Below are 57,671 nucleotides of genomic sequence, written 5' to 3'. Positions count from 1 at the left end.
AAGATGCGCGCGTCGCTTGCTTGGGGAGCGGTTCGGCCGAGGTCGTCGAGTCGCTCGAGCGTGCGGTCGATCTTGTCTTGGGCGATCCGTTTGCTCTCGGTCGCCGCCTTGGTGGCTTTGGTCTGCAAAGAGCGCTCGGCATCGGCGAAGCGGGTGCGCTGTTTGAACAGTTCCTGTTCGAGCTTCACGGTCTGCTGCGATCTGAAGCGCTCGATCAGCGCCCAGACTTCCCGTTGCGCGTCGGACTGCGGTTCCGAGAAGGCGTCTTCCATCGCTTTGGGAATCCTGGCCTGACCGTCCTCTGCGCGTTCGAAGAAAAGACGCGCGAATTCCTCGATGCTCATGTGCGCGCCGAACATGCGGACGTAGCGCCGGTAGTCCGCCAGAATCTGAGCCGAATAGCACATGGATGCCTCCGTTTGCTGTTCCGATGATACGCATTTGCGCGCTCGCGTCAGCAGAAGTCTCTGCTCGTCGTCTGCAACTCGCCCAGCAGATGAGACATGTCGACGAGCCGCTGCGCGACGAGATGCCGTACTTCTCCCTGACACTGCCACGTGCCGTATACGGCGAGCAGCGCGGCGCCCAACGCTTCTTTGCGCTGTTTTTCGAGCAGACTCGGCCAGATGATCACATTGACGTTGCCCGTCTCGTCTTCGAGCGTGACGAACACGACGCCCTTGGCCGTGCCGGGACGCTGACGCACCGTCACCAGTCCGCAGCCGCGCGCGAGGCGGCCGTCGCGATAGGTCCGCAGCGTCGAGGCCGGCATCAGCCGGTTCGCGAGCAACTGCGGCCGGAGCAGTTCCAGCGGATGGCGGTTGAGCGTCAGGCCGAGCGAACGGTAGTCGGCGACGATGTCGTTCGCTTCGCTCGGTGCGCCCAGTTCGGGCGTTTCGTCCTGAGTCGCCGCGGCTGCGAGCATATCCTTGTCCGGCACCGCGACGACCGACTGCCACAGCGCTTCGCGGCGGTTTCCCGCGAGCGCTGCCAACGCATTCGCATCCGCGAGCGCATGCAGGTCTTTGCGGTCGAGCTGCGCGCGGCGCGCGAGATCGTTGACGCTCGCGAACGGGCGAACCGCGCGCGCGTTCTCGATCCGTTCGGCGGCGCCGTCCTTCATGCCGCGCAGCAGCGAAAGACCGAGACGGACGGCCGGGCGTGTCGCCCCCGCACGGTGTTCGAGCGAGGAGTCCCAACCGCTGATCGTCACATCCACCGGCAACACCGTGACGCCGTGCCGCTGCGCATCCTGAACCAGTTGCGACGGCGAATAGAAGCCCATCGGCTGGCTGTTCAGCATCGCGGCGAGAAAGGCTTCGGGTTCGTGACACTTGAGCCAGCTGCTCGCATAGACCAGCAGCGCGAAACTGGCCGCGTGACTTTCGGGGAAGCCATATTCGCCGAAGCCCTTGATCTGCTCGAAGATCGCCTCGGCGAAGGCCTGGTCGTAGCCGCGCTCCTGCATGCCGAGCACGATGCGGTCATAGTATTTTTCGAGTCCGCCCTTGCGTTTCCACGCGGCCATCGCGCGGCGCAGCTGGTCGGCTTCGCCGGCGGTGAAGCCGGCCGCGAGAATCGCCACCTGCATCACCTGCTCCTGGAAGATCGGCACGCCGAGTGTGCGGCCCAGTGCGGTCTTCAACGCGTCGCTCGGATAGGTCACGGGCTCGAAGCCCTGACGGCGCTGCAGATAGGGATGCACGGCGCCGCCCTGAATCGGACCGGGCCGCACGATCGCGACTTCGATGACGAGGTCGTAGAACTTCTCTGGCCGCATGCGCGGCAGCATGCTCATCTGCGCGCGCGATTCGATCTGGAACACGCCGACCGTATCGGCGGCCGAAATCATCGCGTAGGTCGCCTCATCCTCGGCGGGGATGTCCTGCATTTCGAAACGTTCTCCGCGCTGTTCCGAAACGAGGTCGAGGGTGCGCCGGATCGCCGACAGCATGCCGAGCGCGAGCACGTCGACCTTCAGCAAGCCCAATGATTCGAGGTCGTCCTTGTCCCACTCGATCACCGAGCGGTCGGCCATCGCCGCGTTTTCCACCGGCACGAGCCGGGTGAGCTTGCCGCGGCTGATCACGAAGCCGCCCGAATGCTGCGACAGGTGGCGCGGAAAATTCAGCAGTTGCGAGGCGAGCTTCGCCCAGGCCTGAATCAGGGGCTGGTTCGGATCGAGGCCGGATTCCGCGAAACGCGCGAGCAGATCCCGACTGGTATCGAACCAGTGGTGCGACTTCGCGACCGCGTCGACGATCTGCGGATCGACGCCGAGTGCCTTGCCCGTTTCCCGCAGCGCACCACGCGGACGATAGGTCGACACCGCCGCCGCGATCGCCGCCCGGTCGCGGCCGTACTTGCGATAGATGTACTGGATCACTTCTTCGCGCCGCTGGTGCTCGAAGTCGACGTCGATATCGGGCGGCTCGCCGCGCTCCTTGCTGATGAAGCGCTCGAACAGCATGTTGCCGCGCGCGGGGTCCACCTCGGTCACGCCGAGGCAATAGCAGACCGCCGAGTTCGCGGCCGACCCGCGCCCCTGACACAGAATGTGCTGGCTGCGCGCGAAGCGGACGATGTCGTAGACGGTCAGGAAATACGGCTCGTATTGCAGGTCCGCGATCAGTTCGAGTTCATGCTCGATCTGCTGCTGCACGTGATGCGCAATCCCCGCGGGAAAACGCCGCTGCGCGCCGGCATAGGTTTCCTGACGAAGATACGAGGCCGGCGTATGGCCGGCCGGCACCAGCTCGTCGGGATACTCGTAGCGCAGCTCGTCGAGCGAAAACGTGCAGCGGCTCATGATGTCGACCGTCGCGGCCAGCGCGTCTTGCGGGTACAGGTTGGCGAGCCGCAACCTCGAGCGCAGATGCTGCTCCGCGTTCGGCGCCAGATCATAGCCGCACTGATGGACCGGTTTGCCGACCCGGATCGCGGTCATCGTGTCCTGCAGCGGCTTGCGCGAGCGCACGTGCATCACGACTTCGCCGAGCGCGACGACGGGCACGTCGCGGCTGCGCGCGACGAACTCGACCGCGCCGCGATGCAGGTCGTCCATCGCGCGTTGATGGAGCACGAGGCCGACCCATGCGCGGCCCGTGAACGTTTCGTCGAGCCATTCGACCTGCGCATCGAGCGCGTCTTCGCTGGCCGGGAAATCCGGCACGAGAATCGCGAGGCAGTCGGGCATGCCGAGCAGGTGGCGATACTCCTTCTCCGGCCGCGACAGATCCTGCGGCGTGAGCCGGTATTCGCCCTTGGGCGCGCGCATGCGCGCCAGCGTGATCAGCTCGGACAGATTGCCGTAGCCGTTGCGGTTGCGGGCGAGCAGGATCAGCCCGAACGCCGGCGAACCATCGGCGTTGACGAGCCGGAAATACGCGCCGACGATGAACGGCAGCTTCGCTTCTTGCGCCGCGACATGCGCGCGCACGACTCCCGCGAGCGAGCATTCGTCGGTGATCGCGAGCGCGGAGTAGCCGAGTTGCGCGGCACGCTCGGCCAGTTCCTCAGCGTGCGACGCGCCCCGCAGAAACGTGAAGTTGGAAAAGCAGAACAGCTCGGCATACGCCGGCAGCATCGTGAAGGTGGTGTCCATGGCCGCTCATCCGCGCCTATCAGCCGAACAGGCCATGCAGGAACCAGCGTTGCTCTTCTTCCGCGTCGCGGCTGCTCACGCGCTCGCGGTAGATCCAGTAGCAGCTCTGGTCGTCCGCCTGCGCGACGAAGTAGTCGCGCGTGACGAGCTCGCCGTCGAACCAGCCGCTCTCGATGCGCTCGCCCGGCGACACCATGCGCAACGGCGAGCCATAGAACGGGCGGTGCTGGCGCATCAGCAGACGCACGGGCGTGTCGAGCATCCACGTCGGGCGGGGCAGATTCTGCGGCAGCGGGCCGGGCTTGACCGGCTGCGACACCGGCAGCCAGCGGTTCGCGAGCTCCGGACGATGATCGGCGCTCGGCGCGGGTTTCAGCACGTTCTCTTCGCCGAGCCGCGCGACCAGCAGTTCGAGCAGCCGCGCGTGATCCTCCTGCGAGCCGCCCGGTTCGGGAAACAGCGTGTCGGACGCGGGCGCGGCCGACTCGACGTTCGACGCGTCGAGCCGCAACGCGATCACGGGCGCGGCGAGCTCGATACGATGCAGCCGCTCCTTGAGCAGGCGCATCAGATGTTCTTCGCGCCAGGTCGGCTCGCCGAGTGCGACGTCGATCGTGGTCGGCTCGATCGCAGCGCGTCCGCGCTCGTGTTCGAGCGACAGGCGAATGCCGGTGAGCGCGAGCTGTTTTGCGCACAGCCATCCGCACAGTTGCACGATCAGGCGCTGCGCGCCGAACACTGCGCCATCCGCGTGTTCGAGCCGGTCCGGCATCTCGATGCGCGCCGAGAACGTGGGCGGCAGTTCGAGCCAGTCGAACAGTTCGGGCGCGGTCCCGAACGCGCGGTCGAGCGAGTCGAGCAGATGTTCGCCGCAGCGGCGCTGCAAGCCGGCGCGGGGCAGGCGGCGCAGATCGGCGATGCGCTCGCAACCAAGGCCCGTGAACCAGTCGGCGAACGGGCGGACCTCGGGCACGGCGAGCATCGGCAGGGCGGACAGGCGCTGGTCGAGCGACGCGAGCTTCAGCACGCGCCGGTTGCCAAACTTCGCGAGCAGCCACGCGCCCTGGCCGGTCGGCGCGGCACTGATGCGCGCGGTGAAGCCGAGCGCGTCGAGGATGGCTTTCGTATCGCGGCACAGCGCGAGCAGGCCGCCGAAGAGCCGCAAACTCGCGCCGATCTCGACGACGACCGTCGCCTCATCGAGCAGCGCGACTTCGGGCGAGAAGCGCATCAGCGCGATACCCACCTCGCGATGGGCCGCCGTTTCGCGGCCGCTATCGCGCTCATACATCTCGGTCTGCGGCGACAGCGTCAGCACGCCGCCGCGCTTCATGCCCGGACGCACGCCTGCCGAGCGCGCGGCGGGGTCGGCCATGACCACCTTGTCTTTCTCCAGCACCGCGCAGCCATGCGCGGGCTCAGGCGACCACTTCGGTCTGAAGACCTCGAGCGGCAACTTTGGCAGATGAACGGCGAGAAAGACGCGCATGTCGGGAAAGCAGAACGGGAGTGGGTTGAAGGGGAATCGACAGGGGCTCTGCGCGAGCGGGCCCTCGTCGTTTCACGATGTCGATGGTGAGACCTTCGGCCGATGGCCTGAGCGCGAGCCGCAGCAGCGCGGGGGATGCCTCCTGCGCGGTGGCGAGCGGCCGCACCATGATGAAAAGCGTCTCCGACGACTGCGCGGCCAGATGCAGACGGCGCAGCGAGGACGCCTGCGCGTACTGCGCCCAGAAGATCAGCGCGCCGCAACTGCCGGCGCGCAGGATCTGCTCGGCGGACCACAGCGCGTCGGCGGTTTTCGGCGCATTGATCCGCAGCACCTGCTGCAGCGACAGGCCGATGTAGTTGAGCCCGAGGCCGTCCGGCGTATGCGGCGGTTGCACGAAGACGAGCGGACGCTCGCCGACGGCGCTGAGCGCCGGCTGCAACAGCCGCAGTTCGCCGACGCCGGCCTGCTGCACGAGCAGATCGACCAGCGCGCCGAGCGGCCAGCCACCGCCGGGCAACTCCGCCGACAGGGCCGGATAACCGGTATCGACGCTGCGGCCGCGGCCAGCGCCAAGCTGGGACGCCCGCCACAAGGACGGGTGAATGGCTTCCGGTGCTGGCAGGGCGGCTGTCATTTGCGAAAATACCTGTATGGATATACAGTATCCTACATGGTTTTATGAGATAGCGAGCAGGCACTTTTTTGGGGGTGGGTTCATGGACATGCGAGTGCGCAAGCCAGCCGGGCATCCGATGCCGGAGATCGCGGCGTTCGTGGCCGAACTGAAAGCGGTGTTCGGCGAGCCGGACATCGATGAAGCGATTCGCCGCGGCAAGGCGGGCGAGCCGACGTTTCATGCGCGGGAAAACGGACGCTCGGCGGGGACGGCGGCGCCGGTTGCGGCGAACGTCTGGCGCGTGGATCGCGCGGTGCGCGACCGCCATTACTGCGAGGGTTGCGACGGCTCGTGCATTGGCAGCGCGAAGTCGTGCCGTCCATAATGGCAGCGGCCCTCAACCCCGGAGAACCCCATGTTGCGCACGTACCTCGGAAGTTGCCATTGCCAATTCGTGAAGTTCGAGGCTCGCATCGATTTCGACGAGGGCACGTCGAAGTGCAATTGCAGCTACTGCAGCAGGCTGCGATTCTGGCACGTGCAGGTTCGCCGGGAAGATTTTCGTCTTCTTTCGGATGAAGCCGCGCTCAGCGAATATCAGGGGCACAATGCGGTCGCGCATCACCCGTTCTGCAAACGCTGCGGGGTCCACGTATTCGATCGCATCGATATGCCAAACGGCACAGGGTATCCGTATGTCAACGTGAACATCATGTGCCTCGATGAACTCGATCTCGATGCGGCGCTGAATGCGCCAGTGACCTATCGGAATGGCCTGCACGACGACTGGGGCAATCCGCCTTCGGAAACGCGGCAGCTTTGATTACGCCGGTCAGGGCGCCCTGCGCGGATGGTGAGGCATGTCTGGCTGGTGGGCGTCCAGTTGATGGCGTTCGGACGTGAACTGGGCGAACTCGGGCTTGAACCGCGCAGGATCATCGAGCGTGCCGGCATAAAGGGTCACGATGTCCGGCGCATGATGCGGCGTAGCGAATAGCAGGCTGCCGCAATGAGCGCAGAAGTTGCGCGTCGTGGGCATTCCGCTGCCGCCGATTTTCATATAAGGCCTGACGTCACCTTTGAACGAAAAGCCGGCGGCTCTCACTACGACGACCGGCAACCCGGCGGAACCTGACGCGCGCTGACAATCGCGGCAATGGCAGATCAGTTGCGCGAGTGAATCACCGCGAGCTTCGTATTGCACCGCGCCGCACAGGCAGCGCCCCAGCCAGGGCGTCGACATCGATCTTCTCCGGTTCAAATGATCTCGCTGTTTGTTCGGGAGCCTAAGAATAGGTGCGGCGGACCGTAGCTTAGCAGAGCTCGAACGTCGTTCAGCTATCGCATCGAATCAGCGAGCGAAGGGTCCAGGGGGCGACGTGTCTTCGCCTGCCGTCGCGCGTGCGCCGCTTCGCGGCGCACCCACGGACCAGCGCTCAAACTCGTTGCGCATAGACGTTGCACCAGCCGTCAGCGGCAACCGATTTGCCGGGGAACATCGGGCACGGTCCTGAAGCCTCGCCCGCTGCGCCGGTATAGAAACGACAGTTCGCGCAGGTCTGGCCCGCGTGGTACTTGGGGAACTTCGCGGCGTCGACGCTGCTTGCTTTCGCACGATAGCCGAGCGAGCTGGACGTGGCGTCGTTTTCATCGACGGCGGGCGGCGCGGCCAACGCGAGCTCGGCGCTGGCGAGCGCGGCACACAGGCCCGCGGCCTGGAGAATGAAGTGTCTGCGGTTGTGAGAGACCATGATGATGCCCTGAGAAAAGAAATGGGTCGTCCATGCCGCATTCGATTGAAGCGGCGTGGCGTCGTAATGCGGTGCGAAGCAACGTGTTAGTGGCGCGGTCCGGCGTTCAGCGGTGTGGTCGAGGATTGCGCGGCTTGCGCGGTCAGCTTCGCGCTACCGGCGTCGTAGCCATTCGTATAGAGCAGGAAGGCCATCAGATCGGCGTACTCCTCGTCGCTCATCTTGCCGGGATGATCCGCGGGCATGTTGGTCGACATGTACTGGTAAATGCCGCCGATCGTCAGATGCGAGTTCGCCGCTGGCGCGAAGGCCGGTCCGATCAACGACGGCGCGGTGTTGCCTTCGAGCTTCTCGCCGTGGCATTTCGCACACGAATCGGCATACAGATGTTCACCGTGGGTGACCTGATCGTGATCGAACGACGGTGTCTCGGTCGTCGCCGCAACCTTGATGAAGCCGCCGGCGGCGGGCATGCCGCCCACGCGCCATAGGTCCGCACGCGGCGACGCCTGGGTCGGGCCGTCGAGATAGCGCGCGAGATTCGCGTGAGTGCTGGCCGCCGTCGCCGAACCGCTCGTGAGGGTGGTTGGCAGCGCCCAGTTGCGCGTGAGTGCTGCGAGCCGGCCATCGCTGCGCAGACGCGTGAGCGCGTCATCGATGCGCTTTTGCAGCGGCTGCGTGTCGGGCCCCGACGCGAACACCAGATTCCAGTCGGCATAGGGCGACTCGGCGACGGCAACCTCGAAGTGCTGCTGCGGGTGCGCATGCCGATACGCCACCACGGCCGGGTACCAGACGATCGCGCGCTGGGCGCGCCCTTTCGCGAGGGCGTCGACGGTCAGCGCGGAGGTGGTTTCCAGATCGAAGCGCGCGTTCTTCTGCTGAACCGCGATCAGTTGCGACGGGCTCGACCAGGTGGCGGCAATGGTGATCTTGCCGTCCGGCGCCGCGACGGGGGTGTTGGCCGCATGGCCGCCGCGCAGCGTGACGCTGACGTAACCGGAGTGCAGATAGCTGTCGGAAAAGAGCAGGTGCGAGTCGGAGCCGTCGGCCACGCTCGAACGCGGAAAGCCCGCGATCACGTCGCAGTTGCGCTGCAGCGATGTCGAGAGCTCGCGAGCGGAGATGCCGTCGTCGCCGCCGTCGTCGTCGATGCCGCGCGGCGCGAATGTCGCGGTAATGCCCGCCGCGCTCAACACCGCGCGTGCAACGGACTTGTCCAGTTCGGCCGAAGGGCTGCCGGGCATCGTGCACACGCGGACGCTGGACGACGTCCGCGCGGCCGCCTGGGCGGCAACATGTGCGGCGCCGGCGACGAGTGCGCCGGCGAGAGCAAGGTGAGTGAATCGAATGTTCATGATGGTGCGTTCCTGTGATGGCGGGAACACCGCGCCCGCATGGGCTGCGTGCGGGCGCGGAAAGATGCAGCTGCGAAGGCCGGATGGGCGGAACGACGCGGGTGCGGTGGCTGCGCCTAGCTGCGATCGAGCGCGAACACGTACAGCGTGCCGCCGCGCGGAACGTCCTTCGCGACGTCGGCCATCGGGCCGCCCCAGATCGGATTCGCACCGCCGTAGCCCGCGAGCACGGCCACGTATTCCTTGCCGTCGACTTCGAACACGGAAGGTTGCGCGACGATGCCGCTCGCGAGTTGCGGGCTCTCCCACAGCACCTTGCCCGTCGTCACGTCGAACGCGTACAGATGGCCGTCGAGCGAGCCGCTGAAGGCGAGGCCGCTGGCCGTGGTGGCGACGCCACCGTTCCAGGGCATCCTGGTCCAGTGGCCCCACAGCTTCTTGCCGGTATTGACATCGATGGCCTGAAGCTCGCCATAACCCTGGCTGCCCGGTTCAGGCTGGATCTCGAAGCCTTCGCCGAGGTAGGGCAGACCCTCCATGTAGCTGACCGACTTGCCGGACAGGCTCATGCACGCATGCAGCGAGGGCACCACCGCGATGTGCCGCTCGGGATCGTAGGAAGTCGACCACCAGTTCTTGCCGCCGAGAAAGCTCGGACAGGTGTTGATCGTCGTGCCGGCCTTGGGAAACCGGCTGGCGTCCTGAACTGGTTTGCCGTCGGCGGTATAGCCCGTCACCGACAGCGCCTTGACGAACGGCTCCGCGTAGATCAGCTTGCCGGTCTTGCGGTCGATCGCGTGGAAGAAGCCGTTGCGGTCGGCATGGATGATGGCGTCATACTGTTTGCCCTTGTAGCTGATGTTGGCAAGAACCGGCGTGTTGACGCCGTCGTAGTCCCACGTGTCGTTACTCGTGTACTGATAGTGCCACTTCAGGTCGCCGTTCTTCGGATCGAGCGCGAGCAGGGAATCGGAGTACAGATTGTCGCCGGGACGCAGCGCGGCGAGCCACGGTCCCGGATTGCCGACGCCCCAGTACAGCGTCTGCGTGGCGGCGTCGTAGGTGCCGGTCAGCCACGCCGCGCCGCCGCCATGTTCCTGCATGCCGTCGGGCCACGTATCGCCGCCCTTGTCGCCGGCATTCGGGATCGTATAGCGCTTCCAGATGATCGAGCCGTCGTCGGGATCGAGTGCGGCGATATAGCCGCGAATCCCATACTCACCGCCTGATGTACCGACCACGATCGCGCCGTCGAGCGCGAGCGGCGCGAGCGAGAACGCGTAGCCGAGACCCGGTTCGAACATCTGCTTTTTCCACACGACATTGCCGCTCTGCGCGTCGATCGCGGCTACCTCGCCGCTCAGCATGGCCACGTAGACGTTCTTGCCATACAGCGCGACGCCGCGATTCACTACGTCGCAGCATGCGGTCTTGAACGATTCCGCGCCGAGCTTCGGCTCGTATTTCCAGAGCTTCGTGCCGCTCCTGACATCGAATGCATAGACGTTGTCTTTCGGCGTGCTGACGAAAAGGTAGCCGCCGTTGACGATCGGGGTTGCTTCGAAGCCTTGCTTGAGTTCCGCGGGGAACTGATAGCTCCAGGCCTCCTTGAGCCCGGCGACATTCGATGCATCGATCTGCTTCAGTGGCGAATGTGACTGGCCGCTATAGCTGCGGTAGTAGGTGAGCCAGCCTGGGTCGCTCTGTGCATGAGCGAGGCGCTCGTAAGTCACGGCGGGGTAGTCCGGGGCGGCGTGCACCGGAGCCACGTTCAGTGCCATCACGATCGCGATGCTCGCTCCAAGGACAGCCAGCCGGCCTGCGGCGGGCGAACGGTTCTTCATGGTCGTCTCCTGAGTGTTTGTCGATGCAGTGCCGGCAGAGGCGTCGCCCCTTTGTTCCGTGTCGATCCGGTTGCGGTGCCGTTACTGCAAGTCACATGCCATTTTTGTGGGCGAGTCCGAAAGGGCGGCACGCCTGAAACGTGCGGCGGCACATATCGCGCGCAGGGCGCTCCATGTGTTGCATCCCGGTACAACGCCGGGCGATGGAGTGTTGAGAAACAGGACAGTTGCAGCGCTGGCGCGCATCGCTCGGGTCGAGGGCGACGTCAGGATCGCGGGCGAAGCTGTCGCTGAAATGGATGGCCCGGAGCTTGCTTAAGAGGACGGAGAAAAGTCTGGCAAGGTACCAGGCTTTCCAGGAGGGAGACAATGCGCGATGACGTTCACCGGGCCGTGGCTCAGACTGCCATACGGTCCAATGACTTTCCCGTGCCGGCAATTCAGAAAGCGCACGAACGCTCCGAAACGTTTGGTCTGTGCGCGTCGGCGCGGCCGGAATACGAGGTTCTTTCGAACGCGGGTCTCGTGCTCAAACGCGAGCAGAACCGGGTGTTGTGCGCGCATGCGATGCCGGTGATGGAGTCGCTGCACGAGCAGATCGCCGACACGCAAAGCATGATCGTGCTGACCAATGCCGAAGGGCTGATCCTGCATTCGATCGGCGACGACGACTTCCTCGCGCGCGCGGAGAAAGTCGCGCTGCGGCCCGGCGCGAACTGGGCCGAGGACCGCCAGGGCACCAATGCGATCGGTACGGCGCTGGCCGAGCGCTGCGCGATGGTCGTGCACGGCGACCAGCACTACCTGGCGGCAAACCGCTTCCTGACCTGCTCGAGCGTGCCGATTCTCGATCCGTATGGCGACGCGATCGGGGTGCTCGACGTGACGGGCGACTACCGCAGCTACCATCAGCACACGATGGCGCTCGCCAAAATGTCGGTGCAGATGATCGAGAATCATCTCTTTACGACCACCTTTCACGAAACGCTGCAAGTGTCCTTCCATAGTCGTCCGGAGTTTCTGGGCACGCTGATGGAAGGCATCGTGGCGTTCACGAGCGACGGACGCTTTCTGTCGGCCAACCGGAGTGCCCAGTTCCAGCTCGGCATGTCGCTCGCCGGGCTGCGCGCGCATACGCTGTCGTCGCTGTTCCAGACCACGAGCGCGCAACTGATCGATCGCGTGCGCGTGAGCCTCGACCCGCACCTGATGCTCAACCTGAGCAGCGGCGCGGTCGTCTGCGCGCGCGTGCAGTTCAGGCGGGCGTCGCTGGCCGAGGGCAGCCGCCCGGTCGCCGTGCACGACGGTGCCCGCGCGCTCGCGCGCGAGGAGCCGCCGCAGGCGGCCGCCGGACTCTCGCGTCTGAGCTATCTCGACACGGGTGACCCGCAGGTCGCCGCGGTCGTTGCGAAGGTCAGGAGGGTGATCGGCAAGGACATTCCGATCCTGATCAATGGAGAGACCGGCACGGGCAAGGAACTGCTCGCGCAGGCGATCCACAACGATTCGCCGCGCTGCGCCGGGCCGGTCGTGGCGGTCAACTGTGCTTCGATTCCCGAGACGCTGATCGAATCCGAGCTGTTCGGCTACGAGGAGGGCGCATTCACCGGGGCGCGGCGCAAAGGCGCGATCGGCAAGCTGCTGCAGGCAAACGGCGGCACGCTGTTTCTCGACGAGATCGGCGACATGCCGTACTCGCTGCAAGTGCGGCTGCTGCGCGTGCTGCAGGAACGCGTCGTCAACCCGCTCGGCTCGACTAGGAGCATCGCGGTGGACGTCGCGATCATCTGCGCGACGCACCGGGACTTGCGCGAGATGATCGCGCAAAACCGCTTCCGCGAGGATCTCTACTACCGGCTCAATGGCCTCGTGGTGCGTCTGCCGCGGCTGCGCGACCGTACCGACCTCGCGGTCGTGATCCAGAAGATGTTGCTGCGCGAATCGATCGCCAGCGCGAGCGGACGGCCGCTTCACGTCGCACCCGATGTCATGGCGATGTTCGAGCGCTGTCCATGGCCGGGCAACTTCAGGCAGCTTGGCAACCTGCTGCGCACCGCGGCGGCCATGGTCGACGCGGACGGCGAGATCCGGCGCGAGCATTTGCCCGATGACTTCTTCGATGATCTGCGCTGCGGCGTTTCGTCGAGCGGCGCGGCGGATACGCCGGGCTCGGGCAATGCGTTCGCGCCAGAGTGCGCGCGCCTGCAGGACGTGACCGTGTCGGTGATTGCCGCCGCGCTCGCGCGGCATGGCGGCAACGTTTCGGCGGCCGCGCGCGAGCTCGGCGTGTCGCGCAACACGATCTATCGCAAGATGCCCGCGGTCGAGCCGGATCGTGAGGTGGACGACTTCTGAACCCCACCGCGCCGCTTTCATCAGCACTTCTGTTTCGCCCACGTGCTGTCACACCGTTGTTGCATCCCGCAGCAGTGGTGCTCCAAAAATCAACACTGCCCATCTCCCGAACGCGTCGTATGGAGACGCGTTTGTCCCGCTTACGTCAGCGAATTGACGATGTCGGTGCCCATACCCAGGCGAAGGCTTGTGCGTGAGCCAAACGAGCCTCGCGGGGCGACATCGGCATGTCCTTTGCTTTGAAGGGAACGGCCGCGCATCGAGTGCGGTTCTTCCGTCCCATCGCAAACAAGGAGACATGCCATGCAATGGATCACTCCGTCGTACGCCGAGGTGCGTTTCGGCTTTGAAGTCACGATGTATATCGCCAATCGCTGAGCGGGCTGCGGCGTGCCGCCCGCAGTGCCGTAGTGGCGCCGCGGGCGGCGCTCGCCACGCCGGGCACGCACGAGGCGCAGCAGCGCGCGCTCGATATCCTGCGGTTCAAACTCGATAATTCTCTGGTCGATCCTCGATGCGGTCGAAAAGGCCTGGCCCCTATGAACACGCGTGACGCGGATAGCGGCGTGCCACTGCGCCCCCGCCTGCGGAGCGTCTTCCGCCTGCAGTGGGAAGTGGCGCAGGACGCCTACGTGCTGCTCTATCCCGAAGGGATGGTGAAGCTCAACACTAGCGCCGGCGCGATCCTCGCGCGTTGCGACGGAGAACACGAGCTCGACGACATCATCGGCGAACTCGAACGGCTTTTCGGCACGTCCGAACTTGCACCCGCCGTCTACCGCTTTCTCGATCACGCGCGGCTGCGCGGCTGGCTATCCTGAGATGGCCCACGACCATCCCGGTCCTTCCGTGCCTGGCGGTTTGGTCAGCCAGATCAGCGAAATGATCGCGATAAAGATCACCGCTGATAACCAGAAAATGTCGTTTAAGCCCAGCATCGAGGCCGCCACGCAAAAATCGCCGATGCCAGCGGTATAGATCGGACCGCGCAAAACAAAAAACCCTCGCTGGTATGGCAATTTCCACAACACATTGGCGCCGGTGAGGACACCGGCGACCATGGATCATGAAGTAAGCGGAGGAAGGCGCGTCGAATGCCGACGCGACCGTCAAAGACGGCGCGCGTGCTTCGCCGATCTGACGCTCATTGCCCGCGGATGATGTTTGCGAGCCGATTGCCGCGCGTCGGCAAACATTTTGCGAACGTTGCACAATACGGCTTGGGGAAACCAGCCGGAATTGGCCAGTCGTTGGCCGCCACGCCCGGCCGCCATCAAGCCGCCATCAAGCCGCCATTAGCCAGTCAATCATGCCAACAGCAGAGGTTGAGAGTCTGCCCAGTCAACTGCCGGGAATGCTGCCGCGATTATGGGCGTTCTCGCTGCGCCTGTGCGGCAACCAGCACGACGCCGAGGATCTCGTCCAGCGGGCCTGTGTCCGCGGACTCGAACGCGCCCATCAATTGCAGCCAGGCACTTCTCCTCTGAGCTGGATGTTTTCGATCGTTCATTCCACCTGGATCAACGAGCTGAGAGCGCGCAACGTGCGCAACCGCTCGAGCATGGAATGGGACGACGATTTTCTGCAGACCGTTGCTGATCCCGATGCGCGCACGCCGGAAGAGAACCTGCTGAATGGCGAGATCATCGCGGCCGTCAACCGTCTGCCCGAGGCACAACGGATCGTCATGCTGCTCGTGGCCGTCGAGGGCCTGAGTTACGCCGAGGCCGCCAAGGCGCTCGACGTGCCGATCGGCACGATCATGAGCCGCCTGTCCCGCGCGCGGCAGACCATTGGGGCCCAATTCGGCAATCGTGAAGCCACGGCGGCGCGCTCATCCAGCAGCGAGCGAGAAGTGTGATGACGATCGACGACACCACCCTGTTAGCGTACGTCGACGGAGAATTGCCGCCCGACGAACGCGCACATGTCGAGAGCGCGATCGGCAAGTCGGACGACGTGGCGTCGCGCCTGTCGATACTGCGGGCGTCGCAATTGCCGTACGCGGAAGCGTTCAGCCAGCAGGCGTTGCCGCCGGTACCGGAGACGTTGCGCCGCAAAGTCGACGAATTGATTCGACAGCACCTCGCAGGTTCGTCCGCACAAAGCGAGGTCAATGCCGCCGACGCAATCGATACCGCGACCAGCGGTGAGTCATCGATCCCGTCCGGTGGCAATGTGCATCGGCTGAAGCCGCGCGCATCATTGCCGTGGCTGGCGGTGGCGTTCGTCGCGGGCGTGTTCTCCTGCGGCATCGCGTTCCGTCTGTTGCCGCAACTGACCGGTGGCGGCGCCATCACGACGGCATCGAATGATCCGGGCGTGTCGTCGTGGATCGCTGCGGCGGCCGGCTATCAGCAGCTTTACACACGCGACACCGTCGCCTCGTTGCAACCCGACATGCGCGCGACCGCCGCCACCGCCGCCAATATTCGTCAATACGACAATCTGGCGTTGCAGATTCCCGACCTGCGCAGTCAAGGGCTCTCGTTCAAGCGCGTGCAGCGCCTGAGATTTCGTGGCAAACCGCTCGTGCAGATCGTCTACCTGCCGGAGCATGGCGGCCCCGTCGCGTTATGCGTGCTGAAAGAAGCGAAGGCCGACGCGGCGCCCGCGCGCGATCGCGTCGACGGCATGGACGTGGTGGCGTGGCGGCGCGGCCAACTCGGTTATGCGCTGATCGGCGAGCACGGCGGCGTCGATCTCGAAGCACTGGGCAAACGCCTTTACGACGGCCAGGTGTCGACCACCATCGGCCGCACGGACGCGCATGACGATGCCCGGTCGGGCTGATCACCAGCGAGGCCATGGCTTGCTGCTGCGCTGGCTCGCGGTTTTCGCGGCGCCTATGTTACTGCTGGCGCTGTTCGTCTGGTGCGCCGGATGGTTCCCGCCGCGCCTGACTTCGCAGCGGATCGTCGATGCATTCGAAGCGACGACGACGCCGCACCCGGGCTTCCGGCGCAACCACGCGAAGGGCATCTGCATCACCGGACACTTCGACAGCAACGGCAACGGCGCGTCGGTATCGCGCGCAAGCGTGTTCGAACGCGGCAGCTACGCCGTCGTCGGGCGACTGTCGAGGCCCGGCGGCAATCCGCAACAAGACGACGGCGAAGCCCTGGTGCGCAGCTTCGCGTTGCTGATCGCGCTGCCGCGCGGCGAGCAATGGCGTCTCGCGATGAATTCGACGCCGATTTTCGCGGTGCGCACGCCGCAGGCGCTATTCGAACAGCTTCAGGCGGAAGCGCTGGATCCGCACACCGGTCAGGCGAACCCCGCAAAAATGCAGGCGTTTCTCGACGGCCATCCTGAGGCCCGCGCGTTTCTCGAATGGGTCCGCTTGCACCCGCCATCGTCCCGCTTCGACAACGCGGCCTATTTCGGTATCAGTTCGTTCCAGACTACGGATGCGCAGGGCGCGAAGCGTTTCGTGCGTTGGGAGGTGGTGCCGGACAGTCCCTGGCGTCCTGTCGAAGCCCGCGCGCAAAGCGATCCAGACTTTCTGTCGCACGCGCTGATGACGCAACTCGCGAAGGGGCCATTGCGCTGGCATCTGGTGCTGAACGTCGCGATGCCCGGCGATCCGATCGACGACTCGACGCGGCAATGGATCGACTCACCGCAACGCGAGCGGGTCGACGTGGGCACGATCGTCATCGATCGCGCGCAGGCGCAGATCGATGGTCCCTGTCGCGACATCACGTTCAATCCGACCATCCTGCCCGATGGCATTGCGCCATCCGCCGATCCGTTGCTGGCCGCGCGCTCGTCGACGTATAGCGTATCGTTCAATCGCCGAACTCGGGAGGAGGCCGTTGCCGGATCGAATGGTCACTGAATGTCGTCTCTACCGCGAGGTTTCGGGCGCGACGCCTGAGAAAACGGTTGGCAATAGCAAGTCCTGGCCAGTGATCCACGCTTCATCCGCGCGCTGCGTACGACCTGCGAACAACGCGCAACTACGGTTATCATAGAATTTGATGACGAACGGGCGGTGCCCGACCCGCGCCTTGCAGGCGAATGCTGATCGCGCTCAACCTCCTTTAAGCCTATCGTCCTATGAGACCCGACGACAGTAAATTGATCGCGTATGTCGATGGCGAACTTGACCCGTCCGAGGCGGCATCGATCGAAAAGGAACTCGCCGTTTCGCCTGAGTTGCAGGAAAGCGTCGATTTGCTGCGCGCGTCGCAACTCCCTTATCGCGAGGCGTTTGCAACGCAGAAGCTACCGCCTTTACCGGGCGAATTGCAGCGCCGTATCGAAGCAATGGCGAGCGCCGCACGGCGCGACCAATCGAATCACGCATCCCATCAGCCGATACCCGCAAGAAAGCCGCAGGCGCGGCTGTGGCTTGCCGCGGCATTCGTCGCCGGCGCGTTTTGCGCGGGCCTCGCGATGCGGCTCGGACCTGCATGGCTGGGCGTGCCCGGCAGTGGCGGCGCGATTGTCGCGTCGAACGACGCGACGTCGTGGATCCATGCAGCGGTGGGCTATCAACGGCTCTATACACGCGATACCGTTGCCGACATCACGCCCGACCTCGGCGCGTCGGCGAAGACCGTCACGGCGATCCGGTACGTCGACGGCATTGCATTGCGTGTGCCGGATTTGCGGGAGGCGGGGCTGTCGTTCAAGGCAGTCGCGCGCCTGCGCTTCAACGACAAGCCGCTGGTCCAGATCGTCTATCTGCCCGACCACGGCGCGCCGGTTGCGCTGTGTGTGATGAAGGACGCGCGACCGGACCAGGCGATCGCGCAACAGCAGTTGAACGGCATGACCGTCGTATCGTGGCGGCAGAACGATCTTGCCTATGCGCTGATCGGCAAACCGGACTCAAGCGATCTCCAGTCGATCGCACAGCGGATCTCGAACAGGAGCGTGGACGCGTTGTTCGCGCTTAACGATGCGCCTGATGCGAAGCCGAGGGATGCGCGTACATGAGCGCGGCGCGATCTGATCGCAGTGCGGGCCATTCCGCGTGACGGCGTCCGGAGTCAAGTTCTGCCGGTTTTTTGCGTGACGGGGTTTGACAGGAGAGTCGTAGTGAAACGAAACGATGACCTCGCTGGTCGTTGTTTCGCTCTATTCAGTAAACGGCGACCCGTGAGCCGCGATTCGTCATCGAGGTCATAGCCACAAACGATTGGTCGCAACAGTGGTTTTTGGATAAACATGCCCTGCGCACGCGTTCGGTCAAAATCGAAATGGAGCGGCGCTGCCTTTGGCAATTCTGCAAGCATCCGCGTTCAAGCCGTTGACGAACTGCATGCAACGGTCCCAGATAAAGAGGTGGCGTCAGATCCGCCAAACCTCTGCTCGGCGAAGAGACCAATCAACCGGTCCAGAGAAATTCTGTCTGGCCTTGTTCCTGATGTGATCGGTGTTACGACGTGACCCTCAAGCGGCACGTCGAGCCGTCGTTCAAGGGCTCTACTCGAAATTGGCCACTCAACCATGTCCACCACTGTCGTTGAGAGTTTGCCGGATCTTTTACCCGCAATGCTGCCCAGATTGTGGGCTTTCTCGTTGCGCCTGTCCGGCAATCAGCACGACGCCGAAGACCTGCTGCAACGTTCGTGCGTACGCGGACTCGAACGGGCGCATCAACTGCAGCCCGGCACGGCGCCGCTCAGCTGGATGTTCTCGATCATCCATTCCACGTGGCTCAACGAATTGCGGGCACGCAGCGTACGAGGCCGGGCGAGTGTCGAGTGGGACGACGCATTGCTAGCCGTCTCCGATCCTGCCGCGCGTTCTCCCGAAGATGTGCTGCTGAGCCGTGAGATCATCGCCGCCGTCGGGCGCTTGCCCGAGGCTCAGCGCGTGGTGATGCTGCTCGTCGCGTTCGAAGGATTGAGTTACGCCGAAGCCGCGCAGGTGCTCGATGTTCCGATCGGCACGATCATGAGCCGCCTGTCGCGCGCGCGGCAAAGCATTGGCGCGCGCTTCGACAGCGGCGCGGGACCGGCCGCACGTTCGGCTCCGCCTCGGGTCGAAGTCGGGCGATGACGATCGCCGACGCCGACCTGCTTGCTTATGTCGATCGTACGTTGGCTCACGCGCGCGTGGCCGACATAGAGCGAGCGATGCACGAGTCCGTCGATATTGCGAATCGCGTGATATGGCTGATGGCATCGAAGTTTCCATACACTGAGATCGTTGGCCGGCAAAGCTTGCCCGCATTGCCCGTAGCGCTGCGGTTACGGATCGATCGCCTGATCGCGGCCGCCTGACGATCGATCGGCGGCGCGAGCCGGGAGATTCAGGGTGGCGGGTCGTCGAAGGCACGCAAAAAAGCCTCGCGATCCACCGACGCCGGCAGCGCGTCGGCCAGTCGCGCACGGAAGGTCGCTGCGTCCGCGCCACGCGCGGCCCGCTCGGCGATCACGTGTGCGAACGGTCCGACGTGCGATGCGAGCCGCCGCGCAGCGGCCTCGACGTGCTCGGCATCGAGCGGCATGCACGCCGCGGATGTCGATTCGATGGGCAGCGTGCTGCGCTTCGATGCATCGTCCGAAGCGATCACGTGCTGCTTGAGCAGGGTATCGAACTCACGACGAGCGGCGTCGTTGGACAAATGGCGCGCAAGCTGGGCCGCCAGTGTTTGCGAGTCGGTCGCATGCGATGCGGCGCGCCGCACGAGCAGCGAGGCAATAGGGCCGACGTGGCTGGCGAGCCGTTGCTCCAGCTGGGCCAGAAACTCGGGTGGCCAGTCTGGTCTGGCAGCCCCCGCCGCTGGCGCAAGCGCCTGGCGCAACGGCTGCGCGCGCACGACGGTATGGTCGGGATCGAGCCGCGCCATGAACGAGTCGTGCAGCGTCAACAAGGCGTTGCGCCAGCTTTGCGCGGACGCATAGCGGTCGTCCGGCCGTTTGGCGAGCGCCTTCAGCACCATGGCATCGAGTTCGGCGGGCAGGCTTGCGACATGCGTCGATGGGGGCGGCGGCATCTCGTTCATCACCTGATGCATCACGGCGGCTGGCGCGCCGCTAAACGGGCATTGCCCGCTCAGCATCTCGTACAGAACGACGCCGGCGGAAAACAGGTCGCTGCGTGCGTCGATCTCCGCGCCTGCATACTGCTCCGGCGACATGTAGCTTGGCGTGCCGATCATCATGCCGGCCTGCGTCAGGCGCCCTGTATCGAGCTGTGCGATGCCGAAGTCGGTCACCTTGCATTCGCCGCGCGGCGCGATCAGCAGGTTGGCGGGCTTGATGTCGCGATGAATCACGCCGAGTTCGTGCGCATAAGCGAGTGCATCGAGCAGTTGCGCGAACCACGTGAGCGCATCGAGCAACGGCATCATGCTGCCATCGCGGGCGTGCTGCGCGAGCCGTTGCGCGAGGTTCTCGCCGCGTACGTATTCGAGCGCGATGAACGCGACGCCTTGCGCCTCGCCATAGTCGAACACGCCGACGATATGCGGATGCACGAGACGGCCGGCAGCGCGCGCTTCGTTGAGAAAGCGTGCGGTCAGCTCCGCACCGGATGGCTCCGCCGTGCCTTGTCCGTCGTTCAGTGACGGGGTGCGAATCGTTTTTAGCGCCACCTCGCGCTGGATATGCGGATCGGTCGCGAGATAGACCGTGCCCATCGCGCCGTGACCGAGCACCCGTTCGACCCGATAGCGGCCGATCTGTCGCTCAGTCGCGCTGGTTCGGGAAGTCATGGAGTCGTCCACGATGTGTGCGGCACGCTTACTCCTGGCGCTCTTCGATCATCTCGAACGCTGCGACGAGGCTCGTGCGCATCCGTCCGAACGACACCGCGAGCGACGCTATTTCGTCGCTGCCGCCGGCCGGCAGTTCGACGTCGCCGAGTTTGCCGAGACTCACTTCGTCCGCGGCGCGCGACAACATCTGCAAACGCCGCGTGACGAGGAAGTGCACCATCGCGTTCAGCACGACGAGCACCACCGCGAATACAGCGGTCAGTGAGACCATCAGGCTGCGCCATACCGCACGGCCGCGCGCGATCGACTCCGACATCGGCACCGACACGAATTCTGCGCCGATCACGTCGTTCATGGTCCAGCCGAAACCATTGGCCGGCCCGTACTTGTCGATCATCGTGTGCGGCGCCGCGGACGGCGTGCTGTGACATTGCATGCACGCGGCGTCGGTAATGCGGCTCGGATGGGCGAGAAACAGCAACTGCTCGCCGCCCGGCGTATGACGCTGTCCGGTGGCCTGTTTCAATTCCGGATGGTCGTGCAGATGAGCGATCACTTCGCTTTCCCAGTCGCTTGGCCGGTCGCGCGGATTGGTCGGATTGAGCATCGCCGACTTGTACGAGAAGTTCGGAAACGCGCTCTGCAACGAGTTCAGCATTTCGATCGCCGAGTACGCCGGCACCGACTCGGGCACGAACGAATATTTGATCTGCGTCGCGAGCAGCGGCGTGATGTGTTGCGCCGTGTAGTTCTGCATCGCGCTGGCGGCGTTCAGAAGGACGTCCGCATCGTGACGGGTTTCGTCGAGCGCCTGCTGTTGCAACACACGATCCGCGACGAATCCGATGGCGGTCAGTCCGATCGCGAAGATCGCGATGAACACGAGATTGAACTTGATGGCGAGTGACAGCTTCATGGGCGAACCGGAGCGGATGGGTAAGCGGAACGGTAAGCGGAACCGTAGACGGAACCGGTCTGGATTGCGGGGCTCCGTATCACGGCACGCGGTGGCGGCGGAAAGACCAGCGCATGCCAGTCCGGCAAATCGCGAATGCGCTGCACGACTGCGCGGCGAAACGCGGGATCGGTCAGGCGCGCGCGAAAGCGCGAAGTGAAACGCGTCGATGGATCCCTGCGCGCCGCGAGTTCGCTGTCGAGCCAGTCCGATACGTCGTCGTAAGCGACCGGTCGGATGCTGCCCGGCGGCTCGTTGCGTGGATGGGCCGGCATCGGCAGCACACGCAACGCGTCGCGGAATGTAACCGGCATCGCGGCGACGAAAGCGGAATCAGGGCCTGCTGTCACGGCAATCGTGTCGCTCGCCGCGGGATGCATGGCGAAGCGATGCGCATCGAGCTTGAGCGGCGCAACATTGCCGTGCGAAGCGCCGATGCCGAGAATGCTGGCCGCGCCGCTCTCACAGAACACTGCGTCACGGTCTTGCGCGTGGGCGATCTGCTCATTGGCACTCCGATAATTCGTTGCCGTTGCCGCGATGACCAGCACGGTATCGTTCGAGGGCGTGAATCGCGTGCGCGCGGTGTCGATCACAGGCGCGGCGCAATTCGCCGTGTTTGCGTCGCACGCGTGCAGCACCTTCAGCCAGCCGCCGAGCAACGCGATATGCGCGTCGCGCATCAGCATCACGCGAGTGCCATGACCCAGCGCGACGCTATTGCCCGCGTCGTCCTGGATCTGCACGCCTGCGCTCGTCGGCGTTTCGACCATATCGTCAAGCGCAAAGCGCTGCCCGACATCTGCCTGATAACGCCCCGTCTCATGAATGACGGTGGCGGGCGCATCGGCCTGCACGAGCGTCCACGCCGCATTGGCATAGGGTGCAAGCAGCAGCAAGGCGAACGGTACAGACCGCTTGAAAAGTCCGAAGATCATCCAGATGAGCCTGGTTGAGCGTTTCAATTGGCGAAGCGCGGTGAATACGGCGCGTTATATCGCGCGAGTATCAACAGAACAGCCGGCTCGCGGGTTTATTCCAGGGTTTCGATGATCACAAACTCGCCTTCGCGTGTCCCATATGGTGAGCCTGTCTCTGCGTGACGCACGCACGAAAAGATCCAGTCCACGACACAACGGAATATCTGCCCGGCTGGGCTGTTCTGATTTGCGCAGACGGCGGCGAGTGTGATCTGGAACATGAACGCAACGGTTTCGACAGACGTGGAATAGATCGCGATGCTGCGCTGTTCTGGGTGCATGGGCGACGCGTCTGCAACGCGCAAGTCGAGTGCAGGCTCGTAAGATGCATCGCCGGATTCACGAAACCCTACGGATACCAGAGGAAATCAGCGCATGGCAACGAGACAGAGCAGTCAGAAATTCATCGCGCGCAATCGGGCGCCACGCGTACAGATCGAGTACGACGTGGAACTGTACGGCGCGCAGAAAAAAGTGCAGATCCCGTTCGTGATGGGTGTGATGTCGGATCTGTCAGGCGCCAATGCCGGCGATCTTCCGCCGCTCGAAGCGCGCAAGGCGGTGGAAGTGGACGTCGATAACTTCGACAGCCGCATGCAGTCGATGAGGCCGCGGGTGAACTTCAGCGTGCCCAACACGCTGACGGGCGAAGGCAATCTGGCGGTCGATATCATCTTCGAAGGCATGGACGATTTTTCGCCCGCCGAAGTGGCGCGCAAGGTCGACTCGCTCGCGAAGCTGCTCGAGGCGCGCACGCAGCTCGCCAACCTCGGCACTTATCTCGATGGCAAGTCGGGCGCGGAGAAGCTGATCGCGCAGGCGATCAAGGATCCCGCCTTGCTGCAATCGCTGGGCGCGGCGCCGAAAGCCGCCGACACCGAACCGGCACAGGAGTGAGCGCGATCATGGAAAGCCAGAATCAGATCGAGCAAGACGTCGAGGGTGCATTGAGCGGCACCGACGATTTCGCCGCGCTGCTCAACAGGGAGTTCAAGCCGAAGAACGAGCGCGCGAAGCAGGAAGTCGAATCGGCCGTGCGCACGCTCGCTGCACAGGTGCTGCAGGATTCGCACATCGTTTCGGATGACTTGACGCAAACCATCAACGCGTATGTCGCCGAGATCGACCGCAAGCTCAGCGAGCAGTTGAACCAGATCATGCACCACGCGGACTTTCAGAAGCTGGAAGGCGCTTGGCGAGGGCTGCACCATCTCGTTACCAACACCGAAACGGATCCGATGCTGAAGATCCGGGTGGTGAACATATCGAAGAAGGAACTCGCAAAAAATCTCAAGCGCTTCAAAGGCGTTGCATGGGACCAGAGCCCTGTATTCAAGCGCATCTATGAAGAAGAATATGGCCAGTTGGGTGGCGAACCGTATGGCTGCCTCATCGGCGATTACTACTTCGATCACGGTCCGCAGGACGTCGAACTGCTACGCGGCATTTCGCAGGTCGCCGCCGCCGCGCATGCGCCGTTCATCTCGGCGGCGGATTCGACGTTGCTCGGCATGGAAGGCTGGAACGAGCTGGCCAATCCGCGCGATCTGTCGCTGATCTTCACGACGCCGGACTACGCGGGCTGGCGTTCGCTTCGCGAAATGGACGACGCCCGCTATCTCGCGCTGACGATGCCGCGCACGCTTGCACGCCTGCCGTACGGCGCGAAGACCGACCCAGTCGACGGGTTCGACTTCGAAGAAGACACCGAAGGCGCGGATTCATCGAAGTACACATGGCAGAACGCTGCGTATGCGATGGCGGTGAACATCAACCGTTCGTTCAAGTACTACGGATGGTGCACGCGGATTCGCGGCGTCGAGTCGGGAGGAGCAGTCGACAGTCTGCCGGTGCATACCTTCCCGAGCGACGACGGTGGCGTCGACATGAAGTGCCCGACCGAGATCGCGATCACCGATCGGCGCTCGGCCGAACTCGACAAGATGGGGTTGATGCCGCTCGTGCATCGCAAGAATTCGGACATCGCGGCATTCATCGGCGCGCAATCGGTCGCGAAGCCGGAAGAGTACGACGATCCGGCCGCCACGGCGAATTCGAATCTGTCGGCACGTTTGCCATACATGTTCGCGTGCTGCCGTTTCGCGCACTACCTCAAATGCATCGTGCGCGACAAGATCGGCTCATTCAGCACGCGCGAGCAGATGGAGAGCTGGCTGTCGAACTGGGTCATGAATTATGTCGATGGCGATCCGGTGAATTCCAGCGAGGAAACCAAGGCCCGCAAGCCGCTCGCTGCCGCGCAAGTCGTCGTCGAGGACGTCGAAGGCAATCCCGGCTACTACACGTCGAAGTTCTTCCTGAAGCCGCACTACCAGCTCGAAGGACTCACCGTATCGCTGCGGCTCGTATCGCGACTGCCTTCCGCGCAGGCCGCCTGAGGCTTCTGCTGCATCTCACCTTGCAGGTAATCGTCCGGAGCGGCAGCGTTCCGGTCCTGATCGTTCGTCGCTACGGCGAGCGCACTCTTTGGCTCACAAATAGAGGTCACTATGGCATTCGACATGCACCTGAAATTCGGCTCCGGAGCGGTCACGATCCAGGGCGCTTCCAATCACTCGAAGCACAAGAACCAGGTTCCGATCATCGCGTGGTCGTGGGGCGCCAGCAATACCGGCAATCTGCACACGGGTGCGGGCTATGCATCGGGGGGCAAGGCCAACATTCAGGACATCACCGTCACGAAGTACATCGACAGTTGCTCGAACGCGTTGCTAAACGCTTGCTGCACGGGCGCGCGCGTCGACAACGCCTATCTGTACGTCACCAACGCAACGGGTCAGCAGACCGACTTCCTGACCATCGAGCTGAGCGAAGGGGTGCTGGTCACGTCGGTATCCACGGGCGGCAGCGGTGGCGACGAACGACTCACCGAGAACATCACGTTGCATTTCGGGAAGTTCAAGTACTCGTTCCAGCCGCAGGACGATGAAGGCAAGGCAAACGGCGGCACCAAGGATTTCACATTCGATATCCAGCAGGTCACCAAGCAGTAAGCAGGCGGCGATACCGGTCTTTTCGCCCGCTTTCTTTCATTGAATGGAGCACATCCAGTGACACTTTCTTCTGTCGATGTCAAACCTGAAAAGCTGCTCGCGGACGGTCATTTGAACGACGCGTTGCAAGCGTTGGCCGCGAAAGTGAAAAACTCGCCGGCGGACGCGACACTGCGCGTGTTTCTGTTTCAGTTGCTTGCGTTGCGGGGTGACTGGGAACGTGCCGGAACCCAGTTGACCGTGGCGGGCGAACTGGAACGACAAAACGCATTGATGGTCGCCGCCTACCGCGCGGCACTGGTCGGCGAACGCGAACGCGAAGCCGTGCTGGCCGCCCTGCGTAACCCGGCAACGGTCGGCGAACGGTCGGAATGGGAGCGCTTGCTGTTGCAGTCGCTGCAACAACTGTGCGACGGACGGATCGCCGAAGCGCTCGCATTGCGCGCGCGAGCCTTCGACGAAGCGGAAACGGTGCGCGGCAGCATCGACGGCGTGCCGTTCAAATGGATCGCCGACGCAGACCCGCGTTTCGGGCCGTGCCTCGAAGTGATCCTGAAGGACAGCTATGCGTGGGTGCCGTTCTCGCGCGTCGCTGCGCTGTCTTTCGATGCGCCCACTGATCTGCGCGACAAGATCTGGGCGCCGGTGCGAATCACCTGGAAGAGCGGTGATGAGGCGATCGGCTTCGTGCCTTGCCGCTATTGCGGCAGCGAGCGAGGTGAAGACGTCGCGCTCGCGCTGGCAAAGCGTACGGCGTGGACCGATCTCGGCGACGGCTGTTTCATCGGCGTTGGTCAGCGCATGCTGATCACCGACGTCGACGAATATCCTTTGCTCGACGTGCGCTCGATCACGTTCGAAACAGCTTGAGGGGGCGCACGTCATGGCAGAACTGATGCCCCAGGAGCGTCTGCAGCCGTCGCTGCTCGATCGTCTCACCGATTTCGATCCTGCGCAGCGCGAGGAGAGCCGGGAGCAGCGCGTCATTACGGCCGCGCGTTTGCGCGAATACGTGACACGCGATATCGCGTGGCTGCTCAACTGCACGCGGCACTGGAGCAGCGACGAGCTGACCGGATTCGCGCAGGTGGGTAATTCCGTACTGAATTTCGGCATCCCCGATCTTGCGGGTGCGGCGTTGTCGGGTATCGATGCGGAACTGTTGCAGAACCGGATCCGTTCGGCGCTGCTCGACTTCGAACCCCGTCTGATCGCCAGCACTGTTCAGGTGAGCATCGAGGTCGACGAAGCGCGCATGGGCAGCCGTTCGCTGCGTTTCCTGATCGAAGCCGACATGTGGGCGAACCCGATGCCGCTTTCTCTCTATCTTCGCACCGACGTCGATCTCGAGACCGGCGTGTTTCACGTGTCGCAACACTTCGGCTGATCGTCATGGACCCACGACACTTGCGCTATTACAACCGCGAGCTGCAACACGTCCGCGAGATGGGCGCGGAGTTTGCGAGCGAGTATCCGAAGATTGCCGGCCGTCTCGGGATGGAAGGTCTCGATTGCGCTGACCCGTACGTCGAACGGTTGCTCGAAGGCTTCGCGTTTCTGGCGGCGCGCGTGCAAATGAAGCTTGATGCGCAGTATCCGGTGTTCACGCAGCATCTTCTGGAGATGATCTACCCGCATTACCTGACGCCGATTCCGTCGATGGCGGTCGTGCAGTTGTATCCGGATCAAGCCGAAGACCTTCCTGCCACCGGACACCCGGTCGCGCGGCACACGGTGTTGCGCAGTCTCACCGGCTTCGGCGAGCGCACGGCGTGCGAATACCGCACCGCGCACGACGTGACGCTGTGGCCGCTCGCGATCACCGAGGCGAGATACCTGGACACACCCGCGGCGCTTGCCGCCGCTGACCTCGTGCCGCCGCCGTCGAAAGCCGGGCAGGTCCGCGCGGGTTTGCGCCTGAAGTTCGCAACGCTTTGCGGCGTGCCGGCGAACACGCTCGCGCTCGACAGCCTGCCGGTTTATCTCGCCGGCGCCGACGATCTGCCGCGATGGCTCTACGAGCAACTGATGGCCAACCGCATCGGCTATACGGTGCGCGCAACCGCGCCGGATGGGCAAACCATCGAGACACAGCATGACGCGTCGGCGCTGCGCGCCAAAGGCTTCGACGAAGATGACGCGATACTGCCCTACGGTGGCCGTTCGTTCAGCGGTTACCGGCTGTTGCAGGAGTATTTCGCGTGTCCGGAGCGTTTCCTGTTTGCCGAGTTCACGGAGTTGCGCCCGCTGCTCGCACGTTCGCGGGGCAACGAGTTCGAGATCGTGGTGTGGCTCGAGCGCAGCGTCACGCGCCTGCACAACGCGATCGATGCAGCCAACTTCCGCCTGTTCTGCGCGCCGGCAATCAATCTGTTCGAGCGCCGCGCGGACCGTATTCATGTGCAGCAGGGCGACACCGAGTATCACGTGCTCGGCGACCACACCCGGCCGATGGATTTCGAAGTGCATAGCGTGCTGGAAGTGCAGGGCTACGGCGATCGCCAGGAGCCGGAGCAAAGCTTCCTGCCGTTCTATGACAGCACCGCTCGCACATGGCACGGCGGGCAGGCGGCCTTCTACACGCTGCGCCGCGAGGCGCGGCTGGTCTCGAGCCGCCAGAAGCAACGCGGCGCACGCTCGAGCTACGTCGGCAGCGAAACGTTTATCGCGCTCGTGGATGCCAACGACGCGCCCTATGCGACCACGCTGCGCCAGTTAGGACTGCGGCTGCTGTGCACGAATCGCGATTTGCCGCTGCATATGCCGGTGGGCAAGTCGTACACCGATTTCACGCTCGATACCGACGCGCCCGTGTCGTCGATCCGCTGTGTGGCTGGACCGACCCGGCCACGCGCGCCGACCGCGACCGGCGAATCCGCGTGGCGGCTCATCAGCCACCTGCAGTTGAACTATCTGTCACTGCTCGACGAGGAAGGCGAAACGGGCGCGGCGGCGCTGCGCGAAATGCTCGGCCTGTATCACGACGAGTTCGACGCCGCGACGCGACGGCAGATCGAAGGCATCAAGCATGTCGCGGCGAAGCCCATCACGCGTCGCGTGCCGGTGCCCGGGCCGATCACGTATGGCCGCGGGCTCGAGATTACGCTGAGCTGCGACGATGCCGCTTTTGAAGGCAGCGGCGCATTTCTGCTCGCGTCGGTATTGCAGCATTTCTTTGCGCGCTATGTCTCGCTGAATTCGTTCGCCGAGACCGTGTTGCGCACGCTCGAACGAAACGAGGTGGCCCGATGGCCCGCGAATCCCGGCAAGCGCCCGATCCTGTAGTGCTCGAAGCCGCGTTGCGCGCGAGCCCGGAAGATTTCGAGTTCTTCGAGGCAATGCGCCGTCTCGAATGCGCGTATCCGCAACGGCCGCGGTTCGGTCATTCGACCAGGCCGGCCGAAGATCCTGTGCGTCTCGCCCATGCCGCGGCACTGGAATTTCCGTCGCGCAGCATCGCGCGTTTCGAGGCGGGAAAGGCCGGCCGGCCGGCGCGGCTGGTTGGGCTGTTTCTCGGTTTGTTCGGACCGAACGGGCCGCTGCCGTTGCACCTCACCGAATACGCCGTCGATCGGGAGCGGAACGCGAAAGACCCGACGTTCGTCGCGTTTGCCGACGTGTTTCATCACCGGATGCTGAGCCTCTTCTATCGCGCGTGGGCCGATGCGCAGCCCACCGTACAGCTGGACCGTCCGGAACAGGATCGGTTTCGCACCTATGTCGGCGCGCTGATCGGCATCGCCACGCCGCACCTCGACACACGCGACGCGCTGCCCGATCAGTACAAGCGCTTTTTCGCCGGGCGTCTGGTGCCGCAGGCGCGCAATGCCGAAGGACTCAGGCGTTTTCTCGAGCACTTCTTCGGTGTGCCGGTGCGCGTGCTCGAGTTCGTCGCCGGGTGGATGCAATTGCCTCGGGACGCGCGTTTGCATATGGGCAAGAGCATGGCCTCGATGGGCCGCGACGCATTGCTCGGCACGCATGTGCGCGGCGCGCAGCAGCGCTTCCGGCTGCGGGTCGGGCCGCTGACCCGCAACGAGTTCAACCGTTTTTTGCCGGGCGGCGACACGCTCCTGCAACTGGTGGCGGCGGTCAAGTTGTATGTGGGCGAAGAGAAGGGCTGGGACGTGCAGCTCGTGCTGAAGAAAGAAGAAGTGCCGCTGACGCATCTGGGTCAGGCGGCCCGCATGGGCTTCAACACGTGGATGGGCCGCTATCCGCAGCACAACGATGCCGACCAGGTCGTGTTGAGCCCGGCCGAGTGAAGTCCGGCGTACGCATGTCCGGGCATCTTTCAACTGAACTGGCGACTGCTTCGCGGCCGCCTCTGGTCATACAGGATTGGAATCATGGCTGAAATAAGTCGTGGCGCCTTGTTCGGCAAGCTCAACGCGCTGGCCTATCGGGGTATCGAAAGCGCTACCGTGTTCTGCAGGCTACGCGGCAACCCGTACGTCGAACTGGCGCACTGGATTCATCAGATCCTGCAACTGCAGGATTCGGATCTGCATCGCATCGTCAGGCATTTCGGCCTGGATCCGTCGCACCTTGCACGCGACGTCACGGTCGCACTCGAACGTTTGCCGCGCGGCAGTACGAGCATCTCCGATCTGTCGGCCGAGGTGGAAGAAGCGGTCGAGCGCGGCTGGGTATTCGCTACGCTGCTGTTCGGCGAACCCCAGGTGCGCACCGGCTATCTGATCGTTGGCCTGTTGCGTACGCGACACTTGCGCCACGCATTGCTCGATGTCTCGGGGGAATTCGACAAGCTACGCGCCGAGACGTTGGCCGACGACTTCGCCGGCATCGTCGAAGGCTCGCCGGAAGACGGCCAGCTTGCCACCGACGGGTTTCGTGCCGGCGCGGTTGCGTCCGGTGAGGTTGCGTCCGGCGCGGTTGCGCCGGGCGAGAGCAGCGGTGCGATGGCGCCCGCGCAGATGGGCAGGCAACAGGCGTTGCAGCAGTTCACGGTCGATCTGACCGCGCAGGCGCGCGACGGCAAGATCGACCCGGTGGTCGGCCGCGACGCCGAGATTCGCCAATTGGTCGACGTACTGATGCGCCGGCGCCAGAACAACCCCATGCTGGTCGGCGAAGCGGGTGTCGGCAAGACGGCTGTGGTGGAGGGGTTCGCACTGCGCATTGCGCGTGCCGACGTGCCGCCGCCATTGCGCAACGTGCAGGTACGTGCGCTCGATATCGGCCTGTTGCAGGCCGGCGCGAGCATGAAGGGCGAGTTCGAAAACCGCCTGCGTCATGTGATCGACGAAGTGCAGTCTTCGCGCAAGCCGATCGTCCTGTTCATCGACGAAGCGCATACGCTGGTGGGCGCGGGCGGTACGGTGGGCACCGGCGACGCGGCGAACCTGCTCAAGCCCGCGCTCGCGCGCGGCAATCTGCGCACGATCGGCGCGACCACCTGGGCCGAATACCGCAAGCACATCGAGAAGGATCCGGCGCTGACGCGACGTTTCCAGCCCGTGCAGGTGGACGAACCGAGCGAAGAGAAGACCATCCTGATGATGCGCGGTACCGCGAGCGTGATGGAGCAGCATCATCGTGTGCAGATTCTCGACGAAGCGCTCGAAGCAGCCGTCAAGTTGTCGCATCGCTATATTCCCGCGCGTCAGTTGCCGGACAAGGCCGTGAGCCTGCTCGATACCGCGTGCGCGCGTGTCGCGATCAGCCAGCACGCGGTGCCGGCGAAAATCGACGACACACTCAAGCGGATCGAGGCGCTGGAGACCGAGCAGACGATCATCGCGCGCGAGAAAAGCGTCGGCATGGAGGTGGAGGCTCGCGAGTCGCTGGCTTCAGCGACGCTCGAAGCGGAACGGCTGCGTTTGCAGCAGTTCGAAGCCGCGTGGGACAACGAGAAATCGCTGGTCCAGCAGATTCTGGCGTTGCGCGCGCGGCTAGGAGGCGAGGCCGCGCCGGGCGAACGCGCCGGCAGTGCGCGGGAACCGACCGCGCACTGCGACGCGAAGTCCGACGCATCGACAAACTCGTTCGCACCGCCGGCGCTCGACGATGACACGAGGGCAGAGGTGCTTGCCGAGTTGAAACAACTGCAGGCGCAGCTCGCCGAGCGGCAGGGCGAAAACCCGCTGATCCTGGCGAATGTCGACTACCAGGCGGTCGCGTCGGTCGTCGCTGACTGGACCGGCATTCCGGTCGGGCGCATGGTCCGTGGCGAACTGCGGACCGTGATGAATCTCGCCGACCTGATGTGCGAGCGCGTCGTCGGTCAGGACCACGCGATGGAGATAATCGCCAGGCGCATCCAGACATCGCGCGCCGGTCTCGACAACCCCAACCGTCCGATCGGCGTGTTCATGCTCGCCGGCACGTCGGGCGTCGGCAAGACCGAGACCGCGCTGGCGCTCGCCGAGGCGCTGTACGGCGGCGAGCACAACCTGATCACGATCAACATGAGCGAGTTTCAGGAAGCGCACACGGTTTCGACGCTGAAGGGCGCGCCGCCAGGCTATGTCGGTTATGGCGAAGGCGGAGTGCTGACCGAGGCCGTGCGGCGTAAGCCGTATTCGGTGGTGCTGCTCGACGAAGTGGAGAAAGCGCATCCCGATGTCCACGAAATCTTCTTTCAGGTGTTCGACAAGGGCGTGATGGATGACGGTGAAGGCCGCTCGATCAATTTCAGGAACACCTTGATCCTGCTGACCACGAACGTCGGCACGGATCTGATCGCCGGCCTGTGCCAGGACCCGGCGCTGATGCCGGATGCGCAGGGCCTCGCCAAAGCGCTGCGCGAACCGTTGCTCGAGGTGTTTCCACCCGCGCTGCTAGGCCGGCTCGTGCCGATCCCTTACTTCCCGCTCAGTGGCGCGATGCTCGCGAAGATCGTGAGACTGCAACTGGACCGCATCAAGCGGCGTATCGAGGATCGCTATCGCGTGCCGCTCGACTATGACGACGCCGTGGCGCAACTGGTCGTGAGTCGCTGCACGGAGAGCGAATCGGGTGGCCGGATGATCGATGCGATTCTGACCAACACGATGTTGCCTGCGATCAGCCGCGAGTTTCTCGCACGCATGATCGACGGCGTCGCGATCGAGCGGGTTGGCGTGAGCGTCGAGGACGGCGATTTTGCGTATCGCTTCGACGAGTGTGCGCCGCTCATCGCCGCGATTCCCGGCATTCCTGATTAGTGTGACCGGGGCGCCACATGCTGAGGCGGTCGAAAGAAATTGACCTTTACGAGGAGTTCAAAACGTGAAAGCTATTCCAAAGATAATTCATATTATCTGGATTGGCGGCGATATCCCGCAACGAAACCGCGATTGCATCATAACGTTTCCGAGGTTGAACCCCGATTGGGAGGTGAATCTCTGGATCGACGCCAATCAGTTACTGACAGGTGAACGTCGCCGCCAGATCAGCGTACAACACAATGCCAGCACTACTCCGAACCAATGGGATGAGGTTGCTCAACGTTTGGGTCAGGACGGGGGCGATTCGGCAACGATGAGATATCTGAATCAGTATCTGAACATGCGCGGCGAGGATTTGCGTGGAATGCGGGGCCGCCAGGTCAACTTGATCATAAACTTCTGCGAGCAGAACAAGATCAAGCTGCGCGAGGTGCAGCATGATTTGAAGATGGGTAAGAACTCTACGATTTACCGACGCGAATTGGTCAATCGCGGAGCCAACTTCGGTTCGGCCAGCGATATTCTGCGAATCGAGATTCTTCTTCAGCATGGCGGTCTCTATGTCGATACCGACGTCAGCTGCGTCAGTCCCTTGGGGGAGATCATCTGCCACCAGTCTTACCCGCGATTCTCCGCCGTGCATCCCGCCTGGTATGACGGAATAAGCGAGAGCGACTGGGTGAATCCAAACTGGTGGGAACGGAACGTCAGAGGCGACCAGACGCCATCGATCAGCAACTCGATCATTGCGGGTCACGCTGGCAGCGGCGGCTTGAAGTCCTACAAATCGCTCATACACAGCAACTTCAGATCGATCAGGAACAGCGATGCTCTGCGAACAGAATATATGAATGACGTCCGGACGAGCACGATCAGAATGACGGGACCAACGGCAGCAGCGGAGAGTTCAGGCTTCAAAAAGGTCCGGGACAAAATGTTCGAGGAGCAAGTCCGCTCTCAGACCTCGGATCAGAAACTGCAGAACAATCTATTCATGCGAGATAACTGGTACTTCCCCATGCACAAGGTCAAGGACAGTTACTTTCACGATTGGCTTGGCGTATGAGTTCTTCGAGCGAATCCGGGATCACGTCAATATCGGGTTGATCCATAACACGCAGGACGATCGTCCCGTGGTCGCGAACGACCCGGTGGACAATTCGTATCAATTGGTCAATAAGGGTTCGGATCCGCTCACTCAGGAGACCTATAAGGAGATCTTTATCAAATTCATTTGCGCCATGGCGAAGGAATAGATCGCGTGGGCCGGGTGTTCTGTTTGCCAAAGGGCGTACTAATCGCGCCGGGAGATGGAGCGATGCCAGCAGGCAAAAACCGTCAACCTGGAGGCGTCCGGTTCGCAACAGCGGCGCCGATAGCGGTTCGATCACCGCGCTGCGGCTTTCCGTCCAGTACGACTTACCCGCAACGTAAAGAAGGTTCGCAGATCACGTCATGGCCCACGCAATCACACTCACTTCCAGTCTCGGCAGCAGTCTCCTGTTCGCAAACATGACCGCGACCGAGTCGCTCGGTCGGCTGTTTTCATATCGGCTCGAAGCGATCAGCAAGAACGCGGAAGTCGATCTGCGTTCGCTGCTGGGCACGCCGATGACGGTGAAGCTTGTCACGCCGCAAGGCTATACGCGCTACTTCAACGCGATTGTCCGCGAAGGCGAGCAAGGCGGCTTCGTCAACATCGACAACGTGCGCTATGCGGTCTACACGTTCACGCTCGTGCCGAAACCGTGGTTAGCGACGCGCAGACGCGACTGCCGCATCTATCGAAGCATGAGCGTGCCGCAGATCGTCCAGTCGGTACTTGGCGACATCGGCTATAGCGATCTGAAGGTGAGCCTCAGCGGTAGCTATCCGCCGCGCGACTATTGCGTGCAGTACCGCGAAAGCGACTTCGACTTCGTCAGCCGGCTGATGGAGCAGGAAGGCATCTACTACTTCTTCACGCATACGCAGAGCACGCACACGATGGTGCTCGCCGATGCGCTCGGCGCGCACTCGAGCGTGGCTGGCTTCGAGCAGATTCCCTATGCGCCGCCGATCGGGCGGGGCAAGCGCATGAAGGCGTCGATCAGCGACTGGGAGACCTCTCGCGCGGTCAACGCGACGAAGGTGCAGATCGACGACTACGACTATCTGAAGCCGAAAGCATCGCTGCTTGCCACCGAAGAGCTGACCGACATGGAGGACGCGCACAACGTGAGCGGCCTCGACGTCTACGACTATGCGTACGACTACGTTGGCTACGACGAGCGTCTGTCCGACGGCCAGCGCTACGCGCAGGTGCGCGCGGATGCGTTGAATGTGCCGCTCGCGATGAGCGCCGGCCACACCGACGCCTGTGGTCTCGCCACGGGTGCGCTGTTCAGGCTCAAGGACTTTCCGCTTGCCGACGCGAATCACGAATACCTCGTGATCGACGCGGTGACGCGGCTCGTCGAGCCGGACTACTCGGCGGGCGGCGGTGGAGACGATGGCGAGGCGCCGTTCAGGTGCGGCTTCAAGGCGATCCGCAGCCGCCAGCTGTTTCGCACGATGCCGACGACGCCGCGTCCGGTGATCGCTGGCCTGCAGACGGCGGTGGTGTACGGCGATACGCCCGAAGACATCGCCGTCGACAAATACGGCCGCGTGCAGGTCACGTTCTTCTGGAATCGTCAGGGCAAACCGAACGCGCGGAACTCGTGCCCGGTGCGGGTCGCGCAGATGTGGGCCGGCAAGCGCTGGGGCGCGCAGTTCATCCCGCGCGTCGGACAGGAAGTGGTGGTCAGCTTTCTCGACGGCAATCCGGACCGGCCGCTGATCATCGGCAGTGTCTACAACGCCGACAACATGCCGCCGTACAACCTGCCGGACAACAAGACCCAAAGCGGTGTGAAAAGTCGCAGCCACGAAGGTGGCGGTAGTGACGACTACAACGAGATCCGCTTCGAAGACCGGATGGGCAGCGAGCAGGTGCTGATTCACGCGCAAAAGGATCTGCGCGAAGAGTCGGAGCACGACCACGATGTACAGGTCGCGCGCAACTACACGCTGACGGCGGGCAACCAGATCAGGCTGGTCACCGGACTTGCCAGCATCACGATGAACAGCACCGGCGAGATCGCGATTCAAGGCACCAGCATCTCGCTTAACGGAGAGATGAACGTGACGATGGCATCGGGTCTTGCGATGGAGATCAACTCGAAAGCGAATCTGAACATGAGTTCGATCGCGGCGATGGAAATCCTGTCCGAGGCCGATTGCCTCGTGCAGTCCACCAACCTGCAGTTGATCGGGACCGCGACGGCGGTACTGGGCGGCGCGGCTCCGATGATCTTATGAGCACGCCGTCGATTTTCGAAGCAGCGCGCCAGATGCGGCTGTCCACGCGCGCGCAAGCGTGCCTGCGGCCGTCGATGGCGGCGCGTTCGGCGGTGCAGACATTGCTCGACGCCGGACATTCAGCCGATGCGTTGAGCCTGCTGGGTCGTCTTCTGCCGCGCCGTTATGCCGTGGCGTGGGCGTGCCAGTGCTGCCGCCGTCAGACGCTCGACGAACACGACCGCGCAGGTCTCGAACTCGCGGAAGCGTGGGTGCGCGATCCCATGGAAGCGCAACGCGCCGCGGCGCTCGCGTTCGCGAAGACGCATCGCTACCAGACGATCGGCGCATGGACGGCTGCCGCCGCAGGTTGGTCGGGCGGCAACCTGAATCCGCAGCACGAGCGGCCGACGCCGCCGCCGGAGCATCTGACGGCGATCGCGGCAACGGCTGCGGTGAGCTACATGGCCGCGCTGGTTCCCGCGCGGTTCGATGCACGCCGTGCCGCGTTCGTGCGCGATGCACTGGGCCTGCTGAGTGTTCCTGAAGGTATCGATGGAGGTAGGCAATGAGCGCCGCGCAGAGGCTGATTCTCTCGATAGAAGGCGAGGGGGCTGGCGGCTTCGACGCAAGCCGCGAGCAGGTGTTCGACTGCCGCGATGGCAGCATCGGCCGTTCCGACGAGTGCGACTGGGTGCTGGGCACGGAAGGCGTGTCGCGTCTGCACGCGCTGGTGCGCTACCTGAACGGCATGTATTTCATCGAGGACCGCAGCACGAACGGCATGTCGCTGAACGGCGCGCCACTGCGAAAAGGCGATCCGGCCGCCCTGAAGCAAGGCGACCGCTTGCAGATCGACACGTTCGATGTCAGCGTGCGCTTGAGCGCCAACGGTGCGACCGAACCGGACCCGCGGGCCGGCGCGGTCGATCCGGGGCGCACCGCGTCTTTCGGTGCTGCCGCGCCGGCCCCTGCCTGCGCACCGGCGCCAGCGCCTGCGCCTGCGCAAAACAGGGGTCCGCTGGACCTGAGCCTGCTGCTCGCGCCACGGCGCGCCACCCCGGCGCAGGAGCACGCGGGCGAGGCCGAAGGCCTGATTCCGGGCGTCGCCGATGGATCGGCGCCGGGTGCGAGTCTCGATCCACTCGCGTTGTTCGATGTGCCATCGTCCTACGCCGACGAACCGCTGCCTCGCGTATCGTCCGCGCCCGGTTGGAACCACACGCCTGCGGCGGCCGACCGCTTCCGGCCGCCGCAGGCCGAGGCAGCACGCCTTGGCGGGCCCGTCCTCCCGGAAGACTGGGACGCGAGCGCGAGCCCGGTCGTCGCGCGTTCCGGGCAGGGGCGGATCGAACCTTCTGAAGATGTGTCCATGACGGCTGGCGGGATCCCAGCGCTTGTGCCCGCACCGTCGCCGCGACAGCAACGCGTGTCGGGAGATCTGAGCGGACCATTCGCGGTTGCGCCAACGCACGCATCGACGCCGATGCAGGTGCCGCCGCAAAATCAAACGCAGTCGGAAACGCCGATGCATTCGCACGCGTCGCCGGACACAACACCCGTCGTCATCGCTGCGGCAGTTGCAGCGCCGGCAGTGCCTGCGGTTCCGACCGCTCCGCTCGCCTCTGCCGCCCCGTCGCCCGCCGGCGAAGACGCTCCCGAATTGATGGAAATGTTCCACATTGCCGTCGACGCGATGATGGACGTGCTACGCGCGCGCGCCGAACTGAAGAACAGCTTCCGGCTGCCCGCGACGTTGATCCAGCGTTCTGAAAACAACCCGTTGAAGTTCGCGCCGACCGCGCAGGAAGCCGTCATGAGGCTGCTCGCGCCGCCCGATGGCGGCTTCCTCCGCGGCAACGCCGCGCTGAACGATGCCGCCGACGACATCCGCAATCACCAGATGGCGATGCTTGCTGGCGTGCGTTCCGCGTTCCAGTCGCTGCTCGCGCATTTCGATCCGGCGAAGATCGAACGGGAAGCCGAAGGCAGCGTGCGCCGTTTGCCGCTCGGTGGCCGGCCGCGTCACTGGGAGCGCTACAAGGAACAGTTTGAAGAAGTCACGAGAAATCCCGATGAATGCTTCAGGCGGCTTTTCGGCGATGAATTCGCGCGCGCCTACGAAGAACAGCTCGGACGCCTGAAAAGGCGGCGCGACGAGCCAACGTAACCAGCCAACGCGACCCGCCGGCGTAACGCGGTGCGGCGAGGCCCGAGGCCGTCGCGACCCGCACTCGTCGCGCGACGTGTGACAACCCCTATCCGGTTCACCGACATGACCCAGAGCAACAAGGTGGTATGGAGCGAAGGCCTGTTCCTCAGGCCGCAGCACATGCAGCAGCAGGAACGCTATTTCGAGCGTTACGTGGAGCTGCGCGCGGGCAATCTGCGTCCGCACGCATGGGGCTTTCACGAACTCGAACTGGAAAGCGATCTGCTCGCAATCGGCAAGCTCGGCATCAAGCGCGCACGCGGCGTGTTTCCCGACGGCACGCCGTTCGCAATGCCCGGCGATGATCCACTGCCGCCGCCGCTCGATATCGATGCGAACTGGCGCGACCAGATCGTCCATCTGACCTTGCCGCTGCGTTCGCCCACGCAGCCGGACAGCGCATGGCCCGGCGCCGGCAGCGATCAACTGTTCCGCTATCGTGTGCGCGAAGCCGAAGTGCGCGATGCGTCGGGCAGCATGGAAGGCGTCACTGCGCTCGAAGTCGCGGGCATGAGCACACGTCTTTTACCCGAATTGCAGCCGATGGAAGGCCTGATGCGGATTCCGTTGGCACGGGTCGTCGAATGCCGAGCCGATCGGCGTGTGATCCTCGACGATGGCTTCGTGCCGACCGCGCAGAGCACCGAAGCGGCCGGGCGGCTTGTCACCTTCCTGTCTGAGCTGCTAGGCCTGCTGCATCAGCGCGGCGAGGCGCTCGCAGGACGTGTGAGCGAGACCGATCGCGGCGGTGCCGCGGAAATCGCGGACTTTCTGCTGTTGCAGGTGATCAACCGCTATCAGCCGCTCATCGCGCATCTTGCCGAGGCGCCGCTGCTGCACCCCGAAGCGCTTTACCGGCTGCTGCTCGAACTGGCCGGCGAGCTGGCTACATTCACGACGCCGGGCAAGCGCGCGCAGGCTTTTCCGCCGTATCGGCACGAACTGCTGCGCGAAAGCTTCGAGCCGGTGATCGCGGCGCTGCGCATCGCGTTGAGCGCGGTGCTCGAACAGAGCGCTGTCGCGATTCCGCTGCAGCAGCGCAAGTATGGCGTGTGGGTCGGCATGGTGCCCGATCTCACGCTGCTCGATACGGCGACCTTCGTGCTCGCCGCGAAGGCCGACCTGAAGTCCGAAGACATGCGCCGGCAACTGCCGACTCAATCGAAGATCGGTCCTGTCGAAAAGATCCGCGATCTGGTGAACCTGCAACTACCGGGCATCGGCGTATCGCCGATGGCGGTCGCGCCGCGCCAGTTGCCCTACATGTCGGGCTTCCTCTATTTCGAGTGCGACAGAAACTCGCCGATGTGGCGCATGTTGAAGACGTCCGGCGGCATCGCGATGCACTTCGGTAGCGGCTTCGCCGGTCTCGACCTGCAACTGTGGGCGGTACGCGCATGAATACCACCAACGACCGTTCCGCCGACGCAACCCGGCGCGGCGATGCGACGATGGTGCGCCCGCAGCGCGCCGTCAACGCCGATCCCAACGCCGACGCCGGCGACGTCACGCGCATCGTGCGGCCAGCATCGCCCACTTCGCGCGTGATGCCGGCAAACCGGCCGTCGCAGCCGCCTGGCCCGCCGCCGCTGCGCGCCGAGCTGGGCGACTTCCTGAGCGGTGTCGCCAATCCGCTCGTCCGTGCGGCCAATCCGCTGCTGCTGCTGACGGTGCAATTGCGGCACAGCGTTGCGCCGCCCACCGACGTCGGCCGTCTGCGCGAACAGGCGGTCGCACAGGTGCGCAGCTTCGAGCGCTATGCACAGGGCGCGGGCATCGACACGCAAACCATCGTGGCAGCGCGCTACGTGCTATGCACGATGCTCGACGAGTCGGTGAACAACGCGCCGTGGGGCGACCTGAGCGGCTGGGCGCAAAAGACGCTGCTCGTGACATTCCACGGCGAGGCCTACGGCGGCGCGAAGTTCTTCCAGATTCTCGATCGCCTGAGCGTCGACTTCTCGCGCCATCTCGATCTGATCGAGCTGATGTACATCTGTCTCGCGCTGGGCTTCGGCGGACGCTATCTCGTGGAACCAGGCGGCCTCGCGCGCCTGGCCGACATTCAGGATGATCTCTATCGACGCATTCGCGGGCTGCGCGAAGCGCCCGCCGCGGAACTGGCGCCGCATTGGCGCGGCGTCGAAGACCGCCGCAATCCGGTGATGCGGCATGTGCCGATGTGGGTCGCCGCGTCGGCTGCGGCCGTCGTGCTGCTGGGTGCATTCCTGGTGTTTTTCACGAAGCTCAACGCGCTCGCTGCGCCAGTCGGCGCACAGCTTGCCGCGATCGGTCTCGAGAACACGCCGCCGCCGCAAACCGTCGCGACGCCCGCGCCCACGGCCGCGCGCGTGACGCTCAAGCAACTGCTCGCGCCACAGGAACAGGCCGGCCAGTTGAGCGTCGACGAACAAACCGATGGCCGCGCCACCGTGCGTCTCGCCGCCGCCGAACTGTTCCCGTCGGGCGGCGCCGACATCGCGCCCGACGTGGTGTCGCTCCTGCACCGGATCACGTCGGCGCTGAATCAGGTGAAGGGCAGGGTGATCGTCGTCGGCCACACCGACGACCAGCCCGTGCGTTCGCTGACCTTCAAGGACAACTTCGCGCTGTCGACGGCGCGCGCGCAGAACACGCAACAGATTCTCGCGCAGGGGCTCGACGATCCGCGTCGTCTCGAAGCGAGCGGCGCTGGCTCGTCGCAGCCGATCGCGACGCCGGCCGATCTGCCGGCGAACCGCACGCGCAACCGTCGCGTGGAAATCCTGTTTATCCCGGAGCACTGAACCCATGAACACGCTGAAAAACTGGGTGACGTCCCGGTGGTTCACCGTCGCGATCGGATTGCTATTGATCGCTGCGCTGATCTGGCTGGGCGGCCCCTATCTCGGGATCGGAGAACGGCAACCGCTCGCGAGCGCCGCGGCCCGGCTGGCGCTGATCTTCGCGATCGTGCTGGGCTGGCTGCTGGTCGAACAGGCCATGCAATGGCGCGCGCGGCGCAAGACGTCGCAACTGTCCGGCGAGCTGGCTGGACAGGACGCGCAGCTTCCGCTCGACGAACCCGGCAGCGCCGAACGCGAGCAGTTGCAGCGTCGCTTTCGCGAAGCAATCGATATGTTGCGCAAGACCCGCAGGAATGGCAGCAATCTCTACGCGCTGCCGTGGTATGTGGTGATCGGTCCGCCGGGCTCGGGCAAGAGCACCCTGGTGCAGAATTCCGGGCTCGAGTTTCCGCTCTCGGAGCGCTTCGGCAAGGAGGCGCTGCGCGGCATCGGCGGCACGCGCAACTGCGACTGGTGGTTCACCGACGAAGCGGTGTTTCTCGACACCGCGGGCCGCTACACGACGCAGGACTCCGATGCGGCCGCCGACGCTTCCGCGTGGCAGGCGTTTCTGTCGCTATTGCGCCGCTATCGGCGACGCCGGCCGCTGAACGGCGTGATCGTGACCATGAGCGTGTCCGATCTGTTGACGCTCGACGAAGACGCGCGTCAGCAGCACATCCGCACCGTGCGCCGGCGCCTCGACGAACTCGCGCAGCACCTGAAGGTGGCGGTGCCCGTGTATCTCGTGTTCACCAAGTGCGATCTCGTGGCGGGCTTCACCGAGTTCTTCGACGATCTCGGGCCCGATCTGCGCAGTCAGGTCTGGGGCATGACGTTTCCCGTCGACGCGAGTATCGACGGTAGCGCCTGCGCGCGCTTCGCGGGCGAGTTCGACCTGTTGCTGGAGCGTCTGAATACGCGCGTGATTGAGCGTCTGCATGGGGAGCGCGATCGCAGCCGACGCGCCGCCGTGCTCAGCTTTCCGCAGCAGCTCGGCGCGTTTCGCGAAATTGCGCGGCAGTTCGTCGAAGGCGCGTTCGGACGTCATCAGTACGGCGCAGCGCCGCTGTTGCGCGGCGTCTATCTGACCTCCGGCACCCAGCAGGGCGCGCCGATCGACCGCATGCTGAGCGCCGTCGCGCGCACCTTCGGCGTCGACGTGGCGCGCGTGCAGGGCGGCGGCACGCAACGCCGGACCTTTTTCGTCGAACGGCTGCTGAAGGAAGTGCTGTTCCGCGAGTCGGGCCTCGCCGGCACCAATCCGCGGCTGGAACGGCAGAAGCTCCTGATGCAGGCCGGGATGTATATCGGCATCGCGCTCGTCACGGCGCTGCTGATCACCGGCTTCGCCACCAGTTACACGCGCAACCGTCTCTACGTCGCGCAGGTGCAGGACACCCTGGAAGACCTGCCGCCAGCCAGCAGCCTCGCCGGCGCACCGGATCTCAAGACGTATTTCGCGCGTGCGCTCGCGCGCCTCGAAGTCATTTCCGGCGCGCAGGGCGTCGCGGGCCAGTACCAGGGCCACGTGCCCTGGCTGATGCGCTTTGGCCTGTTCCAGGGACACGCGTTGTTCGGGCAGGTGCATGCCGCGTATCTGCGCGAACTCGACGGCACCTTGCTGCCCGGCGTCGGCGTGCGCTTCCGGGAAGGACTCAACGCCAGTGCCAACGCTCCGCAGGCACTCTACGACTACCTGAAGGGCTATCTGATGCTCGGCCAGCCGCAGCATCTCGATCCCGGCGAGCTGGCCGCGCTCGCGCGCATCGAATGGCAACGCATGTTCCCGCAGGACCCGGCGATCCAGAACGCGCTCTACAAACACTTTTCCGCGCTGGTCGACGATTCGGCGAAGCCGCGCGCGCTGACGCTCGACAACGCGCTGATCGATCAGGCGCGCGCGACGCTGAAGACCGCTGATCTCGCGACGCTGATCTACGGCAGCGTCCAGCTCGACGCCGGGCGTTCGGGGGCGCCGCCGGTGCGACTCGACCAGTCGCTCGGACTGCTTGGCAGCGTGTTTCGCCGCAACAGCGGCGCGCCGCTGTCGCAACCGTTCCCCGCGCTGTTCACGAGGCCGGTTTTCGCCGCCGAGGTGAACGGTGGAATCGATCGGTCGGTGGACGGCTTCGTGAAGGACTACTGGGTCTTCAACGCCAGCCGCATCGATCCGCTCGCGCGCTCGCGCTACGAACAGCAGGTGCTGGCACTGTACGAGCAGGACTACATCAAGGCGTGGGACGCATTGCTCGCCGATCTGCAACTTCAGCCGGTGTCCGACATTCAGGCCGCGAGTGCGCTGGCCGCGAAACTGTCGGGTCCGAGTTCGCCGCTGAAAGCGCTGCTGCATCTCGTGCGTGACAACACCAGCGACATGTTGCGCGGCGCCACGGCTGACGGTGCAACTTCGGCTTCATCGGCCTTGTCGGCTTCGGCGGTGGGCGCGCAGGCGGCGTCCGTCGGCGGGAACCTGATTGCGAGACGCGCGGCGAACACGCGTCTGGCCGGCGAATTGCGCGACGCGGGCGCAACGCTGCCGGACGGCACCACGACCAACGGCACCGCAAGCACCAAATCGGGTTCGGGCGAAGCGCCGGCCAGCCGGGCGGGCGCCGCCATCGAGGCGCATTTCGCGCAGTTGAACCAGATGAGCGTCGGCACGCTGGGCTCGACGCCGCTCGATCAGATGTCCACCGTGCTCGACCAGCTCGGCAAGAACCTGTTGACGATGACTGACCTGAGCGCACCCGGCGCGCAGAACGATCCGGCCGTGCTCGCGGCGCGCCAGGAGAGCGACCAGTTGCCGCCGCAGGTGGCTTCGCTGATTTCCGGTCTCACCGGCAAGAGTGCGGATCTGGTCGCGAGCGGAAGCAGCGCCGCGCTCGCCAGCCAGTTTCGCGAGGCAGCGGGCAACGACTGCGCGAGCTTTGTCGATGGCCGCTATCCGTTTGCGTCGAACCGTGCATCGGACATCCCCGTGCAGAACTTCGCCGAGCTGTTCGGCAATGGCGGACGGTTCGACAGTTTCTTCAAGTCGACGCTCGCGAAATCAGTCGACACGAGTGGCCGCAACTGGCGATGGAAGCCCGGCGCGCCGGCCGGCCCCGACGCCGTGCTGAGCGAAGCGCAGAGTGCCGACGCGATCCGCCAGATCTATTTCCGCAACGGCGCGCAACTGCAGGTCGGCTTTACGCTGCTCGCGCCGCAGCTCGATCCGGCAATCGCGAAGCTGAGCGTCGAAATCGACGGGCAGAAGTACGACTACGCGGCGAACGGCCCCGCGAGCATATCGATGACGTGGCCTGGACCGCAGCCCGGACACGTGGTCGTCAGTGCGTTCGATGCATCCGGCCAGCCGGTCGGCACGCCGCTGAAATTCAATGGCGACTGGGCGTTCTTCCACGCGCTCGATGCGGCCCGTCTGCAAAAGCAAAGCGACCTGCGCTATCTCGCGACCTTCGACTTCGGCGGCCATGCAGTGAAGCTGCCGATCGCGCCCGCGAGTCTGAAGAACCCGTTCCTCAACGACGAAGTCCGTCGTTTCAGGTGTCCGCGATGAACGGTGGAGTCGGCTTCTTCGGGAAATTGCCCAGCGCGGGCGATTTTGTTCAGCGACGGCTGCCGTCCGCGTTCGTCGAAGCCTGGGACCGTGACTTCCAGCGCGCGGTTGAAGCCGGGCGCGGCGAGCTCGGCACGCACTGGGACGCCGCATGGCGACAGGGCGCGGCGTGGCGCTTCGTGCTGCCCGCACCGGTGTGCGGCAACGTCGCGTGGTGCGGGCTGATCGGACCGGCCGTCGATCGGCTCGGCCGTGCCTTTCCGATGGTGCTGGCCGCGCCCTGTGGCGGCGATGTCGCGACCGTGCTCGGCAATCAAGCGTGGTTCGACGCGCTCGAGCGCGTCTATCGCAGTTCGCAGCACGAGGTCGTGAGCGTCGAAACCTTCGATGTGCGCGTGGCGGCGTTGCCCGGTCCGCTGACGCACGTGCGACCAGCGACCGACATGGCTGCGTTCTGGCGCGCGCTGCCGTGGGACGGCGGTCAATGGCGACTGGCGATGCCCGAAGGCGCGGCCGTTGGGATGGTGCTGGCCGAGGCATGGTCGCAACTCGGCAAGCGGCCGGGGCCGTGGTGCCTCTGGTGGACCGAACGTGCTGCGTGCCTGCTGGCGACGCGTGGTTTGCCGTCGAGCTACGCAGTGCTACTGGAGCCGGTGGTGTCGAGGGTGGGCGACGTGGGCGACGTGGGTGACATGGGCGATGCGCTGCGCGAGTTCGGCTCGGCATCCGCTCGTCAGTGGGAGTCTGTCGCGTTGCCGGGCGATGAAGAGATCGCTGCCGGGCAATCCGGTCTGCACGCGGAGGACGGTCACGATGATCGAGTGTTGCCCGTCGGTTCATCGGCAGCCGGTCACGCTGCAGATGCCAGCGATGCGCTGCTGCTACTCGACGACGGCCGCACACTGGTGCTGAGTGCCGATGACGGCCCGTCTCACTCGCACCAACGTGCAGCGCGCGCCATCCGCGAGACGGCGCAGCGCAGTGCGGCGGATCTGCCCAGCCTGCGGACCGGCCTGCTGGCGCTGCACGCGCAACTGCGCGGCGCCCGGCACGATGCGCACGATGCGCGCTACGCAGCGGCAGCAAACGGCGCGGCCCTCGTCGCGCGCTTTGACGCAGCGCAGGTGCGACTGCTGCGGATCGGCGCCGCAGCAGCCTGGCACTGGCGGCGCGGCCAGTTGCAGCCACTGTTCGTCGAGCGGGCGGCAGGCGCGGGCGGCGAATTTGACGATCTGCTGTTCGGCGATGCATGGCTCGCGATGCCCGGCATCGGCGCCTCCGAAGAACCGGATTGCGACGAAGCGTGCATCACGCTCGAGGATGACGATCGCCTGCTGTTGCTCGTCAGCCGCGCGCTCATCCAGCTTCCGCACGCGTGTCTGCTCGAGGCGCTGGCATTGACCACGAACGAGGACGCCCGCCTGCATCTCGCGATGTGCGCGGGCCTCGGCACGCAGCCCGCGCAATGGCCGCTGGCCGTGATCGAAGCCGGCTCATGACGACGCATTGTTGCTCCGCCGGCCACACCGAGACAGGCAAGGTGCGCCGCCGCAATGAAGATGCGATTCTGGTTCGCGAGGACCTCGGACTGTGGGCTGTGGCCGACGGTCTGGGCGGCCATTCGGCCGGCGACTACGCGAGCACGCTGATCATCGAACGCCTTGGTGCGCTGACGCGCGAAGGCAGCGTCTTCGACTTCATTGCTGCGATCGAAGACAGCCTGCAGCAGGTGAACACCGAACTGCGCGAGGCGGCCGTCGCTCGACAAACCGACGTGATCGGTTCGACCGTCGCGCTGCTGGTGCATGACCAGCAGTTCGTGCTGTGCGGCTGGGTCGGCGATAGCCGCGTGTACATTCAGGAAAACGGCGCACTGACGCAACTCACTCGCGACCACGTGCATGGTCAACCGGTCGACATCACGCATTTCGGACCACGCGCGCCGGCAGGCGTGGGCACTGGCGTGCTGACCCGGGCGGTCGGCGTCGACGAGACGCTCTACGTCGACTGGGCCATGGCCGGCAGCCGTCCCGGCATGCAGTTCCTGCTGTGCTCGGATGGCGTCAACAAGGAGCTCAGTGATGGCGAATTGACCGCCGCCTGTCGCGAGCAGCACAGTCCACGCCGGCAGATCGAGCGCCTGTTCGAGCTCGCCCTTGCGCGTCGCGCGCGCGACAACATTTCCGCCGTCATCGTGCGGCTCGAAGCATCGTGAAATTTCCGCCATGAACCATCCGGACCCCATCCCTTCCGCTTATCACGGGCGCACGCCGAAGCTGGCCGCGCTATCCGACGCTTTCAGGACACGTTGTGAGCGTCAGATCGACGTTCTTCGCAGCGGGCGGCACCCGCGAGAACTGGCGCGAGTTCCACCACTTCATCGTCCGCACAGATGGCCGGTGCGTTATCGGCATCCGTGCGCCGCAACCACGGCATGACGATCGTGCCGCCCGCGCTGTCGGTCCGCAGCGATGTCGTGCAGTGCGAGTGGCTGCGACCGAGGAGGCAGCAGGCATGAGTGTGGACGAGCAGCAGGTCAACGACGCATTGCGCGCGCTCGACGAAGCCCATCGACTACAGCGGATTCAGCGCAACGAATACCGGTACCGCCGACGCATGTTGTTCGAATCGCTGGGGCGGGACACTGCGGGTACAGGCGACACCGTGCGGCGGGTCGTGCTGTCGGGCGTCATGCAACAGCCGGACGTGTTGGCGGAAGGTCACGATGCCGGAAGTGCGGCAAGTGCTGAAGGGGGGGCGGTGCACACGGACCTCGGCGCGCGACCGCTCGCCGCGTGGGCCGCTGTGCTGCTCGGCGTGGCCGCGGTGGGCGTCATGCTGTTTTGCTGGTTTGTCTTCGCATATTGAGCCGCGTTTTCGAAGCAGCCAGTCCGAGCGCAACAGCCGCTCGATGTTGCGCCGATCTGCAGGGATCATTCTTCGTCCGGCCCGGATAGGGTCTGCAGTTCTGCGAGGCCGCCGGGCGCGATGTTTTGAAGGACTTCCGCGAAGCGCTTGCCGACCAGACGTCTGGCTCGCTTGAGCAGGATCGGCAGCGGACTGGACGGTTCGTGACGTTCGTAGTAGTCGCAGATTTCGTCGATGCACAGGACGACGTCATCGGGTCCCTGGATTCGTCCGTTATCGCGCCGAGGGGCAGGGTTCGTGGGCGCGTCTTCGCCGGTCGACACCAATCCGGCGGCGAGCGCTTCGCCGCGCTCCGGAAAGCGCCGCGCCAACTGTGCATCGACGAACTTCTTCAACTCTTCGATATCGTCGGTCAGGTGGCCCAGATCGGGTCCAGCGGTACCCAGCTTTTCGCTCGCAATTGCATCGATGGCGCGCGCGTGCTCTAGCGCTACCGCGAGTGCTGCGGCCGCATCGGGCAACTGGTGTTCGGGGCAATCCATGCAGCACGCTTCGAGATCGATCAGCGTGGGCGCAGGCATGCCCTCCGCAGAGGGTGGCCGGGTGATTGCGCCCGTCGCGATACGCAGATCGCGCAACGAAAAGCGGCCGAGGCGCGGTGAGCTCACGAAGGGCGCGTTGCGGAAATAGGCGAGTACGCTCCGGGGATCGCCGAGCGGCATGATCGCGTTGGTGCGCGCGGTAGCGTCGTTGTCGTCGGCGGTGTCCAATTGCGGGTGCGCCGCTTCCCAGTAACGTTCCAGCAGACCGCGAACCAGCCCAAGACCGGCGCTCCAGCCTGCAATGCCATGAATGCGGGTCGAGGCGGCGGTCAGATGGATGGCCACACGCAGGTCGTTGGTACGGCTGAACAAAGCCTCGGCGGCGGTTGCCACCTTATCCCAGTCCGGTTCTACGGCGGCCTTCAGGCTGTCGCCCATCGCCCGCTCGGATGTCGGTGTGGCGAGCCGCTCCAGCGCGATGAATTCTGGATCGTATTCGAGGTTCTCGCCTGTCGGCGTGCTGTCATCGATGGGGCGGAGCAGGTGATCTGGATCGAATGGCGTCATGATTGGCTGGCGAAAAAGGAAGGGCGCTGAGACTACAACGACAGGGCGCGTCCAACGAGCGCGCGGCATCAAACGGACAACAGCTAGTGCCCCGTAGTTATTCCGTCTCAACTGATCGTCAGCCTGGTAAGCAGATCGAACGCTTCGCTACCGAGCGCCAGGCGCTTGCTTCCTTGCATGATGTTCGGCGGCCTGTTCTCCGACTGGCTGCTGCGCCGTGGCAAATCGCCGAACATCGCGCGCAAGCTGCCGATCATCGCGGGTCTGCTGCTGGCATCGACGATCATTCTCGCCAACTATGTCCAGAGCAACGTGGCGGTGATCGCGATTCTGTCGGTGGCGTTCTTCGCGCAAGGGATGGCCGCGCTCGGCTGGACGCTCGTGTCGGATATCGCACCCGAGGGCCTGCTCGGCGTGACCGGCGGCATCTTCAACTTCGCCGCGAATCTGGCGGGTATCGTGACACCGCTCGTGGTGGGCCTGAACGTCGCGGCGACCGGTTCGTTCGTGGGCGCGCTGGTATTTATCGGCGTCGTCGCGTTGGTCGGTGCGCTGTCGTACATCTTCATCGTCGGCGATATCAAGCGGATGGTGCTGGTAAATTAATTCTTCCCGCTCAGCCTCGTTTCATCTGACGATCGCTGTTTCGTTCGAATCCCCGGTTGTCGTCGCAGTGCGGCGGCAAGCGAGGATTTTTGCGTTTGGGGCCGGTTCCTGGCATCCAGGTTATACGATGTCTTATCGCGCCGGTGTGACCCAGCAAGACTTGCCGGGGTGCAGGGTAAACCATCTTGTATGACATCCCATCAATGAGGAGAATGGCTTCAACATAAATTCCGAGTCGTATCTTCAAACCATTGGAGGAGACATGAGGACGGGATTGTTGGCGATTGCACTGGCATGCATGACGGTTGCGGGCTGCGGCGGTGGTGGGATACCGAACAGTGATTCCGACGCGACGGCCGCGCCCGAGTCGGCCGCGCCCGCGAAGCCGGCGTCTTCACCGAGCGTCAAGACGACGTTCAGCGTCGCGGAGTTCGGCGCAAAAGGCGACGGTTCGACGGACGACACCGCCGCGATCCAGAAAGCACTGAATGCCGCGAGCGCCGCAAAGGGGACGGTCGTATTTCCGCAGGGCACGTTCATGACCGGCGCGCTGTTCGTCGGTTCGAACACGACCTTGCAGATCGATGAAGGCGTGACGCTGAAGGCCATCCAGGCGCAGAGCTGGTGGAATATCGAAACCACCATCGCGTCCGGCGCGACGAACGGTTTCTCTCCCGATGGTCTTTCGCTGTACCCGCAGGTGCCGACCCGCGTGCAGGGCATCGAGATGAACTGGGCATCCGCGATCATCAACGTTCGCGACGCCGACAACGTGACGATCACCGGCAAGGGCGTGATCGACGGCAACGGGCAATCGTGGTGGTCGCACTATTACGCCGATGGCACGACGTTCCATTCGTCGCTGGGTGTCACGTGGGCGCTGAACTGGGACGAGCAGCGGCCGCGCGGAATCGAAACGTACAAGTCGACGAACGTCACGATCAAGGACGTGACCGTGCAGAATTCGCCGTTCTGGACCATCCACCTGTGCTACTCGGACCAACTGCATCTCGACGGCGTCCACGTCTACAACTTCCCGACGGCAGCGACCGGCATCATGCCGAGTACCGACGGCATCGACATGGACTCGTCTACGAACATTCTGGTCGAGAACGCGGATATTGTCGCGAACGACGATGGCTTCGTCATCAAGTCGGGCCGTGACGGCGACGGGCTGCGCGTGAACAAGCCGACAGCGAACGTCGTGATCCGCAACTCGACGGTGCGCGCCGGCGCGACTGCGTTTACGATCGGCAGCGAAACCTCGGGCGGCGCGAACAATATCGAGGTGTCGAACATTCAGGTCTCGCCGCTGACCGCGCAGATCAACAGCAACGTCGGCTACAAGACGGGCGGGCCGGCTGTCTACAGCGTGTTCGTGTTCAAATCCGCGCCGACGCGTGGCGGCGTGATGGAAAACGTCTATATCCACGACATCAACGTCGACGACGCGTACTACTTCATGCAAGGCAACGAAAACTGGCCGGCCGGCGGCACGGTGCCGGCCACGTTCGGCACGACGTATGTGGAACCGCCGTACTGGCCGTCGATTCTCGTGATGCCGGCCAACGCGTCGGACGGCTATCCGATTTTCCGCAACTTCAGGTTCGAGAACATCAGGATGAAGCACGTCGAGAGCGCGGTGTTCGGCGTCGCGGGTTATACGATCGCGGGTGAAGCGGAAAAGGGCCGGTTTACCAATTTCACGTTCAACAACGTGAACATCACGGCAGTCAAATCGTCGGGCACCTCCGTGAGCGCCGGTTCGATCGCCAATGCGGGCAACTGGACCTTTACCAACAGCACGATCAAGAACGCCGCAGGGGCAAACCTCGTGCCGACGTTGGCGACCACGTCGACTGCCGTCACCGGTTTGCCGGGACAGTAAATGGTTGAACGCGCTGCGTTTCTCGAAGCGATAAAAAGCGGGATGTGGCTTTCGCTACATCCCGTTTCCTTTTCAGCCGGTCGCCTCGCAACCGGCGTCAATCGTCCTTCTTCACGAACCGCAAGATTCGGGCGTCGCCTCGACGTCAACGATGATCCCTGCCTGCAGGTCAATCAGATAATTGGTCGAGTAGGCGAAGAACGGCAAGCCACCCTTGGCGGCTGTCCAGCTCGCGGCGGGATCCGTCAGAGATATCCTCTTTCGAGAGGTCGATTTCTCTGCCATCTCCGCCGCTTCGGTGCCCGCTGGATTCGCTTCTTCCAATGCTTCCAGATATTCGCGCACTGCACGGCTTTGTCCCTTGACGCAACCCCAGTCGATGGGTCCAGAACCCGGGGAACACCGCGTGCAGAGCTCGCGTCGGCTCTGATGATGCTTGCGTCAATCGCGGATCCTTCACCCTTTACGAGCCCTTCGGACATGCATCGACCCAGCACCGACTCGAACACATGGCGTAGTACATCGCTATCGCGGAAACGACCGTGGCGGTTCTTGGAGAATGTCGAGTGTTCGGGTACGGCGTCCTCCAGGCCCAGGCGACAGAACCATCGATACGCCAGGTTCAGATGCACCTCTTCGCATAGCCTGCGCTCGGACCGGATGCCAAAACAGTAGCCGACGATCAACATGCGGATCATGAGCTCCGGATCAATCGACAGCCGACCCATCGGACTGTAGAACGGCGCGAGATGCTGGCGTAGACCGCGCAGATTGAGGAAGTGATCGATGCCTCTCAACAGGTGTTCGCGTGGGACGTGATTGCCGATGTTAAACGAGTAAAAGAGTTTGTCCTGTCCGCTGCCCAGTTGCCCCATCATGACGAATCGCTCCCGTCGATCGATGTCTTCCAGGATACCGAACATTCCGAACCACGGGCGACTTTTTCAACACAATCCACCCGCAAACCGGACACTCGCTGGCGTTGCCGGATAGCCGTTCGTCACCGGAAACGCCGCAGTCTACTGCGGCTTCAGTAAGCCGCTGAGCGCCAGAGCGACGGTCTTCGTAGCCCGCCTCAGATCTTCTATCGCCACTCGCTCGTCCGCCCGGTGTCCGTTTGCCTCAAGGAGTGTGCGAGGTCCGGCTCCGTAGATCACGGTCGGCACACCGGCTTCGCAGTACAAGCGGGCATCGGTATAGAGCGGCACACCTTCCGCCGTAATCTCCGTCTGGATCGTGACGCGAGCCGCCGCCTGCAATGCGGCGACGAGCCGCTCCGCGCCGGGCAACTGCCTCATCGGTGAGGCGATCAGTACCTCGCGGAATTCGACGCTGATGCCGGGCAGCCCGGCGACAGCGTGCCGCACGACTTCCTCCACGCGCGTTCGCGCGGCAGCCGCGTCTTCCTCCGGCGTCACGCGCCGATCGAGCCGCAGGGTCACCAGATCGGGCACGACGTTGGTATTGATGCCGCCTTCGATCAGCCCCACTACGAGTGTCGGATGTTCGATTCCGGTGGTCGCGGAGCGAATCGTGGCCAGTTCCGCGCGATGCGCATAGAGCGCCTGCAACACCGCCGTGGCCGCCTCAAGCGCGTCGTGTCCGGTGTCGGGGCGAGCGGCGTGCGCGGACTTGCCGCGCACGCTGACTTCGAGATGCACGCAACCGTTGTGAGCGGTCGTGATCGCATACGAGAAGCCGGCGCAAATCGCGAAGTCGGGCTTTACGATGCCGTTCGCAAGCAGCCAGCCGGGACCCAGCAAGCCGCCGCTTTCCTCGTCGTAGGTCAAATGCAGTTCGACCGTGCCTTGCAGCGGGGCAGCCGTCTCGATCAACGCGCGCAATGCGAAAGCGTACGTGGCGAAGTCGGACTTCGAGACTGCCGCGCCGCGTCCGATCATATAGCCGTCCCGGATCTCGGCGCCGTAAGGATCGCTCGACCAGCCCTCGCCGGGCGGCACGACATCGCCGTGTGCATTCAGTGCAATCGTCGGGCCGTCGCCGAAGCGATGCCGAACGACCAGGTTGGTCACACTGATCATGCCAGCCTGAACGACAGCGTCTGCCGGCACGACGTGTCGCTCGACTTCAAAGCCGAGCGCTTCTAGCGCGCGGGCGGCCAGATCGGCGTGACCAGCACAATCGCCGGGCGGGTTGTCAGAGGGCTCGCGAACGAGGGCGGCCAGAAATTCGACTTCAGCGTCGAAACGATCGTCGACCGCTTCCAAAAGGGCTTGCGTGGTCATTCGGTCCATCAGTTCCGTGATGAAGGGGCGTAAAACGGCTGACGCGGCGGCGTTTCAGCAAAATAGTCGGTGTAAAAGGCCTTTACATGAGGGAACACGGCGGTGCCCAGTTCCCGTTCCGCCTGCTTCACCTCGTTGCGCGGCTTCGCGAGAGTCTGTTCGATCTCGTTGAGGATCGCATCGCGATCCACGCGCGTGAACCGGCCATCCCGGTACACCACTTCGCCGGCAATCATCACGGCATCGACAGCATTGGTCTTGGCGCGCTGCATGAGCGCATCGAGCATCGGAATATTATCGTCCTGATACGGATACGTGGCGGTCTTCCAGTTCATCAGCACCAGATCGGCCAGGCGTCCGGTTTCCAGGCGCCCAATTTGTGCGTCGAACGGGGTGGTTCGAGCGCCATCCTCAGTGGCCATTTTCAGTATTTGTGGGCAGGTCGGCACGTCGTCGTCCATTCCCGTCGTGCGGTGTACCCGTAGTGCGAGGCGCATCTCCTGCAACATGTCGCGGTCATCGTTGATACCCGCTTCATCGAGCCCCATGCCGACCGTCACACCGTATCTGGCGAACGCATTCAAGGGTGCCACGCCACTGCGCAAACGGAGATTCGAACTGCAGTTATGGCAGATGCAGGTGCCGGTATGCGCGACCATTTCGATGTCTGCTTCCGTTAGCCACACGCCATGGCCGAGGGTTAGCGACGGACCGAGCAGACCGAGATCGTTCAGATGCGCGACCGCCGTCTTGCCGGTCCGGCGGCGCGCGTATTCCTTCTGATAGGCGGTTTCGAGCAAATGCATATGCATCGGTACGCCGGCTTTGTCGGCGCGCTCCTTGATGGTAAGCAGTGTCTCATCGCTACACCAGTGCAGGTTGGCAGGTGCAAGCTGAATCCGGGTCAGCGATTGGCCTTCGTTGTCCTGCGTGAGCATGTCGAACAACTGCAGATGATCGGCCAGCGGGACCTGCTGCGCTTTCAGATGCGCAGCGACCTTAGGTCCGATGTCGGCCGGCAGGCGTTCGACGAAGTCTTCGTCGGCTTCGTAGACGAGCAGATTCTGCTCGCGCACGGCGAAGCTGTACGACGCGCGCATACCGATGTCCCGATACGCCTTCAGGACGCCTGAAGCGGCTTCATGTATCGACGACAGCGGACCAGGCCGCCAACCGTGGATGTGCTGCACGGTGGTAATGCCGGACGCAATCATTTCGAAGGCGGAGTACAGGGTATCGAGGTAAAGATCGATCTCGCGCGTACCCATCCGGCTCGCAAACCACAGTTCCAGCGCGTAGTCCGAAGAGCCGTGTTGCAGCGGCGTCAGGCCGACGTGATGGTGACTGTTGACGAAGCCAGGCAGCAACACCGTATCGGGCGAGCCGAGGCGCGGCGCGTTCGGATACTTTGCGATCAGCTGCTGCGCATCGCCGATCTCGACTATTACGCCGTCGCGTTGATACAGCGCGCCGTCGCGGATGACCTCTGCGGTGTGCCGGTCGGCGACGCCCTTGACGATCCAGCCAGCGACAATCAATGTTTCGGACATGGTTGCTTTTACCTGAATAGAGGAGAGTTTCAGAACGACGGTGTGTCGTATAGATCGATACGCCGATGGTCGAAGTAAGACAGCTTTTCGCGGGTCGCCGCGATCTCTGCATGCGCGAGCGTCGCGCTGACGATGCCAGGTCCTTCGTTGCCGGGCCGGCGGGCGAGTACAGCGCCGTCGGCGGCAATCACACACGACTCGCCACTATCTTCCCTGCCGGACTATGTCGGGCGATATGGATGAGAGTTCATATTGGCCCAACGATTGCACGCCTCAGAACAGAAGCGCCGCTCCGATTACCCAACATAGTTTCGTGACCCTACAGGCTGTTCAGAAAGGCGAGCAGTTGGTCCGTCGGGCAGAAGCGTCCCGCCTTGCCGCGTAATGGCGACATCTTCGCAAGGGCCTGTTCCTTCATTGCAAGCGTTGCCTCGAGATAGATCTGCGTTGTTTCTACCGATTCGTGTCCGAGCCACAGTGCAATCACTGAACGAGGAACGCCCGATTGAAGAAGGTCCATGGCAACCGTATGCCTCAAGCAGTGGACGGTGATCCGCTTCGTGTTCAAGGAGGGACACATTCTTGACGCCGCTTCTCTATGCTTGTTTATCAGGTACTGGACGCCATGGACACTGAGACGTCCTCCCCTGGCGCTCGGGAACAGCACATCACCATCACCGCGCTGCGGCTCGCGCAACCAGGATTTCAATACGGCGCGCGTAGACTTCGTGATCGGCGTGCAGCGCTCCTTGCGTCCCTTGCCGATTACGCGCACATGAGCGCCGGCACCAAGAACGAGATCCTCGCGTTTGAGTCCAGTCATCTCGGATAAACGCAGGCCGGTCTGCGCAGCCACCAGCAAGAAGGCATGATCACGTCGGCCGGACCAGGCACGTTGATCGGGCGCGGCAAGGAGTGCGTCGATCTCCGGGCGAGTCAGGAAGTTGACGAGCGTGTGGGTGAAGCGCTTGCTGGGAATGGCTAGCACGCGCTGGATCTGCGCAGAATACTCCGGCACTTCGAGAGCTAGGGCGCGAGAGTCGATAAAAGGCGCGATGAATCTCGCTGTTGTCCAGCCGGTTCCCCCTATTGGAAGCGAATACGTAGGATGACACGGTTCGCCCGGCCCAATAACGTTCTCGCCGTGCAATGTAGGCGGCAAGTACTTTGCAGGTCGAGACATGTAAAGGAACGAGTCTCGACTTGCCGAACTTGGTGCCGCAGATCGTCAACACTCCTGTCTTCAAATCAACGTCTTCAAGTTCAAGGTTTCTGACTTCGCCCAGACGCATACCCGTTACGCTGAGGAGCCCGAACAGGCAATGATAGGTTCATGGCTGCAGTTCATCGCGTTGGAACCTGCATGGCATTTGAAGCGCCGCGTCCAGCAGCGCTCGAATCTCACCATCCGAATATAGATATGGTCGTGCCCGCGTCGGCCGAAAGGGAAGCAGGCCTTGCGCTGGGATCTCGGTGCGTGGATCGGTTGCACTGCGATAGCGCGCGAACATACGGACAAAGCCCAGCCTCTGCGCCCAGCTTGCGGGTCGCTGCCATGATGGTTGCTGAGCCCATTCGAGAGCGAGCGATTGCGTGATGTACGAGGCGCGGCGTCGTTCCATGAACGCGACAAAGTCGCGCAATCCCTTGTCTGCCTCATTCAGCTTGGATCCGAGGGCGCGTCTCACGGTAACGTACTCGTCGACCGCTTGCCGAAGCGTGTTCATCGCACACCTCCTGGCCATGGCACGGCCAGCGTTCGCAGCGCCTTGATATCGACCTTCGTGTAGATCCTCGTGGTCTGTGGATGCCGGTGTCCAAGGAATTCACCGATCTCGCCGAGCGACGCACCGTGGCACAGCATCTCGGTGGCCAATCCGTGGCGAAATTGGTGTGCTCCCATAGTCGGCGCGTCAATGCCGGCGCGCTGGAGCGAATGACGCACAACGGAGCCGACCGCACAGGCGCTCCGAAACCCGGTGAACGGAGCTCTTGAGCGCAAGAATACGCGCCGACAGAGGCCGGACGGTCGATCACGACTCAGATATGCGGCGATCGCCCTACCGACGTCAGCGGGCAAGGGCAATTCGTTGCACAACCCGCTGTTGTTGCGAACAGTCAGGCATCCCTCGGCCCAGTCGATGTCGTTGAGTTCGAGGAACGCTACTTCTCCGACGTCGCACGAATCTCACGATATGGCTCGCGCGCAAACGGGAGAGCGTGACCCGTTGGTTGCCGAAGCAGTCCTCCAGGAAACTGCCGACGAAGGGCACGTAGTTGCGAATCGTCGCTTCGGTCAGGGCGCGCGCTTCGCGCAAGTACGCTACGTAGGCCTTGATACAGCGCTCAATAGGCGACAGTTGGGAAACCGGTGTCTTCTCAGCGGGAATTACTTGCCTACTGCGTAGGAATTCCATGAGGTGTCCGAGGGCGGCGCGATCTCCGCGGCACAGTCGAACGATTCGCGCGCGATGTCGCAAATACCGTGTTGCATGGTCAGTGCAGATGCGGCGTGTTCCGACACCTGCGTGTTCAAGCCACCTGCTAAAGTCTGCTGCAATGCGCACTTGCCGATGCAGGGAATACGCACTGTATCCCTGATCACTCAGCGCTCTTGCAAATGAGGCGAGAAGCGTCGCAAGTGGCCCTTCAGGTGGTCGTGAGA

The 57,671-nt window shown here is 63.9% G+C and carries 49 protein-coding genes and 3 pseudogenes (1 of these 52 running past the window's edge); 31 read left to right on the top strand and 21 right to left on the bottom strand.

Going from position 1 to position 57,671, the window contains the following annotated elements:
• The 4 genes in view from F6X39_RS27135 to imuA are tightly spaced (at most 47 nt apart) and all read right to left on the bottom strand, a layout consistent with a single transcriptional unit that may run on beyond the window.
• On the bottom strand, positions 1-407 hold the 5' portion of the coding sequence (locus F6X39_RS27135) for an SOS response-associated peptidase family protein (RefSeq protein ID WP_187618844.1). Its footprint begins 553 nt before the window's first position; 407 of the gene's 960 nt are visible here — the first part of the coding sequence; it begins with the start codon at positions 405-407; the stop codon falls past the left edge of the window.
• A 47-nt stretch (positions 408-454) separates the two neighbouring features.
• Positions 455-3,604, bottom strand: a complete 3,150-nt coding sequence (locus F6X39_RS27130) for an error-prone DNA polymerase (RefSeq protein ID WP_187618843.1) — start codon at positions 3,602-3,604, stop codon at positions 455-457.
• 19 nt (positions 3,605-3,623) lie between these two features.
• Positions 3,624-5,093 (bottom strand): Y-family DNA polymerase, encoded by a 1,470-nt coding sequence (locus F6X39_RS27125; protein WP_187618842.1) that lies wholly within the window; start codon positions 5,091-5,093, stop codon positions 3,624-3,626.
• Positions 5,023-5,730, bottom strand: coding sequence for a translesion DNA synthesis-associated protein ImuA (imuA, locus tag F6X39_RS27120; RefSeq protein ID WP_184029676.1), 708 nt, complete (start codon positions 5,728-5,730; stop codon positions 5,023-5,025). The genes F6X39_RS27125 and imuA overlap by 71 nt, the downstream gene beginning before the upstream one ends.
• An 82-nt stretch (positions 5,731-5,812) precedes the next feature.
• Between imuA and F6X39_RS27115 the strand changes: the two genes are divergently transcribed.
• The gene (locus F6X39_RS27115) at positions 5,813-6,097 is read left to right on the top strand and encodes a hypothetical protein (protein WP_090804206.1); all 285 of its coding nucleotides are present in this window, start codon (positions 5,813-5,815) and stop codon (positions 6,095-6,097) included.
• A gap of 30 nt (positions 6,098-6,127) precedes the next feature.
• Positions 6,128-6,535 carry a GFA family protein gene (locus F6X39_RS27110; RefSeq protein ID WP_187618841.1) on the top strand — a complete coding sequence of 136 codons (408 nt, stop codon included), beginning with the start codon at positions 6,128-6,130 and terminating at the stop codon, positions 6,533-6,535.
• Between the two features lie 9 nt (positions 6,536-6,544).
• Here F6X39_RS27110 and F6X39_RS27105 read toward each other — a convergent pair whose 3' ends face one another.
• The 4 genes from F6X39_RS27105 to F6X39_RS27090 all read right to left on the bottom strand — a co-directional run bounded on the left by F6X39_RS27105 (position 6,545) and on the right by F6X39_RS27090 (position 10,665).
• Positions 6,545-6,955, bottom strand: coding sequence for a GFA family protein (locus tag F6X39_RS27105; protein WP_187618840.1), 411 nt, complete (start codon positions 6,953-6,955; stop codon positions 6,545-6,547).
• A 193-nt stretch (positions 6,956-7,148) separates the two neighbouring features.
• Positions 7,149-7,463, bottom strand: a complete 315-nt coding sequence (locus F6X39_RS27100) for a high-potential iron-sulfur protein (RefSeq protein ID WP_187618839.1) — start codon at positions 7,461-7,463, stop codon at positions 7,149-7,151.
• An 86-nt stretch (positions 7,464-7,549) separates the two neighbouring features.
• Positions 7,550-8,821, bottom strand: coding sequence for a c-type cytochrome (locus F6X39_RS27095; RefSeq protein ID WP_187618838.1), 1,272 nt, complete (start codon positions 8,819-8,821; stop codon positions 7,550-7,552).
• A gap of 116 nt (positions 8,822-8,937) precedes the next feature.
• Positions 8,938-10,665 (bottom strand): methanol/ethanol family PQQ-dependent dehydrogenase, encoded by a 1,728-nt coding sequence (locus tag F6X39_RS27090; protein WP_187618837.1) that lies wholly within the window; start codon positions 10,663-10,665, stop codon positions 8,938-8,940.
• A 369-nt stretch (positions 10,666-11,034) separates the two neighbouring features.
• On the opposite strand from F6X39_RS27090, the gene F6X39_RS27085 reads away from it, so the two are divergent.
• The 3 genes from F6X39_RS27085 (at position 11,035) to pqqD (ending at position 13,841) form a co-directional block, all read left to right on the top strand.
• Positions 11,035-13,020: a sigma-54-dependent Fis family transcriptional regulator gene (locus F6X39_RS27085; protein ID WP_187618836.1), complete on the top strand. Its 1,986-nt coding sequence runs from the start codon at positions 11,035-11,037 to the stop codon at positions 13,018-13,020.
• Positions 13,021-13,323: 303 nt separating this feature from the next.
• The gene (pqqA, locus tag F6X39_RS37675) at positions 13,324-13,398 is read left to right on the top strand and encodes a pyrroloquinoline quinone precursor peptide PqqA (protein ID WP_090805708.1); all 75 of its coding nucleotides are present in this window, start codon (positions 13,324-13,326) and stop codon (positions 13,396-13,398) included.
• 161 nt (positions 13,399-13,559) lie between these two features.
• Positions 13,560-13,841 carry a pyrroloquinoline quinone biosynthesis peptide chaperone PqqD gene (pqqD, locus tag F6X39_RS27075; protein ID WP_187618855.1) on the top strand — a complete coding sequence of 94 codons (282 nt, stop codon included), beginning with the start codon at positions 13,560-13,562 and terminating at the stop codon, positions 13,839-13,841.
• Here pqqD and F6X39_RS27070 read toward each other — a convergent pair.
• Positions 13,833-14,081, bottom strand: coding sequence for a hypothetical protein (locus F6X39_RS27070; protein ID WP_187618858.1), 249 nt, complete (start codon positions 14,079-14,081; stop codon positions 13,833-13,835). The genes pqqD and F6X39_RS27070 overlap by 9 nt on opposite strands.
• A gap of 248 nt (positions 14,082-14,329) precedes the next feature.
• Between F6X39_RS27070 and F6X39_RS27065 the strand changes: the two genes are divergently transcribed.
• From F6X39_RS27065 to F6X39_RS27040, 6 genes are all read left to right on the top strand, one after another.
• Positions 14,330-14,881 carry an RNA polymerase sigma factor gene (locus F6X39_RS27065; protein ID WP_187618835.1) on the top strand — a complete coding sequence of 184 codons (552 nt, stop codon included), beginning with the start codon at positions 14,330-14,332 and terminating at the stop codon, positions 14,879-14,881.
• Entirely contained in the window at positions 14,881-15,813 is a 933-nt protein-coding gene (locus F6X39_RS27060; RefSeq protein ID WP_187618834.1) for an anti-sigma factor family protein, read from the top strand. The genes F6X39_RS27065 and F6X39_RS27060 overlap by 1 nt, the downstream gene beginning before the upstream one ends.
• A complete protein-coding gene (locus F6X39_RS27055; RefSeq protein WP_187618854.1) occupies positions 15,797-16,861 on the top strand; it encodes a catalase family peroxidase in 1,065 nt (354 codons plus the stop codon). Before F6X39_RS27060 ends, F6X39_RS27055 begins: the two co-directional genes overlap by 17 nt.
• 221 nt (positions 16,862-17,082) lie before the next feature.
• Complete coding sequence (locus F6X39_RS27050; protein WP_187618833.1) at positions 17,083-17,967, top strand: anti-sigma factor family protein; 885 nt, start codon at positions 17,083-17,085, stop codon at positions 17,965-17,967.
• A gap of 513 nt (positions 17,968-18,480) precedes the next feature.
• Positions 18,481-19,035 (top strand): RNA polymerase sigma factor, encoded by a 555-nt coding sequence (locus F6X39_RS27045; RefSeq protein WP_187618832.1) that lies wholly within the window; start codon positions 18,481-18,483, stop codon positions 19,033-19,035.
• Positions 19,032-19,259, top strand: a complete 228-nt coding sequence (locus F6X39_RS27040) for a hypothetical protein (RefSeq protein WP_187618831.1) — start codon at positions 19,032-19,034, stop codon at positions 19,257-19,259. The genes F6X39_RS27045 and F6X39_RS27040 overlap by 4 nt, the downstream gene beginning before the upstream one ends.
• Before the next feature lie 29 nt (positions 19,260-19,288).
• Here F6X39_RS27040 and F6X39_RS27035 read toward each other — a convergent pair whose 3' ends face one another.
• The 4 genes from F6X39_RS27035 to F6X39_RS27020 form a co-directional block, all read right to left on the bottom strand.
• Positions 19,289-20,695, bottom strand: coding sequence for a serine/threonine-protein kinase (locus F6X39_RS27035; RefSeq protein WP_187618830.1), 1,407 nt, complete (start codon positions 20,693-20,695; stop codon positions 19,289-19,291).
• 28 nt (positions 20,696-20,723) lie between these two features.
• Positions 20,724-21,614: a DUF3365 domain-containing protein gene (locus F6X39_RS27030; RefSeq protein ID WP_187618829.1), complete on the bottom strand. Its 891-nt coding sequence runs from the start codon at positions 21,612-21,614 to the stop codon at positions 20,724-20,726.
• A complete protein-coding gene (locus F6X39_RS27025; protein WP_187618828.1) occupies positions 21,611-22,591 on the bottom strand; it encodes a hypothetical protein in 981 nt (326 codons plus the stop codon). The genes F6X39_RS27030 and F6X39_RS27025 overlap by 4 nt, the downstream gene beginning before the upstream one ends.
• Positions 22,592-22,686: 95 nt before the next feature.
• On the bottom strand, positions 22,687-22,914 hold the full coding sequence (locus F6X39_RS27020) for a hypothetical protein (protein ID WP_184029557.1): 228 nt from the start codon (positions 22,912-22,914) through the stop codon (positions 22,687-22,689).
• A 94-nt stretch (positions 22,915-23,008) separates the two neighbouring features.
• On the opposite strand from F6X39_RS27020, the gene tssB reads away from it, so the two are divergent.
• The 18 genes from tssB (at position 23,009) to F6X39_RS37040 (ending at position 47,607) form a co-directional block, all read left to right on the top strand.
• Positions 23,009-23,530 carry a type VI secretion system contractile sheath small subunit gene (gene tssB / locus F6X39_RS27015; RefSeq protein WP_187618827.1) on the top strand — a complete coding sequence of 174 codons (522 nt, stop codon included), beginning with the start codon at positions 23,009-23,011 and terminating at the stop codon, positions 23,528-23,530.
• An 8-nt stretch (positions 23,531-23,538) separates the two neighbouring features.
• Positions 23,539-25,032: a type VI secretion system contractile sheath large subunit gene (gene tssC, locus F6X39_RS27010; RefSeq protein ID WP_187618826.1), complete on the top strand. Its 1,494-nt coding sequence runs from the start codon at positions 23,539-23,541 to the stop codon at positions 25,030-25,032.
• Positions 25,033-25,143: 111 nt separating this feature from the next.
• Complete coding sequence (locus F6X39_RS27005) at positions 25,144-25,647, top strand: Hcp family type VI secretion system effector (RefSeq protein WP_090804249.1); 504 nt, start codon at positions 25,144-25,146, stop codon at positions 25,645-25,647.
• A gap of 57 nt (positions 25,648-25,704) precedes the next feature.
• The gene (locus tag F6X39_RS27000) at positions 25,705-26,517 is read left to right on the top strand and encodes a type VI secretion system accessory protein TagJ (protein WP_187618825.1); all 813 of its coding nucleotides are present in this window, start codon (positions 25,705-25,707) and stop codon (positions 26,515-26,517) included.
• Between the two features lie 13 nt (positions 26,518-26,530).
• A complete protein-coding gene (gene tssE / locus F6X39_RS26995; protein ID WP_187618824.1) occupies positions 26,531-27,034 on the top strand; it encodes a type VI secretion system baseplate subunit TssE in 504 nt (167 codons plus the stop codon).
• Positions 27,035-27,039: 5 nt separating this feature from the next.
• The gene (tssF, locus tag F6X39_RS26990) at positions 27,040-28,932 is read left to right on the top strand and encodes a type VI secretion system baseplate subunit TssF (protein ID WP_187618823.1); all 1,893 of its coding nucleotides are present in this window, start codon (positions 27,040-27,042) and stop codon (positions 28,930-28,932) included.
• Positions 28,896-29,912: a type VI secretion system baseplate subunit TssG gene (gene tssG / locus F6X39_RS26985; protein ID WP_187618822.1), complete on the top strand. Its 1,017-nt coding sequence runs from the start codon at positions 28,896-28,898 to the stop codon at positions 29,910-29,912. Before tssF ends, tssG begins: the two co-directional genes overlap by 37 nt.
• A gap of 84 nt (positions 29,913-29,996) precedes the next feature.
• Positions 29,997-32,816 (top strand): type VI secretion system ATPase TssH, encoded by a 2,820-nt coding sequence (tssH, locus tag F6X39_RS26980; protein WP_187618821.1) that lies wholly within the window; start codon positions 29,997-29,999, stop codon positions 32,814-32,816.
• A gap of 64 nt (positions 32,817-32,880) precedes the next feature.
• A complete protein-coding gene (locus tag F6X39_RS26975) occupies positions 32,881-33,885 on the top strand; it encodes a TcdA/TcdB catalytic glycosyltransferase domain-containing protein (RefSeq protein WP_187618820.1) in 1,005 nt (334 codons plus the stop codon).
• A gap of 389 nt (positions 33,886-34,274) precedes the next feature.
• On the top strand, positions 34,275-36,161 hold the full coding sequence (tssI, locus tag F6X39_RS26970) for a type VI secretion system tip protein TssI/VgrG (protein ID WP_262414827.1): 1,887 nt from the start codon (positions 34,275-34,277) through the stop codon (positions 36,159-36,161).
• The gene (locus F6X39_RS26965; protein ID WP_187618819.1) at positions 36,158-36,712 is read left to right on the top strand and encodes a DUF6931 family protein; all 555 of its coding nucleotides are present in this window, start codon (positions 36,158-36,160) and stop codon (positions 36,710-36,712) included. The genes tssI and F6X39_RS26965 overlap by 4 nt, the downstream gene beginning before the upstream one ends.
• Entirely contained in the window at positions 36,709-38,310 is a 1,602-nt protein-coding gene (gene tagH / locus F6X39_RS26960; protein ID WP_187618818.1) for a type VI secretion system-associated FHA domain protein TagH, read from the top strand. The genes F6X39_RS26965 and tagH overlap by 4 nt, the downstream gene beginning before the upstream one ends.
• A gap of 105 nt (positions 38,311-38,415) precedes the next feature.
• On the top strand, positions 38,416-39,753 hold the full coding sequence (gene tssK, locus F6X39_RS26955; RefSeq protein ID WP_187618817.1) for a type VI secretion system baseplate subunit TssK: 1,338 nt from the start codon (positions 38,416-38,418) through the stop codon (positions 39,751-39,753).
• A complete protein-coding gene (gene icmH, locus F6X39_RS26950) occupies positions 39,750-41,138 on the top strand; it encodes a type IVB secretion system protein IcmH/DotU (RefSeq protein WP_187618816.1) in 1,389 nt (462 codons plus the stop codon). The genes tssK and icmH overlap by 4 nt, the downstream gene beginning before the upstream one ends.
• A gap of 4 nt (positions 41,139-41,142) precedes the next feature.
• Positions 41,143-44,739 carry a type VI secretion system membrane subunit TssM gene (gene tssM, locus F6X39_RS26945; protein ID WP_187618815.1) on the top strand — a complete coding sequence of 1,199 codons (3,597 nt, stop codon included), beginning with the start codon at positions 41,143-41,145 and terminating at the stop codon, positions 44,737-44,739.
• A complete protein-coding gene (gene tagF / locus F6X39_RS26940) occupies positions 44,736-46,238 on the top strand; it encodes a type VI secretion system-associated protein TagF (RefSeq protein ID WP_187618814.1) in 1,503 nt (500 codons plus the stop codon). The genes tssM and tagF overlap by 4 nt, the downstream gene beginning before the upstream one ends.
• On the top strand, positions 46,235-46,954 hold the full coding sequence (locus tag F6X39_RS26935) for a PP2C family protein-serine/threonine phosphatase (RefSeq protein ID WP_187618813.1): 720 nt from the start codon (positions 46,235-46,237) through the stop codon (positions 46,952-46,954). Before tagF ends, F6X39_RS26935 begins: the two co-directional genes overlap by 4 nt.
• Before the next feature lie 95 nt (positions 46,955-47,049).
• The gene (locus tag F6X39_RS37040; RefSeq protein WP_262414826.1) at positions 47,050-47,607 is read left to right on the top strand and encodes a hypothetical protein; all 558 of its coding nucleotides are present in this window, start codon (positions 47,050-47,052) and stop codon (positions 47,605-47,607) included.
• A gap of 65 nt (positions 47,608-47,672) precedes the next feature.
• On the opposite strand, the gene tssA is transcribed toward F6X39_RS37040, so the two are convergent.
• A complete protein-coding gene (gene tssA, locus F6X39_RS26925; protein WP_187618812.1) occupies positions 47,673-48,716 on the bottom strand; it encodes a type VI secretion system protein TssA in 1,044 nt (347 codons plus the stop codon).
• 177 nt (positions 48,717-48,893) lie between these two features.
• On the opposite strand from tssA, the pseudogene F6X39_RS26920 reads away from it, so the two are divergent.
• Both F6X39_RS26920 and F6X39_RS26915 read left to right on the top strand, forming a co-directional pair.
• A pseudogene (locus tag F6X39_RS26920) lies at positions 48,894-49,322 on the top strand (MFS transporter); the annotation flags it as partial.
• 277 nt (positions 49,323-49,599) lie between these two features.
• Positions 49,600-51,210, top strand: coding sequence for a glycoside hydrolase family 28 protein (locus F6X39_RS26915; protein WP_187618811.1), 1,611 nt, complete (start codon positions 49,600-49,602; stop codon positions 51,208-51,210).
• 129 nt (positions 51,211-51,339) lie between these two features.
• Here the strand turns inward: F6X39_RS26915 and F6X39_RS26910 are convergent.
• From F6X39_RS26910 to F6X39_RS37665, 7 genes and pseudogenes are all read right to left on the bottom strand, one after another.
• A pseudogene (locus tag F6X39_RS26910) lies at positions 51,340-52,088 on the bottom strand (transposase); the annotation flags it as partial.
• 141 nt (positions 52,089-52,229) lie between these two features.
• Positions 52,230-53,465 carry an ArgE/DapE family deacylase gene (locus F6X39_RS26905; protein ID WP_187618810.1) on the bottom strand — a complete coding sequence of 412 codons (1,236 nt, stop codon included), beginning with the start codon at positions 53,463-53,465 and terminating at the stop codon, positions 52,230-52,232.
• Complete coding sequence (locus F6X39_RS26900; protein WP_222945329.1) at positions 53,465-55,201, bottom strand: amidohydrolase family protein; 1,737 nt, start codon at positions 55,199-55,201, stop codon at positions 53,465-53,467. The genes F6X39_RS26905 and F6X39_RS26900 overlap by 1 nt, the downstream gene beginning before the upstream one ends.
• Before the next feature lie 124 nt (positions 55,202-55,325).
• Complete coding sequence (locus tag F6X39_RS26895; RefSeq protein ID WP_316251727.1) at positions 55,326-55,994, bottom strand: tyrosine-type recombinase/integrase; 669 nt, start codon at positions 55,992-55,994, stop codon at positions 55,326-55,328.
• Complete coding sequence (locus F6X39_RS37670; RefSeq protein WP_410450437.1) at positions 55,879-56,298, bottom strand: tyrosine-type recombinase/integrase; 420 nt, start codon at positions 56,296-56,298, stop codon at positions 55,879-55,881. Before F6X39_RS37670 ends, F6X39_RS26895 begins: the two co-directional genes overlap by 116 nt.
• Before the next feature lie 39 nt (positions 56,299-56,337).
• On the bottom strand, positions 56,338-56,733 hold the full coding sequence (locus tag F6X39_RS26890; RefSeq protein ID WP_187618808.1) for a hypothetical protein: 396 nt from the start codon (positions 56,731-56,733) through the stop codon (positions 56,338-56,340).
• Positions 56,730-57,170, bottom strand: a pseudogene (locus F6X39_RS37665) (tyrosine-type recombinase/integrase); the annotation flags it as partial. The pseudogene F6X39_RS37665 and the gene F6X39_RS26890, both read right to left, overlap by 4 nt.
• Between the last annotated feature and the right edge of the window lie 501 nt (positions 57,171-57,671).

It is taken from the genome of Paraburkholderia sp. UCT2, assembly GCF_014397665.1.
In the GTDB taxonomy this organism is placed as follows: domain Bacteria; phylum Pseudomonadota; class Gammaproteobacteria; order Burkholderiales; family Burkholderiaceae; genus Paraburkholderia; species Paraburkholderia tuberum.
The sequence above is the reverse complement of the archived record's forward strand: the minus strand, read 5'-3'. Positions and strand labels throughout refer to the sequence as shown.

Bases quoted from the DNA above. Each gene is read 5' to 3' on its own strand.
- F6X39_RS27115 (WP_090804206.1), top strand. From the start codon at position 5,813: ATGGACATGCGAGTGCGCAAGCCAGCCGGGCATCCGATGCCGGAGATC.
- F6X39_RS27070 (WP_187618858.1), bottom strand. From the start codon at position 14,081: ATGGTCGCCGGTGTCCTCACCGGCGCCAATGTGTTGTGGAAATTGCCA.
- tssM (WP_187618815.1), top strand. From the start codon at position 41,143: ATGAACACGCTGAAAAACTGGGTGACGTCCCGGTGGTTCACCGTCGCG.
- F6X39_RS27125 (WP_187618842.1), bottom strand. From the start codon at position 5,093: ATGCGCGTCTTTCTCGCCGTTCATCTGCCAAAGTTGCCGCTCGAGGTC.
- F6X39_RS37670 (WP_410450437.1), bottom strand. From the start codon at position 56,298: ATGCGTCTGGGCGAAGTCAGAAACCTTGAACTTGAAGACGTTGATTTG.
- tagF (WP_187618814.1), top strand. From the start codon at position 44,736: ATGAACGGTGGAGTCGGCTTCTTCGGGAAATTGCCCAGCGCGGGCGAT.
- tssH (WP_187618821.1), top strand. From the start codon at position 29,997: ATGGCTGAAATAAGTCGTGGCGCCTTGTTCGGCAAGCTCAACGCGCTG.
- icmH (WP_187618816.1), top strand. From the start codon at position 39,750: ATGAATACCACCAACGACCGTTCCGCCGACGCAACCCGGCGCGGCGAT.
- F6X39_RS27005 (WP_090804249.1), top strand. From the start codon at position 25,144: ATGGCATTCGACATGCACCTGAAATTCGGCTCCGGAGCGGTCACGATC.
- F6X39_RS26890 (WP_187618808.1), bottom strand. From the start codon at position 56,733: ATGAACACGCTTCGGCAAGCGGTCGACGAGTACGTTACCGTGAGACGC.
- tssE (WP_187618824.1), top strand. From the start codon at position 26,531: ATGGCAGAACTGATGCCCCAGGAGCGTCTGCAGCCGTCGCTGCTCGAT.
- F6X39_RS27050 (WP_187618833.1), top strand. From the start codon at position 17,083: ATGAGACCCGACGACAGTAAATTGATCGCGTATGTCGATGGCGAACTT.
- F6X39_RS27110 (WP_187618841.1), top strand. From the start codon at position 6,128: ATGTTGCGCACGTACCTCGGAAGTTGCCATTGCCAATTCGTGAAGTTC.
- F6X39_RS27095 (WP_187618838.1), bottom strand. From the start codon at position 8,821: ATGAACATTCGATTCACTCACCTTGCTCTCGCCGGCGCACTCGTCGCC.
- F6X39_RS27035 (WP_187618830.1), bottom strand. From the start codon at position 20,695: ATGACTTCCCGAACCAGCGCGACTGAGCGACAGATCGGCCGCTATCGG.
- tssC (WP_187618826.1), top strand. From the start codon at position 23,539: ATGGAAAGCCAGAATCAGATCGAGCAAGACGTCGAGGGTGCATTGAGC.
- F6X39_RS27130 (WP_187618843.1), bottom strand. From the start codon at position 3,604: ATGGACACCACCTTCACGATGCTGCCGGCGTATGCCGAGCTGTTCTGC.
- tssK (WP_187618817.1), top strand. From the start codon at position 38,416: ATGACCCAGAGCAACAAGGTGGTATGGAGCGAAGGCCTGTTCCTCAGG.
- F6X39_RS27020 (WP_184029557.1), bottom strand. From the start codon at position 22,914: ATGCACCCAGAACAGCGCAGCATCGCGATCTATTCCACGTCTGTCGAA.
- F6X39_RS26905 (WP_187618810.1), bottom strand. From the start codon at position 53,465: ATGGACCGAATGACCACGCAAGCCCTTTTGGAAGCGGTCGACGATCGT.
- pqqD (WP_187618855.1), top strand. From the start codon at position 13,560: ATGAACACGCGTGACGCGGATAGCGGCGTGCCACTGCGCCCCCGCCTG.
- F6X39_RS27065 (WP_187618835.1), top strand. From the start codon at position 14,330: ATGCCAACAGCAGAGGTTGAGAGTCTGCCCAGTCAACTGCCGGGAATG.
- tssG (WP_187618822.1), top strand. From the start codon at position 28,896: ATGGCCCGCGAATCCCGGCAAGCGCCCGATCCTGTAGTGCTCGAAGCC.
- imuA (WP_184029676.1), bottom strand. From the start codon at position 5,730: ATGACAGCCGCCCTGCCAGCACCGGAAGCCATTCACCCGTCCTTGTGG.
- tssB (WP_187618827.1), top strand. From the start codon at position 23,009: ATGGCAACGAGACAGAGCAGTCAGAAATTCATCGCGCGCAATCGGGCG.
- tssF (WP_187618823.1), top strand. From the start codon at position 27,040: ATGGACCCACGACACTTGCGCTATTACAACCGCGAGCTGCAACACGTC.
- F6X39_RS27045 (WP_187618832.1), top strand. From the start codon at position 18,481: ATGTCCACCACTGTCGTTGAGAGTTTGCCGGATCTTTTACCCGCAATG.
- F6X39_RS27100 (WP_187618839.1), bottom strand. From the start codon at position 7,463: ATGGTCTCTCACAACCGCAGACACTTCATTCTCCAGGCCGCGGGCCTG.
- F6X39_RS27105 (WP_187618840.1), bottom strand. From the start codon at position 6,955: ATGTCGACGCCCTGGCTGGGGCGCTGCCTGTGCGGCGCGGTGCAATAC.
- F6X39_RS26965 (WP_187618819.1), top strand. From the start codon at position 36,158: ATGAGCACGCCGTCGATTTTCGAAGCAGCGCGCCAGATGCGGCTGTCC.
- tssA (WP_187618812.1), bottom strand. From the start codon at position 48,716: ATGACGCCATTCGATCCAGATCACCTGCTCCGCCCCATCGATGACAGC.
- tagH (WP_187618818.1), top strand. From the start codon at position 36,709: ATGAGCGCCGCGCAGAGGCTGATTCTCTCGATAGAAGGCGAGGGGGCT.
- F6X39_RS26935 (WP_187618813.1), top strand. From the start codon at position 46,235: ATGACGACGCATTGTTGCTCCGCCGGCCACACCGAGACAGGCAAGGTG.
- tssI (WP_262414827.1), top strand. From the start codon at position 34,275: ATGGCCCACGCAATCACACTCACTTCCAGTCTCGGCAGCAGTCTCCTG.
- F6X39_RS27055 (WP_187618854.1), top strand. From the start codon at position 15,797: ATGCCCGGTCGGGCTGATCACCAGCGAGGCCATGGCTTGCTGCTGCGC.
- F6X39_RS27085 (WP_187618836.1), top strand. From the start codon at position 11,035: ATGCGCGATGACGTTCACCGGGCCGTGGCTCAGACTGCCATACGGTCC.
- F6X39_RS27040 (WP_187618831.1), top strand. From the start codon at position 19,032: ATGACGATCGCCGACGCCGACCTGCTTGCTTATGTCGATCGTACGTTG.
- F6X39_RS27060 (WP_187618834.1), top strand. From the start codon at position 14,881: ATGACGATCGACGACACCACCCTGTTAGCGTACGTCGACGGAGAATTG.
- F6X39_RS27090 (WP_187618837.1), bottom strand. From the start codon at position 10,665: ATGAAGAACCGTTCGCCCGCCGCAGGCCGGCTGGCTGTCCTTGGAGCG.
- F6X39_RS27030 (WP_187618829.1), bottom strand. From the start codon at position 21,614: ATGAAGCTGTCACTCGCCATCAAGTTCAATCTCGTGTTCATCGCGATC.
- F6X39_RS27025 (WP_187618828.1), bottom strand. From the start codon at position 22,591: ATGATCTTCGGACTTTTCAAGCGGTCTGTACCGTTCGCCTTGCTGCTG.